At 70.2% G+C, this 54770-nt stretch carries 63 protein-coding genes (1 of these 63 running past the window's edge); 52 read left to right on the top strand and 11 right to left on the bottom strand.

Going from position 1 to position 54770, the window contains the following annotated elements; translation table 11 throughout:
* From AB0J91_RS15265 to AB0J91_RS15240, 6 genes are all read left to right on the top strand, one after another.
* On the top strand, nucleotides 1–90 hold the end of the coding sequence (locus AB0J91_RS15265; RefSeq protein WP_363868627.1) for a VOC family protein. 291 nt of this gene lie to the left of the window's left edge; only the last 90 of its 381 coding nucleotides appear in the window; its start codon lies beyond the left edge, outside the window; it ends in the stop codon at nucleotides 88–90.
* A 93-nt stretch (nucleotides 91–183) separates the two neighbouring features.
* Nucleotides 184–600 (top strand): helix-turn-helix transcriptional regulator, encoded by a 417-nt coding sequence (locus AB0J91_RS15260; protein ID WP_363785961.1) that lies wholly within the window; start codon nucleotides 184–186, stop codon nucleotides 598–600.
* Between the two features lie 8 nt (nucleotides 601–608).
* Nucleotides 609–1280, top strand: coding sequence for a hypothetical protein (locus tag AB0J91_RS15255; RefSeq protein ID WP_363868624.1), 672 nt, complete (start codon nucleotides 609–611; stop codon nucleotides 1278–1280).
* A 116-nt stretch (nucleotides 1281–1396) separates the two neighbouring features.
* Nucleotides 1397–1681, top strand: a complete 285-nt coding sequence (locus AB0J91_RS15250; protein WP_363786387.1) for a DUF2516 family protein — start codon at nucleotides 1397–1399, stop codon at nucleotides 1679–1681.
* Entirely contained in the window at nucleotides 1681–2421 is a 741-nt protein-coding gene (locus AB0J91_RS15245; RefSeq protein ID WP_363868622.1) for an alpha/beta fold hydrolase, read from the top strand. Before AB0J91_RS15250 ends, AB0J91_RS15245 begins: the two co-directional genes overlap by 1 nt.
* 20 nt (nucleotides 2422–2441) lie before the next feature.
* Nucleotides 2442–2990 carry a YbaK/EbsC family protein gene (locus AB0J91_RS15240; protein WP_363868619.1) on the top strand — a complete coding sequence of 183 codons (549 nt, stop codon included), beginning with the start codon at nucleotides 2442–2444 and terminating at the stop codon, nucleotides 2988–2990.
* Nucleotides 2991–3036: 46 nt separating this feature from the next.
* Here AB0J91_RS15240 and purU read toward each other — a convergent pair whose 3' ends face one another.
* From purU to AB0J91_RS15220, 4 genes are all read right to left on the bottom strand, one after another.
* The gene (purU, locus tag AB0J91_RS15235; protein WP_363868616.1) at nucleotides 3037–3909 is read right to left on the bottom strand and encodes a formyltetrahydrofolate deformylase; all 873 of its coding nucleotides are present in this window, start codon (nucleotides 3907–3909) and stop codon (nucleotides 3037–3039) included.
* Nucleotides 3910–3941: 32 nt separating this feature from the next.
* Nucleotides 3942–4667 (bottom strand): maleylpyruvate isomerase family mycothiol-dependent enzyme, encoded by a 726-nt coding sequence (locus AB0J91_RS15230; protein WP_363868613.1) that lies wholly within the window; start codon nucleotides 4665–4667, stop codon nucleotides 3942–3944.
* 44 nt (nucleotides 4668–4711) lie between these two features.
* Nucleotides 4712–5563, bottom strand: a complete 852-nt coding sequence (locus tag AB0J91_RS15225; protein WP_363868822.1) for a class I SAM-dependent methyltransferase — start codon at nucleotides 5561–5563, stop codon at nucleotides 4712–4714.
* Nucleotides 5564–5658: 95 nt separating this feature from the next.
* Entirely contained in the window at nucleotides 5659–6177 is a 519-nt protein-coding gene (locus AB0J91_RS15220) for a DUF2505 domain-containing protein (protein ID WP_363868611.1), read from the bottom strand.
* 37 nt (nucleotides 6178–6214) lie between these two features.
* Between AB0J91_RS15220 and AB0J91_RS15215 the strand changes: the two genes are divergently transcribed.
* From AB0J91_RS15215 to AB0J91_RS15160, 12 genes are all read left to right on the top strand, one after another.
* A complete protein-coding gene (locus AB0J91_RS15215) occupies nucleotides 6215–7327 on the top strand; it encodes a UDP-N-acetylmuramate dehydrogenase (protein WP_363868819.1) in 1113 nt (370 codons plus the stop codon).
* 77 nt (nucleotides 7328–7404) lie between these two features.
* Nucleotides 7405–8412, top strand: coding sequence for a hypothetical protein (locus AB0J91_RS15210; protein ID WP_363868608.1), 1008 nt, complete (start codon nucleotides 7405–7407; stop codon nucleotides 8410–8412).
* Between the two features lie 273 nt (nucleotides 8413–8685).
* Nucleotides 8686–9825 carry an Ig-like domain-containing protein gene (locus AB0J91_RS15205; protein WP_363868605.1) on the top strand — a complete coding sequence of 380 codons (1140 nt, stop codon included), beginning with the start codon at nucleotides 8686–8688 and terminating at the stop codon, nucleotides 9823–9825.
* A gap of 263 nt (nucleotides 9826–10088) precedes the next feature.
* Entirely contained in the window at nucleotides 10089–11363 is a 1275-nt protein-coding gene (gene mshA, locus AB0J91_RS15200; protein ID WP_363868602.1) for a D-inositol-3-phosphate glycosyltransferase, read from the top strand.
* Nucleotides 11360–11848, top strand: coding sequence for a YbjN domain-containing protein (locus AB0J91_RS15195; RefSeq protein WP_363868599.1), 489 nt, complete (start codon nucleotides 11360–11362; stop codon nucleotides 11846–11848). Before mshA ends, AB0J91_RS15195 begins: the two co-directional genes overlap by 4 nt.
* Before the next feature lie 692 nt (nucleotides 11849–12540).
* Nucleotides 12541–13284, top strand: coding sequence for a phosphoglyceromutase (locus AB0J91_RS15190; protein WP_363785981.1), 744 nt, complete (start codon nucleotides 12541–12543; stop codon nucleotides 13282–13284).
* Nucleotides 13285–13577: 293 nt separating this feature from the next.
* Nucleotides 13578–14774, top strand: coding sequence for an ATP-binding protein (locus AB0J91_RS15185; RefSeq protein WP_363868816.1), 1197 nt, complete (start codon nucleotides 13578–13580; stop codon nucleotides 14772–14774).
* Nucleotides 14771–15451: a response regulator transcription factor gene (locus tag AB0J91_RS15180; protein ID WP_132621411.1), complete on the top strand. Its 681-nt coding sequence runs from the start codon at nucleotides 14771–14773 to the stop codon at nucleotides 15449–15451. Before AB0J91_RS15185 ends, AB0J91_RS15180 begins: the two co-directional genes overlap by 4 nt.
* Nucleotides 15452–15583: 132 nt before the next feature.
* Nucleotides 15584–16675 carry a Ppx/GppA phosphatase family protein gene (locus AB0J91_RS15175; RefSeq protein ID WP_363868596.1) on the top strand — a complete coding sequence of 364 codons (1092 nt, stop codon included), beginning with the start codon at nucleotides 15584–15586 and terminating at the stop codon, nucleotides 16673–16675.
* Complete coding sequence (locus AB0J91_RS15170) at nucleotides 16672–17850, top strand: hypothetical protein (RefSeq protein WP_363868593.1); 1179 nt, start codon at nucleotides 16672–16674, stop codon at nucleotides 17848–17850. The genes AB0J91_RS15175 and AB0J91_RS15170 overlap by 4 nt, the downstream gene beginning before the upstream one ends.
* A gap of 105 nt (nucleotides 17851–17955) precedes the next feature.
* Nucleotides 17956–18816 carry a sugar phosphate isomerase/epimerase gene (locus AB0J91_RS15165; protein WP_363868590.1) on the top strand — a complete coding sequence of 287 codons (861 nt, stop codon included), beginning with the start codon at nucleotides 17956–17958 and terminating at the stop codon, nucleotides 18814–18816.
* A gap of 101 nt (nucleotides 18817–18917) precedes the next feature.
* Nucleotides 18918–19703 (top strand): thioesterase family protein, encoded by a 786-nt coding sequence (locus AB0J91_RS15160; RefSeq protein WP_363785989.1) that lies wholly within the window; start codon nucleotides 18918–18920, stop codon nucleotides 19701–19703.
* A gap of 56 nt (nucleotides 19704–19759) precedes the next feature.
* Here the strand turns inward: AB0J91_RS15160 and AB0J91_RS15155 are convergent, their stop codons facing one another.
* A complete protein-coding gene (locus AB0J91_RS15155; protein WP_363868588.1) occupies nucleotides 19760–21388 on the bottom strand; it encodes a long-chain fatty acid--CoA ligase in 1629 nt (542 codons plus the stop codon).
* A gap of 140 nt (nucleotides 21389–21528) precedes the next feature.
* Here AB0J91_RS15155 and proC point away from each other — a divergent pair, with 140 nt between their 5' ends.
* From proC to AB0J91_RS15125, 6 genes are all read left to right on the top strand, one after another.
* The gene (gene proC, locus AB0J91_RS15150) at nucleotides 21529–22344 is read left to right on the top strand and encodes a pyrroline-5-carboxylate reductase (protein ID WP_363868585.1); all 816 of its coding nucleotides are present in this window, start codon (nucleotides 21529–21531) and stop codon (nucleotides 22342–22344) included.
* Nucleotides 22345–22583: 239 nt separating this feature from the next.
* Nucleotides 22584–22808, top strand: coding sequence for a helix-turn-helix domain-containing protein (locus AB0J91_RS15145; protein WP_132621425.1), 225 nt, complete (start codon nucleotides 22584–22586; stop codon nucleotides 22806–22808).
* A 182-nt stretch (nucleotides 22809–22990) separates the two neighbouring features.
* On the top strand, nucleotides 22991–23092 hold the full coding sequence (locus AB0J91_RS15140; protein WP_010241351.1) for an AURKAIP1/COX24 domain-containing protein: 102 nt from the start codon (nucleotides 22991–22993) through the stop codon (nucleotides 23090–23092).
* Between the two features lie 146 nt (nucleotides 23093–23238).
* Nucleotides 23239–24273 carry an NAD-dependent epimerase/dehydratase family protein gene (locus tag AB0J91_RS15135; RefSeq protein WP_363868582.1) on the top strand — a complete coding sequence of 345 codons (1035 nt, stop codon included), beginning with the start codon at nucleotides 23239–23241 and terminating at the stop codon, nucleotides 24271–24273.
* 23 nt (nucleotides 24274–24296) lie between these two features.
* Complete coding sequence (locus tag AB0J91_RS15130) at nucleotides 24297–25205, top strand: lysophospholipid acyltransferase family protein (RefSeq protein WP_363868579.1); 909 nt, start codon at nucleotides 24297–24299, stop codon at nucleotides 25203–25205.
* Nucleotides 25206–25347: 142 nt separating this feature from the next.
* On the top strand, nucleotides 25348–25755 hold the full coding sequence (locus tag AB0J91_RS15125; RefSeq protein WP_363868576.1) for a VOC family protein: 408 nt from the start codon (nucleotides 25348–25350) through the stop codon (nucleotides 25753–25755).
* A 199-nt stretch (nucleotides 25756–25954) separates the two neighbouring features.
* Here AB0J91_RS15125 and AB0J91_RS15120 read toward each other — a convergent pair whose 3' ends face one another.
* Complete coding sequence (locus AB0J91_RS15120) at nucleotides 25955–26842, bottom strand: HAD-IB family hydrolase (RefSeq protein ID WP_363786395.1); 888 nt, start codon at nucleotides 26840–26842, stop codon at nucleotides 25955–25957.
* 185 nt (nucleotides 26843–27027) lie between these two features.
* Nucleotides 27028–27714 carry a sigma-70 family RNA polymerase sigma factor gene (locus AB0J91_RS15115; protein WP_363868573.1) on the bottom strand — a complete coding sequence of 229 codons (687 nt, stop codon included), beginning with the start codon at nucleotides 27712–27714 and terminating at the stop codon, nucleotides 27028–27030.
* 426 nt (nucleotides 27715–28140) lie between these two features.
* Between AB0J91_RS15115 and AB0J91_RS15110 the strand changes: the two genes are divergently transcribed.
* From AB0J91_RS15110 to AB0J91_RS15015, 20 genes are all read left to right on the top strand, one after another.
* Complete coding sequence (locus tag AB0J91_RS15110) at nucleotides 28141–28359, top strand: glutaredoxin family protein (protein WP_363868813.1); 219 nt, start codon at nucleotides 28141–28143, stop codon at nucleotides 28357–28359.
* A gap of 298 nt (nucleotides 28360–28657) precedes the next feature.
* Nucleotides 28658–29524: a redox-sensing transcriptional repressor Rex gene (locus AB0J91_RS15105; RefSeq protein ID WP_363868571.1), complete on the top strand. Its 867-nt coding sequence runs from the start codon at nucleotides 28658–28660 to the stop codon at nucleotides 29522–29524.
* Nucleotides 29521–30906, top strand: a complete 1386-nt coding sequence (locus AB0J91_RS15100) for a glutamyl-tRNA reductase (RefSeq protein WP_363868568.1) — start codon at nucleotides 29521–29523, stop codon at nucleotides 30904–30906. The genes AB0J91_RS15105 and AB0J91_RS15100 overlap by 4 nt, the downstream gene beginning before the upstream one ends.
* Nucleotides 30903–31841: a hydroxymethylbilane synthase gene (gene hemC / locus AB0J91_RS15095; protein ID WP_363868565.1), complete on the top strand. Its 939-nt coding sequence runs from the start codon at nucleotides 30903–30905 to the stop codon at nucleotides 31839–31841. Before AB0J91_RS15100 ends, hemC begins: the two co-directional genes overlap by 4 nt.
* A 14-nt stretch (nucleotides 31842–31855) precedes the next feature.
* The gene (locus AB0J91_RS15090) at nucleotides 31856–33388 is read left to right on the top strand and encodes a bifunctional uroporphyrinogen-III C-methyltransferase/uroporphyrinogen-III synthase (RefSeq protein ID WP_363868562.1); all 1533 of its coding nucleotides are present in this window, start codon (nucleotides 31856–31858) and stop codon (nucleotides 33386–33388) included.
* Between the two features lie 220 nt (nucleotides 33389–33608).
* Nucleotides 33609–34592 (top strand): porphobilinogen synthase, encoded by a 984-nt coding sequence (gene hemB / locus AB0J91_RS15085; protein ID WP_363868559.1) that lies wholly within the window; start codon nucleotides 33609–33611, stop codon nucleotides 34590–34592.
* Nucleotides 34589–35164 (top strand): hypothetical protein, encoded by a 576-nt coding sequence (locus AB0J91_RS15080; RefSeq protein ID WP_363868556.1) that lies wholly within the window; start codon nucleotides 34589–34591, stop codon nucleotides 35162–35164. Before hemB ends, AB0J91_RS15080 begins: the two co-directional genes overlap by 4 nt.
* 43 nt (nucleotides 35165–35207) lie before the next feature.
* Entirely contained in the window at nucleotides 35208–35735 is a 528-nt protein-coding gene (locus AB0J91_RS15075) for a hypothetical protein (protein ID WP_363868553.1), read from the top strand.
* A 111-nt stretch (nucleotides 35736–35846) separates the two neighbouring features.
* On the top strand, nucleotides 35847–36503 hold the full coding sequence (locus AB0J91_RS15070) for a hypothetical protein (protein WP_363868550.1): 657 nt from the start codon (nucleotides 35847–35849) through the stop codon (nucleotides 36501–36503).
* The gene (locus AB0J91_RS15065; RefSeq protein WP_363868547.1) at nucleotides 36503–36862 is read left to right on the top strand and encodes a hypothetical protein; all 360 of its coding nucleotides are present in this window, start codon (nucleotides 36503–36505) and stop codon (nucleotides 36860–36862) included. Before AB0J91_RS15070 ends, AB0J91_RS15065 begins: the two co-directional genes overlap by 1 nt.
* Complete coding sequence (locus AB0J91_RS15060; protein ID WP_363868544.1) at nucleotides 36859–37308, top strand: hypothetical protein; 450 nt, start codon at nucleotides 36859–36861, stop codon at nucleotides 37306–37308. The genes AB0J91_RS15065 and AB0J91_RS15060 overlap by 4 nt, the downstream gene beginning before the upstream one ends.
* 101 nt (nucleotides 37309–37409) lie before the next feature.
* On the top strand, nucleotides 37410–38045 hold the full coding sequence (locus AB0J91_RS15055) for a hypothetical protein (protein ID WP_363868541.1): 636 nt from the start codon (nucleotides 37410–37412) through the stop codon (nucleotides 38043–38045).
* Between the two features lie 13 nt (nucleotides 38046–38058).
* The gene (locus tag AB0J91_RS15050; RefSeq protein WP_363786024.1) at nucleotides 38059–38391 is read left to right on the top strand and encodes a hypothetical protein; all 333 of its coding nucleotides are present in this window, start codon (nucleotides 38059–38061) and stop codon (nucleotides 38389–38391) included.
* A 154-nt stretch (nucleotides 38392–38545) separates the two neighbouring features.
* Complete coding sequence (gene hemL, locus AB0J91_RS15045; RefSeq protein ID WP_363868538.1) at nucleotides 38546–39895, top strand: glutamate-1-semialdehyde 2,1-aminomutase; 1350 nt, start codon at nucleotides 38546–38548, stop codon at nucleotides 39893–39895.
* Entirely contained in the window at nucleotides 39892–40536 is a 645-nt protein-coding gene (locus AB0J91_RS15040; protein ID WP_363786028.1) for a histidine phosphatase family protein, read from the top strand. Before hemL ends, AB0J91_RS15040 begins: the two co-directional genes overlap by 4 nt.
* A complete protein-coding gene (locus AB0J91_RS15035; protein WP_363868535.1) occupies nucleotides 40533–41126 on the top strand; it encodes a TlpA disulfide reductase family protein in 594 nt (197 codons plus the stop codon). Before AB0J91_RS15040 ends, AB0J91_RS15035 begins: the two co-directional genes overlap by 4 nt.
* Nucleotides 41127–41511: 385 nt before the next feature.
* Nucleotides 41512–42294: a cytochrome c biogenesis CcdA family protein gene (locus AB0J91_RS15030; protein ID WP_132671813.1), complete on the top strand. Its 783-nt coding sequence runs from the start codon at nucleotides 41512–41514 to the stop codon at nucleotides 42292–42294.
* Nucleotides 42294–43919 (top strand): cytochrome c biogenesis protein ResB, encoded by a 1626-nt coding sequence (locus AB0J91_RS15025; RefSeq protein WP_363868532.1) that lies wholly within the window; start codon nucleotides 42294–42296, stop codon nucleotides 43917–43919. The genes AB0J91_RS15030 and AB0J91_RS15025 overlap by 1 nt, the downstream gene beginning before the upstream one ends.
* Nucleotides 43919–44917: a c-type cytochrome biogenesis protein CcsB gene (gene ccsB / locus AB0J91_RS15020; RefSeq protein WP_363868529.1), complete on the top strand. Its 999-nt coding sequence runs from the start codon at nucleotides 43919–43921 to the stop codon at nucleotides 44915–44917. Before AB0J91_RS15025 ends, ccsB begins: the two co-directional genes overlap by 1 nt.
* 194 nt (nucleotides 44918–45111) lie before the next feature.
* The gene (locus AB0J91_RS15015) at nucleotides 45112–46590 is read left to right on the top strand and encodes a MinD/ParA family protein (protein WP_363868526.1); all 1479 of its coding nucleotides are present in this window, start codon (nucleotides 45112–45114) and stop codon (nucleotides 46588–46590) included.
* Between the two features lie 215 nt (nucleotides 46591–46805).
* Here the strand turns inward: AB0J91_RS15015 and AB0J91_RS15010 are convergent, their stop codons facing one another.
* The gene (locus AB0J91_RS15010) at nucleotides 46806–46991 is read right to left on the bottom strand and encodes a hypothetical protein (protein WP_363868523.1); all 186 of its coding nucleotides are present in this window, start codon (nucleotides 46989–46991) and stop codon (nucleotides 46806–46808) included.
* Between the two features lie 324 nt (nucleotides 46992–47315).
* Nucleotides 47316–47540, bottom strand: coding sequence for a BldC family transcriptional regulator (locus tag AB0J91_RS15005; RefSeq protein ID WP_093414319.1), 225 nt, complete (start codon nucleotides 47538–47540; stop codon nucleotides 47316–47318).
* 196 nt (nucleotides 47541–47736) lie between these two features.
* Here AB0J91_RS15005 and AB0J91_RS15000 point away from each other — a divergent pair, with 196 nt between their 5' ends.
* The 7 genes from AB0J91_RS15000 (at nucleotide 47737) to AB0J91_RS14970 (ending at nucleotide 52221) form a co-directional block, all read left to right on the top strand.
* A complete protein-coding gene (locus AB0J91_RS15000) occupies nucleotides 47737–48111 on the top strand; it encodes a DUF4229 domain-containing protein (protein WP_363868520.1) in 375 nt (124 codons plus the stop codon).
* Nucleotides 48108–49205 (top strand): PLP-dependent cysteine synthase family protein, encoded by a 1098-nt coding sequence (locus AB0J91_RS14995; RefSeq protein ID WP_363868518.1) that lies wholly within the window; start codon nucleotides 48108–48110, stop codon nucleotides 49203–49205. Before AB0J91_RS15000 ends, AB0J91_RS14995 begins: the two co-directional genes overlap by 4 nt.
* A 104-nt stretch (nucleotides 49206–49309) precedes the next feature.
* Nucleotides 49310–49876 (top strand): DUF3558 family protein, encoded by a 567-nt coding sequence (locus AB0J91_RS14990; protein WP_363868515.1) that lies wholly within the window; start codon nucleotides 49310–49312, stop codon nucleotides 49874–49876.
* Nucleotides 49877–50099: 223 nt separating this feature from the next.
* Entirely contained in the window at nucleotides 50100–50429 is a 330-nt protein-coding gene (locus AB0J91_RS14985) for a hypothetical protein (protein ID WP_363868512.1), read from the top strand.
* Between the two features lie 13 nt (nucleotides 50430–50442).
* Complete coding sequence (locus tag AB0J91_RS14980) at nucleotides 50443–51285, top strand: hypothetical protein (protein WP_363868509.1); 843 nt, start codon at nucleotides 50443–50445, stop codon at nucleotides 51283–51285.
* Between the two features lie 14 nt (nucleotides 51286–51299).
* On the top strand, nucleotides 51300–51728 hold the full coding sequence (locus AB0J91_RS14975; RefSeq protein ID WP_363868506.1) for a hypothetical protein: 429 nt from the start codon (nucleotides 51300–51302) through the stop codon (nucleotides 51726–51728).
* 16 nt (nucleotides 51729–51744) lie between these two features.
* On the top strand, nucleotides 51745–52221 hold the full coding sequence (locus AB0J91_RS14970) for a hypothetical protein (protein WP_363868503.1): 477 nt from the start codon (nucleotides 51745–51747) through the stop codon (nucleotides 52219–52221).
* Nucleotides 52222–52266: 45 nt separating this feature from the next.
* Here the strand turns inward: AB0J91_RS14970 and AB0J91_RS14965 are convergent, their stop codons facing one another.
* Both AB0J91_RS14965 and menE read right to left on the bottom strand, forming a co-directional pair.
* Complete coding sequence (locus AB0J91_RS14965) at nucleotides 52267–53139, bottom strand: 1,4-dihydroxy-2-naphthoate polyprenyltransferase (protein WP_363868500.1); 873 nt, start codon at nucleotides 53137–53139, stop codon at nucleotides 52267–52269.
* A gap of 35 nt (nucleotides 53140–53174) precedes the next feature.
* Complete coding sequence (menE, locus tag AB0J91_RS14960) at nucleotides 53175–54344, bottom strand: o-succinylbenzoate--CoA ligase (RefSeq protein WP_363868497.1); 1170 nt, start codon at nucleotides 54342–54344, stop codon at nucleotides 53175–53177.
* A gap of 137 nt (nucleotides 54345–54481) precedes the next feature.
* On the opposite strand from menE, the gene AB0J91_RS14955 reads away from it, so the two are divergent.
* Nucleotides 54482–54770 (top strand): hypothetical protein (locus AB0J91_RS14955; RefSeq protein ID WP_363868494.1); only part of this gene is annotated, 289 nt, incomplete at its 3' end.

Below are 54770 nucleotides of genomic sequence, written 5' to 3'. Positions count from 1 at the left end.
CTGCCGCAGCCAGCCGACCAGCTCGACGCGAAGTTTCGGGTTTACGTCGATCCGGAAGGTCACCCCTTCTGCATGTGCGCAGCTCAGTAGGGTTGTCGGCCGAGCGCCGACAGGGCGTTAGCTGAGTGCTTGCAATAGTTAGCACTCGGCCGTATGGTGGGTCGTGAGCCGGAGAGGTGCCCGATGGAACGCATGGACAAAGCAGTCCCCAAAGCGGTGAACCAGGCGGTCAGCGACCTCGGGAGCTACATCCGGACCCAACGCAACAACGCGCAGATCTCGTTGCGACAGCTGGCGAAGCTCGCCGGCGTGTCCAACCCGTATCTGAGCCAGGTGGAACGCGGACTGCGCAAGCCGAGCGCGGAAATCCTGCAGCAGATCGCCAAGGGGCTGAGGATTTCCGCTGAGGCCCTCTACGTGCAGGCCGGAATCCTGGAAAGCCGCGAGTCCGGGCCCGTGGTCGACGCGGTCCTCGCCGACCCGGAGCTCAACGAGCGGCAGAAGCAGGTCCTCCTGGACATCTACTCCTCGTTCCGTCGCGAGCAGGACGCGACGGTGGACGGGGACGCCAACGGGAACACCCACCAACCCGAGGAGTGAACCGCGAGATGCCGACTTTCCCCAAGACCGACGACGTCAACAAGGCATTCAAGGACGGCGTCGACCAGGCGCGCACGCCCCTGCTGGCCGCGCTCGGCGCCGGTGACCTCGCCGCGCAGGCCGTGCTGGACGCCGTGAACAAGTTCCGCACCCAGGTCACCGAGCGCACCGAGTCCGCCAAGGCCGAGCTGCCCAAGGACTTCAGCGAGTTCAAGGCCAAGCTGGACCCCTCCGAGGTCCGCAAGCAGCTGGAGACCTACGGCGAGTCCGCCAAGAAGATCTACGACCAGCTCAGCGAGCACGGTGAGGAGACCTTCAAGAAGCTGCAGGACTCCTCGCAGGTGAAGAAGGTCCGCGAGCAGGTCGGGACCGCTCAGGGCCGGGTCGAGGACACCGTCGGCGACGTGCGCGGCCTGGCCGACGACGTGCTGGGCAAGGTCACCCGCACCTTCGCCAAGGACGAGGGCCAGACCGAGACTCCCCAGACCGAGACCGCCCAGGCCGAGTCCACCAAGGCGGAGACCGGCCAGGCTCAGACGGGCCAGAGCGAGACCGCCGCCGAGACCAAGCCCGCGGCGAAGCCGGCTGCGGCGAAGGCCGACCCGGCCGCCAAGGCGACGGCCCCCAAGTCGACCCCCGCCACCAAGAAGTCGACCCCCGCCAAGACCAGCGGCAACTGATCACCGCGAGCACCGGTCCCGGTACCCGACGTGGGTGCCGGGACCGGTCGCTGTGAAGGTGGGTGCCTTCCGCGTTGATGAGCACGTAAGGTGGGGACGTGGGTTTTTCGAGCGGAATGCCGCTGTACTGGTGGATCCTGACGGTCATCTGGGTCGTGTGCATCCCCGTCGGTGTGTTCGCTTTCGTGCACGCCGCGCTGCAGCGCGCGGACGCCTTCACGGCCGCGGACAAGCTGAACAAGCTGGCCTGGATGGGGATCACCGGTGCCGCCGCGCTCCTGCTGATCCTCGACATGCGCGGCCCCTACGGGATCATCTGGATCGCCGGTCTGGTCGCCGCCCTCGTCTACATCGTCGACGTCCGTCCCAAGGTGAGGGAAGTCCAGGGACGGTCCTGGTAGTGCACGCCCGTCGGCGGGTGCTCGGCAGCGGCACCCCGGTGACGCTGGTCGTGCACGGACTCGGCGCGACCGAGGGCGAGGCGCGCATTCCCGCATCCGGGCTGCGCGGCACCCGGGTCGTGGTGACCCTGCCCGGCCACGGCTCCGCGCCGGACGCCCCGGTCGGCTACTGGAACTACGGATCGGTCGCCGCCGACGTGCTCGCGGTCGCCGACGAGGTCGGCGCGACCCAGGCCGTCGGCGTCTCGCTCGGCGCGGGCGCTCTGACCCGCATCGCCGCCGAACGCCCGGACCGCTTCGAGCGTCTGGCGCTGCTGCTCCCGGCGGCCCTGGACCGTCCCCGCGAGCCCGCCGCGGCCTGGGCCTACGAGCGCCTGGCGGCAGCGGTCGCCGCGGACGACGGCGGGGCGAGCCTGCACGAGGTGCTGGCCGCGGAGATCCCGCCCGGCGTCGAGGTCGGCGACCACCTCGACCAGCGCGCCCGGGCGCTGTCCCGGCTCTCCGAGGCGCTGCGCGACCTGCCCGAGCAGGTCCCGGTCGCCGACGCGGGCGCGCTGTCGGACGCGGCCGCGGAGGTCCTGGTCATCGGCGCCACCGACGACCCCATGCATCCCGCCTCGGCGGCGAAGGCGACCGCTGCGGCGTTCCGCTCCGCGCGGCTGGAGCTGCTGGAATCGCAGGCCCCGATGCTCACCCACCGCAGGCAGCTGCGGGACCTGCTGACGAACTTCCTCCGCTGAGCGCTCTATCGTGGGCGACCATGGGTTTCGATTGGTCCGCATCCGCGGGAACGCTGGAAGTCACGACCGCGCTGGAACGGCTCGATCTGCTGGCCGGCCCGGTCGCCGAGGTCGTTCGCTCGCTCGGTGACGATCGGATCGGCGCCACCGAGATCGACCCGGAGCTCGCCGACACCGCCGCGTTCTGCGAGAAGTACGGGTCGCCGCTGGAGCGGTCGGCCAACTGCGTGGTGGTCGCGGGCAAGCGCTCCGGAGAGGTCCGCTACGCGGCCTGCGTCGTGCTGGCCACCACTCGTGCCGACGTCAACGGCGTGGTCAAGCGCCGCCTCGACGTGCGCAAGGCGTCCTTCGCGCCGATGGACGAGGCGGTGTCGCTCACCGGCATGGAGTTCGGCGGGATCACCCCGTTCGGACTCCCGGGCTCGTGGCCGATCTTGATCGACGCGAGGGTGGCCGAGGCGGGCGCGGTGGTCGTCGGCAGCGGCCTGCGGCGGAGCAAGATCATCACTCCGGCGGACGTCCTCACCGAACTCCCCGGAGCGGAGCTCCTGGAGGATCTCGCCCGCTGAACCGCGGTGTTCACTGGCGACGTGCCGCCTCGCGCGGGGGCAGGGGTCAGAAGACGACGGTGCGCTTGCCGTGGACCAGGACCCTGTCCTCCACGTGGGCGCGCAGACCGCGGGCCAGGACCATCTTCTCGATGTCGCGGCCCTTGCGGACCATGTCGGTGACGTCGTCGGTGTGGTCGATGCGGATCACGCCCTGCTCGATGATCGGGCCCGCGTCGAGCTCCGCCGTCACGTAGTGGCAGGTCGCGCCGATCAGCTTCACGCCGCGCTCGTACGCCTGGTGGTACGGCCGGGCGCCCGCGAACGAGGGCAGGAAGCTGTGGTGGATGTTGACGGCCTTGCCCGCCCACCGGTCGCACAGCTCCGGCGGCAGCACCTGCATGAACCGCGCCAGCACGATCGCGTGCGGATCGTGCTCCTCCGCCAGCGTCCTGACCTGCTCGAACGCGGCGGCCTTGGACTCCGGGTCCTTGCTGAAGGGCACGTGGTGGAACGGGATGCCGTGCGCCTCGGTGATCGGCCCCAGCTCCGGGTGGTTGCCGATCACCGCGCACAGCTCGACGTCAAGCTCCCCGGACCCGACGCGCCCCAGCAGGTCGTGCAGGCAGTGCGCCTCCTTGGACACCAGCACGACGACCCGGCGCCGCTCACCGGTGTCCCAGACCCGCCACTCCGCCTGGTCGCTGAGCCCCTCCGCGACGGCCGCGAAGCGCTCGCGCAGCTCGTCGACGCCGAAGGGCAGCGAGTCCGCGCGCACCTCCTGCCGCGTGAAGAACCAGCCGGTCGCGATGTCGGTGTGGTGACCGGCCTCGACGATCCAGCCGCCGAACTCGGCCAGGAATCCGGAGACCCGGGCGACGATCCCGGTGCGGTCGGGGCAGCCGAGGCTGATGACGAAGCGGCGTTCGGAAGAGCTCACGACGATGATTGTCGCAGGTGGGATGGGCTACATCAGCGTCCGGCCGCCACTCCGGCGAGCGTGGTGTCGCCGGTGACCAGCGCCGAACTCGGACGTCCCCACACCCGGCGGTAGAGGGCGTCGGCGGTGCCCGCCACGGTCGCGTCGGTTTCCAGCCCGGCGTCCGACGGAGCCCCCGTCGTGGGTGGTTCGCCCGGCCGGTAGGTCACCAACCAGGCCCGACCGGCGTCCGCCGCGTGGTAGAGCACGGTGCCGGAGTGCTCGCGGGTCGACCAGTCGCCCAGCGGCAGCAGCTTGGTCAGCATCTCGTCGATGCCGTCGGCCGCCAGTTCGGGGTCGAAGACCAGGTCGCCTCCCTGGCCGAGGACGAGTTCGACGTCGAGCCGGTGGATCGCGGTCTCGTGCGCGACCCGGCGCGCCCACCCGGCCGGGGTCCCGCCGGCGAAGATCGCGTACACCGGGAGGTCGGGGTCCACCGTGGACAGCTCGGTGCGCAGGTCGGTGCGGAGTTCGTCCCACCAGGACAGCGCGGCGTCCAGATCCGCCGGCGCTTCGGGCGCTTCCGGTCTGCTGCCGCCGCGCTCGACCTTCAGCGACTCCCGCGCTCGCCAGTAGGCCTGCGCGACGTGCCCGGTCAGCTGCCGGACGTCCCAGCCGGGACAGGTGGGCACAGCGGCGTCCGGGCCGCTCTTGAGCACCGCGCGGCGGAACGCCTCCGCCTGCTCGTGGAACGCATCGAGGTGGAAGTCGAGATCCATGCCCCCCATTAAAGGTGCTGAGCCCGTGGCGCGAAACGGAAATCTCACACCTGCGGGGCGACCGCCGTCCAGGGGACGGTGAGTTCGCCGAGGCGCCAGCGGGGGTGCCGGTCGAGGACCGGCCACCGCTCGGCGAACAGGCGGGCGGTGTGCGCCCAGCGCGCCCGGGGGCCGAAGGTGGCGTGCGGGGCGGCCTTCGCCCAGCAGACGTCGAGATCGCTGAGCAGCGCGTGGATCCGTTCGCCGGGGACGTTGCGGTGGATCAGCGTCTTGGGCAGGCGTTCGGCCAGGTCGGAGGGCTTGTCGATGTCGGAGGGCAGGCAGGCCAGGGTGAGCGTGCGAGGCCCTTCCCGGGTGAGCGTCACCCAGCAGCAGCGGCGGCCGATCTCGTCGCAGGTGCCTTCGACGAGCAGGCCGTCCGGCGCCAGCCGGGAGCACACCTCGTCCCACGCCTTCCACGCTTCCGGTTCCGTGTACTGGCGCAGCACGTTGAGCGCGCGGATCAGCGCCGGGCCGGGGAAGTCGCGGATCCCCGCCGCGAGCCCGGCGAGTTCGAAGCCGCCGCGCCGGAACTCCAGCCGGGGCGGGTCGGCCACTGCCTTGCCCGCCGCCACCCGATCGGGGTCGATCTCCAGGCCGACGACCCGCAACCGCGGGTGCAGCCCGGACAGCCGCTGCGCCAGTTCGACGGTCGTCGTCGGGGTCGCGCCGTAGCCGAGGTCGATGACGACCGGCTCGACGGCGTTGCGCACCGCGCGCGCCGCCCACGGGGTGCCGGCGATCCAGCGGTCGATGCGGCGCAGCCGGTTCGGGTTGGTCGTGCCGCGGGTGGGCACGCCCATCGCGCGGGCGCGCCCGGCGGCGAGCCGAGGATTGCGCTTCTTCGGGACGTTCATCGCGGGCGGGACCCGGAGCGGCGCCGCCCCCTCTTCGCGGTGAGCGCCCGAGCGGGTTTCCCCCACCGCTGCGCGGCGGGACGGCGAAGCGCTCATCAGCCGTGCTTGACCAGCCAGGCGGCGGTGAAGTTGTCCTCGGCCACCAGCATCTTCTGCACCTGGTCCGCGACGAGGTCTTCGAGCTTGCCGGAGATGAACGGGACGGTGACCTTGACCGCGCCCTCCACGACGAGTTCGCTGACCGCGGTGCCGGTCGGCGCCACCAGGTCGCGCAGCCACATCGAGCCGGTGATCGAGCACGGCGCTCCGGCGATCTCCGCAGCGATCTCGCCCGTGTAGTGGCCGTCCTCCTCGCGCCGCCAGGACTCGCTGCGGTCGATGAGCAGGTCACCGCCGACGACCGTGCGGGCCAGCGACGGGAGCTTGTCGACGGGGACGCCCTGCCTGGTCTGGAAGCGCGCGCCGTCCTCGGTGCCCACGTGCTGCACGAGGGTCGCGGTGGAGCCGCCGAGCTCCTCCAACCGGGCTGCGAGGTAATCGGAATCGATCAGCGCCCGGTACACCTCGACGGCGGACCGTTCGGAGGTGCTGCGGTGCTCGATGCGGCGTGCCATGCAGCGGAGGTTACCTTTGGCAACCGTGAGTGCCTCTATGTCCGGTGCCGAAGAAGTGCGCGAGAACACTGCCCTGCCTGGTGAACGGCCGGGCGGTGGGTCGCCGCTGGCCGAGTTCACCACCCTGCGACTCGGCGGCCCCGCGACGGGTCTGGTGGTTGCCACGAGCGACGACGCGCTGATCGACGCGGTCCGCGCGGCCGACGGGAACGGTCACCGGCTGCTGGTGCTGGGCGGCGGCTCGAACCTGGTCGTCGCCGATGAGGGGTTCGACGGGCACGCGGTGCGCATCGCCACGAAGGGCCGCGAGTACGACAACGTCGGCGACGGGATCGTCCAGCTCACCGCCGAGGCGGGTGAGGACTGGGACGACGTGGTCGCCGACTCGGTCGAGCAGGGCTTGGGCGGGCTGGAATGCCTCTCCGGCATCCCGGGCCTGGCCGGGGCGACCCCGGTGCAGAACGTCGGCGCCTACGGCGTGGAGGTCTCCGAGCTGCTGGTCTCGGTGGATCTGCTGGACCGGGCGACCGGGCGGGTGCGGACCGTGCAGGCCGCGGACCTGGGGCTGACCTACCGCAACAGCGTGCTCAAGCACAGCGACTCGGCGGTGGTGCTGCGCGCTCGCTTCCAGCTGCACGACAGCGGGCTGTCGGCCCCGATCCGATACGCCGAGCTCGCCCGTACCCTGGGCGTCGAGCCCGGTGAGCGGGTCGACGCGGCGAAGGCGCGGCAGGCGGTGCTGGAACTGCGGCGCGGCAAGGGAATGGTGCTCGACCCCGCCGATCACGACACCTGGAGCGCGGGTTCGTTCTTCACCAACCCGATCATCGACGAGGCGGAGTTGCCGGACGTGATCGCGCGCATCGCCGCGCAGGTCGGCGCCGACCAGCGGATCCCGCAGTACCCGGCGGCGGGCGGCGGGAAGCTGTCGGCGGCCTGGCTGATCGAGCGCGCCGGCTTCGCCAAGGGCCACCCGGGACCGGGCGGACGCGTCGCGCTGTCCTCCAAGCACACGCTGGCGCTGACCAACCGAGGCCGCGCCACCACCGCTGATCTGCTGGGACTCGCCCGCGAGGTCCGCGACGGCGTGCGTTCCGCGTTCGGCGTCACCCTCGTGCCGGAGCCGGTCATGGTCGACTGCGCGGTCTGACTAGCGGCCGTAAGGGTGACGCTTAGTGACTGATCGATAACCCTGAGTGTTAAATGGTGTGGGTGGAGGGGGCCACCATGTTGAGCATCAGGGAACTTCGAGATCGGGCGGTGATCCGTCCGATCAAGCGCGCGGTCGAGGATCAGCTGCTCGACCTGCCCGGCGTGACGGGCGTCGACATCGGCAGCAGGACTCGCGCGGGCTCCCGTCTCCGGGAGCAGGTCATCGTCGTATCGGTCGTGGGCAAGCGGCCGCGGGAGACGCTCGGGCGCGAGGATTGCGTGCCCGCCGAGGTCTTCGGCATCCCCACCGACGTCGTCCAGGAGCAGCCGGTCCTGCAGCACATCCACCGCGCGTGCGGCGAGCCGCTGCGGTGGCCGACCAGGACCATCGGTTCGGACGGCTGCAGCGCGGGCTGCCCGACTCGGGCGGTGCGCGGCGGCAGCGGTCTGGCGCCTTGCCGGGCGGTCCGGCTGGGGTCCGGCGAGTACCGCCGCGTCGGCACCCTCGGGGTGCTCGTGACCAGTGATTCCGCCGAGCCGATGGGGCTGACGACCTTCGACGTCGGCTGTCTGGACGACGCCTGGTCGGTGGGCGACCGGATGGCCGACGCCGACAGCGGGAGGGTGCACGCCGAGCTCGCGCGGGCGGCGCTGTCCGGCAGGGTCGATGCCGCCGCGGTCAGCCTCGTCCCGGGCCTGGCGGCTTCGCCCGAGGTCGGCGGGCTGGGGCCGGTGACCGGCCGCGCTCGCGCGTACCCGGGTGAGCTGGTCCGCAAGCACGGCTTCGGCACCGGTCTCACCGACGGCTTCGTGACCTCGACCGACGCCACCATCCGCGTGGACCACGGCGAGGCGCTGGGCGTGCGGGTGCTGCGCGAGCAGATCCGCATCGCCACCGACCGGCCGCGCTTCTGCGGTCCCGGTGATGCGGGCGCGGCGGTCCTCGACCCGGGCGGCCGGTTGGTGGGCCTGCACGTCGCAGGTGCCTCCGATGGCGCGATCGGTTTCGCGACGCCCATCGGTGACGTTCTCGCCGAACTGGACGTCCGGCTCAATCCGCAATCGCAACCGCTCGGCGTGTGAGCGGTATTTCGCGCGAATTGTCTTGGGTTTTCCCGCTGAACGCCATTCGCGCGGATTGCGCGCATTTCGGGCGGTTTGACGTGCGGTTCAACGGTTGTGATGCGATGCACAGCGAGGTTCGGACATCTTTTGGTTCCTTCGCGCGTCTTTAATGGTGGGGCGAGGGGAAATCGTCGGCTGAAGGAGAAGTGGGCCGGTTCCGCTTTTTCGGCGATGTCCCTTTCGTCATGTTTGACTCAATTTCAGAGAGGACTTTTCAAAGTGAGTGGTGTGATGCGGCTGCCTTGGCGCGTGTTGTTGGGGGCGCTGGCGGCCGTCCTGCTGATCTCGGGCTGTTCCGCGCAACCGCCGGGGCAGTCCGAACCCGCTCCGCCGGTCGCCGCGGTCCACTTCGAACCGGGTGCCGGTGCGGGTGAGGTCAGTCCGACCGCTCCGATCAAGGCCACGGTCGAGCAGGGCCGCTTCGAATCCGTCCAGCTGACCAACGCCGACGGCAAGGCCGTCGCCGGGCAGCTGTCCGCGGACGGCAAGACGTGGCAGGCCGGCGAGGCGCTCGGCTACGGCAAGGACTACACCTGGTCCGGCCAGGCCGTCGGCACCGACGGGAAGAAGGCGCCGGTGCAGGGCTCCTTCCGGACCGTGCAGCCGAAGAAGACGGTTCGCGCGACGGTGAACCCGACCGACGACGCCCAGGTCGGCGTCGCGATGCCGATCAGCGTCAAGTTCGACGAGCCGGTCAAGGACAAGGCCGCCGCCGAGCGGGCGCTGAGCGTGCAGACCTCCACGCCGGTCGAGGGTTCGTGGGCGTGGCTGTCGGACAAGCAGGTCGACTACCGGCCCAAGGACTACTGGCCGGCCAACACCCACGTGACGGTCAAGGCCGACCTCTACGGCGTTCCCTACGGCAACGGCACCTACGGTCTGGCCGATCTGACCAGCGAGTTCGACATCGGCCGCGCTCAGATCGTCAAGGCCGCGGTGGGCACCCACCAGATGGTCGTGATGCGCGACGGGCAGCAGGTCGCCAGCTACCCGGCCAGCTTCGGCGAGGAGTACGACCCGGGGCGCAACACCCCGAACGGCACCTACATCGTGATGCAGAAGAACCCGGTCGAGATCATGGACAACCCGCGCTACGGCTACCGCGACGTGCGCAAGACCTGGGCCGCGCGGTTCTCCAACCACGGCGAGTTCATCCACGAGAACCAGGAGAACGCCGCCGCGCTGGGCAAGGTGAACAACTCGCACGGCTGCATCAACCTCAGCGCCGCCGACGCCAAGGCCTACTACGACAGCGCCCTGCTGGGCGACCCCGTCGAGGTCACGGGCTCGGCCAGCTCGATGGAGCCCCGCTACGACGTCTACGACTGGATCCTCACCTGGGACCAGTGGACGGCCAAGTCCGCGCTGTAGTCGGGTGCACTCGTTCTGGATAGCGGTGCGAGGAGAAATCGGCTTCGCCGCTTGACTGCACGGCTGCTGTGACGGAAGCCACCGAGGGGCGGCGGAGTGGAGGGCTTCGCCGCCCCTTGGCGGTAGCGTCGAGCGTTGGCTCCGAGGTTTCGCCGACTCGACGGGAATGTTTCAGCGGCGCGCGATGTCGGAGTTGATCAGCGTCCGAACGACTCGGGCGGACCGGCTTGCGAGGGCAGCAGATGACTTCCAGGACATTACGCATGCGGCCTCGCCGCGCCGCCGTCTTCTCGTTGCACACCTCCCCGCTGGAGCAGCCCGGTACCGGTGACGCCGGCGGGATGAACGTCTACATCGCTCAGACCTCCCGGCGGTTGGCCGAGCTCGGCACCGAGGTGGAGATCTTCACCCGCGCCACCTCCTCCGACATCCCGCCGATCGCGGAACTGGCCCCCGGGGTGCTGGTCCGCAACGTGGTGGCGGGGCCGTTCGAGGGCCTGGACAAGAACGAGCTCCCCTCGCAGCTGTGCGCGTTCGCCGCAGGCGCGCTGCGGGTGGAGGCCCGGCACGAACCCGGTTACTACGACCTCGTGCACTCGCACTACTGGCTGTCCGGGCAGGTCGGCTGGCTGGCGCGGGAGCGCTGGGGCGTGCCGCTGGTGCACACCGCGCACACCCTGGCGAAGGTCAAGAACGCCAACCTCGCCGAAGGGGACTCGCCGGAACCGCGGGTCCGCGTGCTGGGCGAGGAGCAGATCGTCGATCAGGCCGACATGCTGGTCGCCAACACCGAGTTCGAGGCCACCGATCTCGTCGACCGCTACGACGCCGATCCGGACGCGGTCGCGACCATCCCGCCTGGTGTGGACCTGGACGTCTTCACCCCCGGTGACGGTGTCGCCGCCCGCGATCAGCTGGGCGTTCCGGCCGACGCGCTGGTGCTGGCGTTCATCGGCCGGATCCAGCCGCTGAAGGCCCCGGACGTGCTGCTGCGCGCGGCCGCCGAGCTGCTGGGCCGTCGTCCCGAACTGCGCGAGCGGCTGGTCGTGCTGGTCGTCGGCGGACCCTCCGGCAGCGGGTTGGAGCGGCCCCGGGCGTTGCAGCAGCTGGCGGTGGACCTGGGCATCGACGACGTGGTGCGCTTCCTCCCGCCGCGCGGCGGGGCGGAGCTCGCGCAGGTCTACCGGGCCGCCGACGTGGTGGCGGTGCCCAGCCACAACGAGTCGTTCGGCCTGGTCGCGCTGGAGGCGCAGGCGTGCGGCACTCCGGTCGTGGCGGCGGCGGTCGGTGGTCTGCCGGTCGCGGTCCGCGACGGTGTTTCGGGACTGCTCGTCGACGGGCACCGCACCGGGCAGTGGGCCGACGCACTCGGTTCGGTCGTGCTGGACCGCGGTTTGCGGGAGCGGTTGGCGGGCAACGCCCGCGAGCACGCGACCACGTTCTCCTGGGCGCGCACGACCGAGTCGCTGCTCGACGCCTACGCGCAGGCCAAACTGGCCTTCAACCGGAGTCTGCGGATCGAGGAGGTGACGGCGTGAACCCCGAGCAGGTCATCACGTCCACGCTGGAGGCCAACGAGCTCGGCTACCAGGACAAGGGCGGCAGCCGGTTCTTCGTCACGCTGCCCGGCACCAAGAAGCTGCAGACCAACTGCTGGCTCATCGTCGCCGAGCACGCACTGCTCATCGAGGCGTTCGTATGCAGGCAGCCGGACGAGGCGCACGAGGACGTCTACCGCTACCTGCTGCGCCGCAACGCCAAGCTCTACGGCGTCCACTACACGATCGACAAGTCCGGCGACATCTACCTGGTGGGCCGCATCGGACTCCACGCGGTCACCGAGGAAGAGCTGGACAGAGTCCTCGGCCAGGTCCTGGAAGCGGCGGACGGGGACTTCAACACCCTCCTGGAACTCGGCTTCGCCACGGCCATCCGCAGGGAGTGGGCCTGGCGCGAGTCCAGAGGAGAGTCCCTGGCCAACCTCCAACCCTTCAAACAACTGGTGCAAGAAGAAGGCAACTGACGACCCCAAAGCCGTCAGGCAAGCGGCGAAGCCGCTTCCACTCTCACCACCCGAGCAACAGGCTCCCCCCGGTCAGGCAAGCGCCGAAGGCGCTTGCTCAGTGCCCCACCTGAGCAGCTCGCACCGCCGGGGGTTCTGAGCGGCGCTGTGGCGAGCACGCCGCGACGCCGTGTATTGGCATACATCAGGAGTGGCGCGCGGAGTCCACAGCGCCGCTCAGGTTCCCCCACCCGCACCGCCACGCAAAACGACCACGATCAGAACCAAGAGAAAACCCCCACGAGGGGGGCGGCTCGGGAGAGAGGGGGAGTCACGAGCTCGAGCCGCCCCACCACGCTGGTCCCGCCTGACGGGTCTGGAGGGCGGGGGGCACCCTGGACCCGGCGGGGTGCGGTTCGTTGGGGGAGCTGAACCGCGTTTCTCGCTCTCGCTGGATCGGGGAGTGCGTGGGAGCCGATCAAGGAGAGCATTGCCAACTTCGCAGAGTTATGTAGCCGCCACAAGGCTGCCGCATTACTCCATTCGTGTGATGTTCGGGAAGAAAACTAGAGCAGGAGCCCTGGAGAAGGCCATATCTTCCACGGAAAGTGACGACCGACACGGTCGTGTCACAGTCGTACGGTGATCGAGTAACTCTCGGGTGAAGCTCACAACCTCGCTGTCCTGCTCAGGTGTGCGGATAGCCTGGGGCCATGACTTCGACTTTGGTGCTGCTGCGGCACGGTGAGAGCACGTGGAACGCCGAGAACCTGTTCACGGGCTGGGTGGACGTCCCGCTGTCGGACAAGGGCCAGGCCGAGGCCAAGCGCGGCGGCGAGCTGCTGCGCGAGGCGGGTGCGCTGCCGGACGTGCTGCACACCTCGCTGCTTCGGCGCGCGATCTCCACCGCGAACATCGCCCTCGACGGCGCTGACCGTCACTGGATCCCGGTCAAGCGCGACTGGCGGCTCAACGAGCGCCACTACGGTGCTCTGCAGGGCAAGAACAAGAAGCAGACGCTGGACACCTACGGCGAGGAGCAGTTCATGCTCTGGCGCCGTTCCTACGACACCCCGCCGCCGGAGATCGAGCTCGGCGACGAGTTCAGCCAGGACTCCGACCCGCGCTACGCGGACCTCGGCGCCGACATGCCGCGCACGGAGTGCCTCAAGGACGTCGTGGCCCGGCTGCTGCCGTACTGGGAGTCGGCGATCGTCCCGGACCTCCAGGCAGGCAAGACCGTGCTGGTCGCCGCGCACGGCAACTCGCTGCGCGCGCTGGTCAAGCACCTGGACGGGATCTCCGACGAGAGCATCGCGGGGCTGAACATCCCCACCGGCATCCCGCTGCGCTACGACCTCGACGAGAACTTCAAGCCCACCAACCCGGGCGGCACCTACCTGGACCCGGAGGCCGCCGCGAAGGCAGCCGCCGCCGTGGCGAACCAGGGCCGCTGAGCCCCGGACAGCGGTGGAGGGCGCCCCGGCACGTAGCCGAGGTGCCCTCCACGCGTCACCCACGTGGGTGAGGAGTGGCGAAAAATCGCCCACTCGGGGAACGGAGCGCTACCGAGGCTCGGTCGGTAGCTGAACCCGCTCCGAGCAGGGGGTGAACCAGAGGTGAAGAACGGCCCGATTCGTGTCACGGGCGTCACTGAACGCCCTCGTGGACTGGCCCTTCCCCACCCGCGCTTGCTTACGATGCAGATGTGACCGCTTTGGGCTACACCGCCCTGATCATCGCCGCGCTCCTGCTGGGCGCGGTCGGCGGATTCTTGGCAGCCGGAGGATCCCGGCCCTACCGCAAGTCCCAGCCGCAGGGCCCCACCGTCGCAGAGCTCCTCCAGCGCCAGGTGCACACCAGCACCAGCGGTGTCGTGCTGCTCAACCGCTTCGGCGACGTGGTGCTGCACAACCCGCGCGCTGCCGAGCTGGGCGTGATCCACGACTACCGAGCCGACCCCCGGGCGCAGAAGGCCGCTGAACAGGCGCGCAAGACCGGGGAGACGGTGACCGTCGACCTCTGCCCGCTGGACGGGCGCGCCTCGCTGGCCGGACGCGGTCCGGCCGCCGTGATCGGCGACGTCCGCCCGCTCGGCGACGGCTTCACCGTCGTCGACGCTGCGGACCAGTCCGACTCGGTGCGGCTGGAGGCGACCCGGCGGGACTTCGTGGCCAACGTCAGCCACGAGCTCAAGACGCCGGTGGGCGCGCTGGCGCTGCTGGCCGAGGCGCTGCTGGACACCGCCGAGGACCCGGAGGAGGTCCGGCGCTTCTCCACCAAGATCCTGCACGAGTCGACCCGCCTCGGGACGCTCGTCTCCGAGCTGATCGCGCTGTCCCGCCTGCAGGGCGCGGAGCGGCTGCCGGAGCTCAACTCGATCGAGGTGGACGAGGTCGTCGAGGAGGCGCTGGGCCGGTCCCGGCTGGCCGCCGAGTCCGCAGGCATCGAGATCGCGGTGGACGGGCCGTCCGGGTACCTGCTGGAAGGCGACCGGGCGCTGCTGGTCACCGCGCTGACCAACCTGATCACCAACGCGGTCAACTACTCGTCCCACGGGAGCCCGGTGTCGATCTCGCGCCGGTTGTCCGAGGACTTCGTCGAGATCGCGGTCACCGACCGCGGTATCGGGATCGAACCCGAACACCACGAAAGGGTGTTCGAGCGGTTCTTCCGGGTGGATCCCGCTCGCTCGCGGGCCACCGGCGGTACAGGTTTGGGGCTGGCCATCGTCAAGCACGTCGCCGCGAACCACGGAGGCGAGGTGAAGCTGTGGAGCAGGCCGGGGACGGGTTCCACCTTCACCATCCGCGTGCCCAGGCACGGCACGGGCGAGGTCGACGGCGATGAGGCGACCACCGAACCGGATCGCGCGGCACCAGCCGCGCGGTCGATCACCGAAAGCGCGGACGGCGTGACAACCGTCGAAACGGGAGGAGTCCGGTGACCAGAGTGTTGATCGTGGAGGACGAGGAGTCCTTCGCCGACCCACTTGCCTTCCTGCTCCGCAAGGAGGGCTTCACGGCCGCCGTCGCGACCAACGGCACCGATGCCCTGGACGAGTTCGACCGCAACGGTGCGGACATAGTGCTGCTGGACCTGATGCTGCCCGGGATGAGCGGCACCGACGTGTGCAAGCAGCTGCGGCAGCGCTCCGCGGTCCCGGTGATCATGGTGACCGCGCGCGACAGCGAGATCGACAAGGTCGTGGGTCTGGAGCTGGGAGCCGACGACTACGTCACCAAGCCCTACTCGGCGCGCGAGCTGATCGCCCGCGTGCGCGCCGTGCTGCGCCGCCGCGGTGAGGCCGAGGAGCTGCAGCCGCAGGTGCTGGCGGCGGGCCCGGTCCGGCTGGACGTCGAGCGGCACGTGGTGACCGTCGAGGGCGAGGACGTGAGCCTGCCGCTCAAGGAGTTCGACCTCCTGGAGTACCTGCTGCGCAACGTCGGCCGGGTGCTCACCCGCGGTCAGCTCATCGACAGGGTGTGGGGCGCGGACTACGTCGGCGACACCAAGACCCTCGACGTGCACGTCAAGCGGCTTCGCTCGAAGGTCGAACCGGACCCGGCGGACCCGCGCTACCTGATCACGGTGCGTGGTCTTGGCTACAAGTTCGAGGCCTGAGCCGGGCGCGCGGGACCGGTCGCATCCCCGAGGGGCTGCTGACCTGGTGGCGGGCGTGTTCGGAGTGTTCCGGAACGCAGTTTCCCGCCCACCTGACGCCCCGGCGCATGCGCAGCCGGTAATTTGTCGGTCATGCGCCTAGGGGTCCTCGACGTCGGATCCAACACCGTCCACCTGCTCGTGGTGGACGCGCACCGTGGTGCGCATCCGACCCCGATGACATCGGAGAAGACCGTGCTGCGGCTCGCCGAGCGGATCGGTGCGCACAACGGGCGGCTCTCCGACGACGACGCCGACGAACTGATCCGGACCATCTCCGAAGCTCGGGATTCGGCCGTGGCGGCCGGTTGCGACGAGCTGATGGCCTTCGCGACCTCGGCGATCCGCGACGCGGACAACGCGGTGGAGGTGCTGGAGCGGCTGAGCACCGAGACCGGGGTCGAGCTGGAGGTGTTGCCGGGCGAGGACGAGGCCCGCTACACCTTCCTCGCGGCCCGGCGCTGGTACGGCTGGTCGGCGGGCAACCTGCTGCTGCTGGACATCGGCGGCGGTTCTCTGGAGATGGCGCTGGGCATCGACGAGCATCCGGACCTCGCTGTCTCGCTGCCGCTGGGCGCGGGACGGATGAGCCGCACGATGCTCAAGGACCCGCCGAAGCAGGACGAGATCAAGAAGGCGCGGGACTGGCTGGAGGGCCAGCTGGCGCCCACCGCCAAGAAGTTCCGCAAGCTGGCCCGGCCGGACCGGGTGGTGGCGTCGTCGAAGACGTTCCGCTCGCTGGCCCGGCTGACCGGTGCCGCACCGTCCTCGGCGGGGCAGCGCGTGTCGCGCACGTTGACCGACACGGGGCTGCGGCAGCTCTTGGCATTCATCACACGCATGTCCTCCAGCGACCTCGCCGCGCTCGACGGTGTGAGCTCCGCGCGGTCGCACCAGCTCGTCGGAGGTGCGCTGGTCGCGGAGGCCGCGATGAAGGCCTTAGGCGTCACCGAACTCGAGATCTGCCCGTGGGCGCTGCGCGAGGGAGTCATCCTTCGGCGGCTGGACCACACCAACGGAGATAGTCACACTGCGTTCAAGAGCGGCGTTCCGGTGCGTGCGGGGGGCACGGAAGGGCTCGTGCCGGCGCAGGAGAATGCGTCCGGCCCGACACGGGATGAAACCGAGGCACCGGTGGACGGAACTGGACTGCGAACGCGGCACGGGGCACGGTGGGAACGATGAGTCGGGACAGCGGGGCGGACCAGCCCACCCAGCGCACCGTTGCAGAGCTGCTCGCCGAGTACGGCGGCAGCTCGGAGAAGAGCTCCCGGCGCCGGCGCAGGAAGGCCGAGGACCCGACCGAGACGGCGCCTCAGGAGATCATCAACCGGGTGCTGTCCGACAGCGGCAAGATGCGCCCGGTCAAGCCGGACGAGGAGCCGCCGACCAGCCGCAGGCAGGCGGGTCCGGCCGCCTCCCCGCCCCAGGCGGCTCCGGCGAGCCCACCGCCCGCTCAGCCTCCGGCGGCCCAACCTCCGGCGGCACCACCAGCGGCCCAACCTCCGGCCGCCCAGCCACCGGCCCCCCAAGCTCCGGCAGCGCAGCCTCCGGCTCCCCAGCCTCCGGCCTCTCAGCCCCCGGCGAAGCCGCCGCAGGCCTCCGGGCCGGTGTCGCCGCCCAGCACGCCGCCCGCGCGCCCCGCGGCCGAACCGCCGGCCGAGTCCGGCGGCGCCGGTTACTGGGCGCAGCGCTTCGGCAGCACGGGCAGCGCCTCCTCGACCCCGCCGGCGCCCTCCGCGCCGAGCAGCGACGCCGAGGCGACCATCCGGCAGCCCGCGCTGCCGACACCGCCCGCTCGGTCGGGGCCGCCGATGGCGCCCGCCGGCCCGCCGCAGCTGCCGGAGAACTTCACCGAGCAGCTGCCGCGCATCGACGGCGGTGCTGATCAGGCGTACCCGGCGCAGACCGCCGAGCCCAACGCCGATCCGTACGACTACGAGTCCTTCGACGACTCCGAGCAGAGCTACTCCGGTGCCTACGAGCAGCCCTACGACGAGCCGTACGACCAGGCCTACGACGAGGACTACGCCACCTCGGCGCCCGCCGGGCTGAACGACGACTACGACCCCGACGACGAGGTCGACCGCCCGCCGTCGGCGGGCAAGGAGTGGGGCACGCTCGCCCTGCAGGGCGTCCTCGGCCTGGTCGGCGGCGGTGCCGTGTGGGTGGGTTTCCGCTGGTTGTGGATCAACGCGACCCTCGCCGCGTTCGGCGCGGCCCTGGTGTTCACCGGCCTTTTGGTGCTCGTTGCGTGGAAGTTCTTCCGCACCAACGATCTGCAGACCATCCTGCTCTCGGTGCTGGTCGGCCTGTTCTGCACGGTGTCGCCGGCCGCGTTGCTGTTGATCAATCAGTGAGAGGTTGTCGGTGTTGGCTCGGACAGGTGAACGCCGGGCGGTGCGAGGCCGGACGACCCACCGCCGCGCAACCTCACCGAGGTCGTGGGTCATGCTTGGGTCGAGATGACGGGACAACCATCGCGGTCTGAGCGCCAGGACACCCCCGGGCGGATTCCGGTGGGGCTGTCCAGCGCCTCGGTGTGGCCGCAACCTGCTCGCGCGGCCTTCGAGATGTCCGCCGACCTCGGTTTCGACGGGGTCGAGGTGATGGTCTGGGCCGATGCGGTCAGCCAGGACGTCGACGCGCTGAGCCGGTTGTCGCAGCAGCACGGGGTGCCGGTGCTCGCGGTGCACGCGCCCTGCCTGCTGATCACCCAGCGGGTCTGGTCGCCGGAACCCGAGGAACGCCTGCGCAGGGCCGTGGTCGTGGCCGGCGAGCTGGGCGCTTCGACGGTCGTGGTGCACCCGCCGTTCCGCTGGCAGCGCCGGTACGCCGACGCGTTCCCGGAGCTGGTCGAGGAGCTGGAGGAGATCAGCGGCCTCAAGATCGCGGTGGAGAACATGTTCCCGCTGCGCCCGCCGAACACGCTGAACCGGCTCCGCAGCAGCCGGAGCAACGGGCTCTCGGCGTTCAAGCCCTCACCGGACCCCACCGACGTGGGCTTCCGCAACTACACGCTGGACCTCTCGCACGCGGCCGCGGCGCACGTGGACGCCATCGAGCTGCTCAAGCGGATGCGCGACGGCCTCGCGCACGTCCACCTCGCCGACGGCACCGGCGCCTCCCGCGACGAGCACCTGCTGCCCGGCCAGGGCAGCCAGCCGTGCGCGGAGGTCTGCGAGGCGCTGGCGGCCGACGGCTACGACGGTTCGGTGGTGCTGGAGGTCAACACCCGCAAGGCGCGGAATCCCCAGCAACGAGCGGAAATACTCGCCGAAGCGCTGCTGTTCGCCCGTCTGCACCTGGAACCGCTGGGAGCTTAGGGCCGCTAACCGATACCTGATGATCAACTTCGGGCAAGGTCATTAGAATCGTCGACCATGAACTCGTTGCGCGTAGTGGGCGTTCGACCGGTGGATCGCACGTGACCGAGGTCCAGGATCCGTTCTCCGCGGCCACTTCGGTGCGTTCGCTCGGCGACGGCAGTTACGTCGCGAACCTCCACCCGGATTGGGCTGTCGGTGACAACCCGCACGGCGGGTACTTGCTGGCACTGCTCACCAGAGCCGTCAGCGACGGCAGCGGGCTCGAACCGCTGTCGATCAGCGCGCAGTACCTGCGCCCGCCGCGCGTCGGGCCGGTGATGATCCGGTTGCAGCCGCTCAAGACCGGCAAGACCGTCACGGTGGTGCGCGCGGCGCTGGAGCAGCGCGGTCAGGTGTGCGTCGACGCGACGGTCACCGCGGGACGGATGCCCGCGGCCGAGCCGGAGTGGTCGGATCTGCCGTCCATGCCGGTCAACCCGCCGCCGGACGCCATCGACCTCAGCCAGTCCACGAGGTTCTTCCACCTCGCCGAGGTCTGCGACATGCGGCTGGACCCGAACACGGCCGAGTTCCTCAACGGCGGCACCGGCGAGCCCCGCTACCGGATGTGGGTCAGGCCCCGCGAGGGCCAGCCCGACCTGCTGTTCGGCCTGGTCGCGGGGGATCTCACGGTTCCGGTCACGCTGAACATGGGCCGCTTCGGCTGGGCGCCGACGGTGCAGCTGACCGCCTACCTGCGCGCTCACCCCGCCAACGGGTGGCTGCGCATGCTGGTCGACTGCCGGGCCGTGCACGGCCAGTGGTTCGACGAGGACGTCCAGGTCATCGACTCGGTCGGCCGCCTCATCTGCCAGGCCCGCCAGCTCGCCCTGTCCCCCTCCTGACGCGGGAGCGAGTGCGGGGACGCCCGGAAATCCCGTCCCCGCCCTCGCCGCCTCGATCAGGTGAGGTGGATGACGTCGAGATCGCCTTCGGAGTGCTGCTTGCGGAGGCGCTTCTTGTCGAACTTGCCGACGCTGGTCTTCGGCGCCTCGGTGATGAACGTCCAGTACTCGGGCAGCTGCCAGCGCGCGACCGAACCGGACAGGAACTCGCGGAGCTCCGCCGCGTCGGCGGTCTCGCCCTCGCGCAGCACCACCGCCACCAGCGGGCGCTCCGACCACTTCTCGTCCGGGACGCCGATGACCATCGCCTCGGCCACCGCGGGATGCGCCATGACCTGGTTCTCCAGCTCCACCGATGAGATCCACTCGCCGCCGGACTTGATGACGTCCTTGGCCCGGTCGGTCAGGTGCAGGAAGCCCTCGGGCGTCAGGTAGCCGACGTCGCCGGTGCGCAGCCAGCCGTCGTGGAACTTCTCCGGATCGTCGTCGCCGTAGTACGCCTCGGCGACCCACGGGCCGCGAACCTCCAGCTCACCGACGCTCTGCCCGTCCCACTGCAGGAACCGGCCGTCGTCGTCGACGAGCCGCGCCTCCACCGAGGCGGGCAGCCGTCCCTGACTCACGCGGTAGGCCCACTGGTCCTCGCCGGTGACTCCGGCGGGTGGCCGGGCGAGGCTGCCCAGCGGCGAGGTCTCGGTCATGCCCCAGGCGTGCACGACCGTGATGCCGTACTCCTCCTGGAAGGTCCGCATCATCGCAGGCGGGCACGCCGAACCGCCGATCACGACCTCGCGCAGCGAGGAGATGTCGCGGGGCTCCTTCTCCAGCTCGGCGAGCACGCCCTGCCAGATGGTCGGCACCGCCGCGGCCATCGTCGGGCGCTCGGCGGCCATCATCGCCACCAGCGGTTCGGGCTGCAGGAACCGGTCCGGCATGATCATGGAGGCGCCGACCATGAACGCCGCGTAGGGCAGGCCCCACGACATCGCGTGGAACATCGGCACCACCGCGAGACCCCGGTCGCCCTGCTCCAGGGCCATCCCGTCGGTCATGCACACCTGCATCGAGTGCAGGTAGATCGAGCGGTGCGAGTAGACGACGCCCTTGGGGTTGGCGGTGGTCCCGGACGTGTAGCACATCGCGGCGGCGGAGCGCTCGTCCAGCTCGGGCCAGTCGAACTCCTCCGGCTGCCCGGCCAGCAGGTCCGCGTAGCCGTGCACCTCGACGCCCGCTGGTGCGTCCAGGGCGCTCGCATCACCGCCGACCACGACCGCGTGCCGGACGGTCTTCATCTCGGGCAGCAGCTTGGCGAACAGCGGCAGCAGGGTGTGGTCGACCAGCACCACGTGGTCCTCGGCGTGGTTGGCGACGTAGACCAGCTGCTCGGGGAACAGGCGGATGTTGAGGGTGTGCAGCACCGCGCCCATGGACGGCACCGCGAGGTAGGCGGTCAGGTGCTCGGCGTTGTTCCACATGAACGTGCCGACGCGCTGGTCACCGGTGACGCCCAGTCCGCGCAGCGCGTGCGCCAGCCGCGCGGCTTCCCGGCCGATCTCGGCGTACCCGCTGCGCCGGGGCTCGGCGCCGGTCCAGGTCACGACTTCGGCGGTGGCACCGTGCGGGCCGGTTCCCTGCCGCATGATCCGGGCGATCGAGAGGGGGCCGTCGTTCATCGTGCTCAACATGGTCGAAGCTCCTTCGCTGTGGGGGTCGCGTGGCGGCGGCGGGGTGAAAGACCTTCGATGTGTGGTGCGAAACACAGTAGCCGCCGGTGCGGGTCAACGGGAGGGGTCGACACGCAGCGTGGTCTGGCACCCTGAGCCTCATGACGACCATCGCCGTGCTCGGAGCCGGAAAGATCGGAGAAGCCCTGCTCTCGGGCTTGATCAAAGCCGGACGAGCCCCGTCCGATCTGCTGTTCACCGAGCGCTTCCCGACCCGTGCCGAGGAGCTGACCAAGACCTACGGCATCTCGCACGTCGACGTGCCCACGGCGGTGCAGCGCGCGGACGTGATCGTGGTGGCGGTCAAGCCGCAGGACATCGAGCCGTTGCTGGACGAGATGGCGCCGAAGATCCCGGGCGGCAAGCTGGTCGTGTCGCTGTGCGCGGGTCTGCCGACGAAGCTGTTCGAGCGCCGGCTGCCCGAGGGCACGGCGGTCGTCCGCGTCATGCCGAACACCCCGATGCTGGTCGGCGAGGCCATGGCCGCCATCTCCGGTGGTGCGCACGCCGCGGACCGGGACCTGGAGCTCGTCGAGGAGCTGCTGGGCAGCGTCGGCAAGGTCGCGAGGGTTCCGGAGAGCCAGCAGGACGCGGTCACCGCGCTGTCGGGCTCCGGTCCCGCGTACTTCTTCTACCTGGTCGAGGCCATGATCGACGCCGGGATCCTGCTGGGCATCCCGCGCGCCACCGCCGCCGACCTCATCGTCCAGTCCGCGGTCGGCGCGGCGGCCATGCTCCGCGAGGGCGGCGGACACCCGGTCATGCTCCGCGAAGCGGTCACCTCCCCGGCGGGCACCACCATCGCAGGCATCCGGGAGCTGGAGAAGCACGGAGTCCGAGCAGCCCTCATCGACGCCATCGAAGCAGCCCGAGACCGCTCAGTCGAACTCGGCAAAGCCCACGAAGAAGACGACTGAGCCGGGCAACGACCGTCAGGCAACCGGCGAAGCCGGTTCCTCCGTGCCCCACCCGCGCAACCGGCACCGCCGCAGGTTCCGCCACCCGCACCGCTCAACAAGCCGACCGGCAACCTAAGAGGCAAAAGTCAACTCAACAATTGTTGTGTGTCCCGTTAGTCTCGATGGAGCACGTGCGTGAGGTTTCCGGCGGACGGGGAAGCCGCCGGGGGCGACACGTGTGGAGGGCACGGTGAAGCATGTCTGCGAACTCCGAACCCGGGCGCCAGGCACCGCCGAGCATGGGCCAGGTGCGGTTCCTCACCGTCGCCGAGGTGGCCAAGCTGATGCGGGTGTCGAAGATGACGGTCTACCGGCTCGTGCACGCCGGCGAGCTGCCCGCCGCGAGGGTGGGCCGCTCGTTCCGCGTGGCCGAGAAGGACGTCCACGCCTACCTCGAACACGCCTACTACGACGCGGGTTGAGCCGCTCTCGAAGATCACCCCCAGGCCCGCCCCGGGGGTGATCGAAGCGCGCTTGCCGGACCACGGCGGCAGGGCCGAGACCAGGGCAGGTAAAGTTTTGGGTTGGTCGTGCCTGATGCGCTCCTGGCAGCTGCTCCGGCACGGAAGACGTTCGAACCGCCGTCAAGAGTGAAGGAGTCCGCATGGGCTCGGTCATCAAGAAGCGCCGCAAGCGTATGTCCAAGAAGAAGCACCGCAAGCTGCTTCGCAAGACGCGCGTCCAGCGTCGCAAGTTGGGCAAGTGATCTGACCAAATCCGCCGTCGACCCTCGGAGTCGACGGCGGTTTTGCTTTTTCGACCCCGCCCGGTAACGCCGTGCTGGCTGGTGGGAGGCGGGTCCGCCTGTAGCATCGATCTCTGGCGGCACTCCTTCGACTGCGCGGGGTGAACATGGGGCCGAAAGTCGTGCTGGTGACGGGTGTCAGCCGCTTCCTGGGCGGTCACCTGGCGGCGCGGCTGGCGGCCGACCCGGCGATCGACCGGGTGCTGGGCGTGGACACGGTCCAGCCCGGCCGCGACCTGATGCGGCGGATGGGGCGCACCGAGTTCGTGCGCGCCGACATCCGCAACCCGCTGATCAGCAAGGTGATCAACAACGCCGGGGTCGACACCGTGGTGCACGCGGCGATCAACACGCACACGGGTCCCGGTGGCCGGACGACGCTCAAGGACATGAACGTCATCGGCTCCATGCAGCTGCTGGCGGCCTGCCAGCAGTCGCCTCGGGTCCGCAAGGTCGTGGTGCGCTCCACCTGTGCCGTCTACGGGTCCAGCTCCCGCGATCCCGCGGTGTTCACCGAGGACATCGAGCCGAAGGACCTGCCGTCGTCCGGCTACGCCAAGGACGCCGTGGAGATCGAGGGCTACGTGCGCGGCTTCGGCCGCCGCCGGCCCGACGTGGACGTCACGACGCTGCGGTTCTCGAACCTGATCGGTCCGCGCATCGACGCGATGCTGGCCCGCTACTTCATGCTGCCGGTGGTGCCCACCATCCTCGGTTTCGACGCGCGCTTCCAGCTGCTGCACTCCGAGGACGCGCTGGCCGTGCTGGAGCGCGCGACGCTGGGCGACAAGACCGGCGTCTACAACGTGGCCGGTGACGGGGTGCTGATGCTGTCGCAGGCGATCCGCCGCGCGGGCCGGGTGGCGCTGCCGCTGCCGAGCCCGTCGGTGCCCGCCGTGACGCAGCTGTTCCGCAGCGCCCGGCTGGTGGACTTCTCCCCGGAGCAGCTGCGCTTCCTCAACTTCGGCCGGGTGCTGGACACCACGCGGCTTCGTGAGACCTTCGGGTTCACCCCGCGCTGGACCACCCAGCAGGCGTTCGACGACTTCGTGCGCGGACGCGGCCTGCGCCCGGTGGTGGAACCGGAGAACATCATGGCGTTGGAGCGGCGCGCCGGAGAACTGCTTTCGAGACTGCGGTGAGCGGAAGGCGAGACGGAGGCGCGATGGCCGATGCGCAGGTGATCCCGTTGCGACCGGAGAACGGCGATCGGATTCCTCCCACCCCGGACGAGCCGGGCTGGGAGGAAGCCGTCATCGACGTGCTCGCCTTCGCCCGACGTCGGCTGCTCGGCGAGTACCGGGTCGACGAGTTCGGCTTCGACGAGGAGCTCACCGACGAGGTCTTCCTGCGGCTGATCCGCCCGTTCTACGAGAAGTGGTTCCGGGTGGAGACCATCGGCGCGCACAACGTTCCCGATGACGGCGCGCTGCTCGTCGCCAACCACTCGGGCACCTTGCCGTGGGACGCGCTGATGACCACGGTCGCGCTGCACGACCACCACCCCGCCGAGCGGCACCTGCGGATGCTGGGCGCGGACCTGGTGTTCCGCATGCCGATGCTGGGCGCGGTGGCTCGCAAGGCCGGGCACACGCTGGCCTGCAACCCCGACGCCGAGCGGCTGCTGACCGGCGGGGAGATCGTCGGGGTGTGGCCGGAGGGCTTCAAGGGCATCGGCAAACCGTTCAAGGACCGCTACAAGCTGCAGCGCTTCGGCCGCGGCGGTTTCGTCTCGGCCGCGCTGCGCACCGGCGCGCCGATCATCCCTTGCGCGATCGTGGGAGCCGAGGAGATCTACCCGAAGCTGGCGGACCTGAAGCCGATCGCCCGGCTGCTGGGTCTGCCCTACTTCCCGGTGACGCCGCTGTTCCCGCACTTCGGTCCGCTGGGCGCGGTGCCGCTCCCCTCGAAGTGGTACATCGAGTTCGGTGAGCCGATCGAGACCTCCGGGTACCCGGAGGGCGCGGCGGACGATCCGATGCTGGTGTTCAGCCTGTCCGACCAGGTCAGGGAGATCATCCAGCACACGCTCTACCGGCTGTTGTCGCAGCGCACCAACGTCTTCCTCGGTTGATGTCCACCCGGACTGATGATCCGGGGTCTCCGGGCGGGCGTGGGGCACCGCCGCGTGATGAGGATGTAGCGGGCCGGCGCGGCGGGCGGGGATGCCGCCGCGCCGGCTCATCCGCACCCCTAAGTGCAGGAGGCGATTCACCGTGGCGAAGCTCAACCCGTACCTGCAGTTCAACGGCGACGCCAAGCAGGCGTTGGAGTTCTACCGGTCGGTGCTCGGCGGGGAACTGACGCTCAACACCTACGGTCAGTTCGGTCAGGCCGAAGGCCCGTCCGCGGACAAGATCATGCACGGCAACCTGATCACGCAGCTCGGCTTCACGCTGATGGCGGCCGACGCTCCGCCGGACATGCCCACCCAGTCCGGCAGCAACTTCTCGATCAGCATCAGCGGCGAGGCGGCCGACGCCGACGCGCTGCGCGACTACTTCATCAAGCTGGCCGAAGGCGGCCAGGTCCTCGTCCCGCTGGAGAAGCAGATGTGGGGCGATGAGTTCGGGATGTGCACCGACCGGCACGGCGTCAACTGGATGGTCGACATTTCAGGTTGAGAGTCGTCGGCTTGCGTTTGGGTGGGGAAACCCCCGGACGGGGAAGGCGCAGACGTCCTCTGGCTCCGGGATCCGCGACTTGAGCACGTCCAATGCGCGGCGCTGCGGCTGTCCTCGCCAGAGGACGTCTGAGAACCCCGGCGGTGCGAGTTGCTTGCTCGGGGTGCTGAGAATGCACCTTCGGTGCTTGCAGCGCTGGTCAGGAGCGGTCTCGGCGGCGGTAGGCGAGGCCTGCTGCGACCGCGCCCGCTGCCGCGCCCGCGCCGAGCATGGAGTTGAGGCCGATGCGGACGGCCTTGCGGCCGGTGCGGAAGTCGCGGACCTCCCAGTCCCGGGCGCGGGCGATCTCGCGCAGCCGCTGGTCCGGGTTGACCGCGACCGCGGTGCCCACGACCGACAGCATCGGGATGTCGTTGGCCGAGTCCGAGTAGGCGGTGCAGCGGCGCAGGTCCAGGCCTTCGCTGGCGGCGATCGCGCGCACCGCGTGCGCCTTGGCGCGACCGTGCAGCATCTCGCCGACCAGGCGACCGGTGTAGATGCCGTCCTCGCTCTCGGAGACCGTGCCCAGGGCGCCGGTCAGGCCGAGCCGCCGGGCGATGATCGAGGCCAGCTCGACGGGGGTGGCGGTGACCAGCCACACCCGCTGCCCGGCGTCGAGGTGCATCTGCGCGAGCGCGCGGGTGCCCGCCCAGATCCGGTCGGCCATCAGCTCGTCGTAGATCTCCTCGCTGAGGTTGACCAGCTCCTCGACGCTGCGCCCGGCGACGAAGGACAGCGCCTGCTCGCGGCTGGCCTGGATGTCCTGCGGGTTCTCCCGGCCACCGATCCGGAACTTCAGCTGCTGCCAGGCGAACCCGGCCAGGTCACCCGGGTTGAAGAACTTCCGGGCGGCGAGGCCTCGCGCGAAGTGGAACAGCGAGGCGCCCATCATCATCGTGTTGTCGACGTCGAAGAACGCCGCCGCGGTCAGGTCCGGCGGTGTCGTGAGCGTCCCGTCCTGAACCGGGGCGGCCGCAACCGCCGCCTCGGCTGAGGCGCGACCCGCTACTTTCGCGCTGTCGATCTGCTCTGTGCTGGACGTGCGCATGCCGTTGTGGTCCGCGTCATCGGCCGAGCCCTGCCGTGTCGGCACCGCCGCGCCTCCCAGGGTCCTCCGGAGTGGTGGTGTGCGAAGTCCGTGATCTCCAACCGACCCCGGTCCGGGGCGGCTGCCTCATAGCTTAAGACCTCGTCCGCGCCACGATTGCGCACCTCCGCCGGGATCGGCAAGCACTATCGGAGATCGTCGGGCAGGAGTTGCGCCAGTCTGCGGACCGCGCGGTGCTGCAGCGCCTTGACGGCGCCCTCGTTGCGTTGCATGGCGATGGCCGTTTCGGTCACCGACATGTCCTTGAGGAACCGCAGCCGGATGCATTCCCGCTGGTCGGGGTTGAGCTGGCGGATGCACTGCAGCAGCTCGTCGTTGGTGGCGTCGAGCAGCACCTGGTGTTCGGGCCCGACGTGCGAGCCCTTGGCGGGCAGGTGGTCGGTGACCTCGGAGGTCGGGATCTCCAGGCGGTTCCGGCTCGACTTGATGTGGTCGAGTATGAGGTTCTTGGCGATGGTGATGAACCAGGCTGCCACGTCGCGGCCCTGGTAGCTGATCGAGGCGATGCGCCGCAGCGCCCGCAGGAACGTCTCGCTCGTGATGTCCTCGGCCAGGCAGTGGTCGCTGACCCTGAACAGCACGTACCGGTAGACGGTCTGGGAGTACTCGTCGTAGAGCCTGCCGAAGGCGTCGTTGTCGCCTTGCTGCGCCGCGCTGACGTAGGCCCAGGTGTCCGGGGTGAACCTCTCGGTCGGCCAGCTGTCCGGCACGGAGACGTTCGTGCGCGTTGAGCTCACCGGCCGCGGCGAGACGTGTTGAGTGAGGTCTGCGGTGTCGGGGGCGGGGGGTGTGAGCGTCTTGGGGCTGCTCATCTCCGGCGACCTCCTGCCTTCGTTGGCTTCACCGGCTCTGGTGGTTCTGGGACGCATCGGGCCGGCAACCATGTCGTCGTACCCGTGACGGGCACCTGATCCGGGGACCGATCAGCTACGACGGGTCGCGCCGATACCGCTCGATCGGGCCTTCACTCGACTGGCGAACGCCCACCGGGATGGGCGTTGGAGCAGCAGCATACGTGTTGTTACTCGGAAGTAGGTAGATCTCTCCGGTGACGGTCCGGTCGCGCTCCGTGCTCTTCGGGAGGAATGACCATGATCACGCCGGGTGATTTTGCGCACGTGAGCTGCTCGGTCGTGCAGGTGAGCCCGGTCTCCGCGGTGTCGCGGGCTGAGTACGTTGGAAGTGCCGAATTTTTTCGAACGACTCGCCGAGGAGGCGACGTGCACGAGGTGACCGTGATGTCCCGCGAGGCCTGCCACTCCTGCGTCGACGCGATCGCCGACGTGCGTCGGATCTGCGATGAGCTGGGCGTCGCGTGGTCGGTCAGCGATGTCGACGCCGACTCGGAACTGCGCGCCGAGTACGGCGACCGCGTCCCGGTGATCTTGATCGATGGAGTCGAGCACGGTTTCTGGAAGGTCGAGGAAGAACGCTTCCGCCGCGCGCTGCGGAACTGACCGCCCTCGGGGCCCGGCGACGTCGGTCACGTGCCCTGTGCCACCCGTTTTGGCACTTCAGGGGGGTATCCGCAATGATGGCGGGGAAGGTTTGCGCCTCCGGTGCGCTCGCCCCCGCCGACTTTGTGCATGCATTCACAAATGGCTACGGTGTAGGGGTCGTGCCGCCGGAACTCCCCGTCGGATTTTCCGGCGCGGAACAGCGGATCGGGTGGTTCCGTCTCACCGTTTCCCCGGTGTTCGCACCACTTCGGTGCCGCCCGAGGCGCAGACCACCAGCAGGCGAGGGAGATCCAGCGTGACGGCCCAAGGAGCGGACGTGCCAGAAGGAGACGGGCAGACACCTGCCCGGACCGCTGCGTCCCCGGGAGCGTCGAACGGGGCCGACGCCAACGGCACCTCCATCGCCGTCCCGGCCGCCCGCGAGCGCGCCCGCTCCATCCCGGAAGCGGCCGTCGCCCGGCTCGCGGTCTACCTGCGCGCCCTGTCCGCGCTCGCCGAGCAGGACATCACCACGGTCTCCAGCGAGGAGCTCGCCACCGCGGCCGGCGTCAACTCCGCCAAGCTGCGCAAGGACCTCTCCTACATCGGCTCCTACGGCACCCGCGGCGTCGGCTACGAGGTCGAGGTGCTGATCGGTCAGATCGAGCGGACGCTCGGCCTGACCCGCAAGCACAGCGTCGCCGTCGTCGGGATCGGTAACCTCGGGCACGCGCTCGCCAACTACGGCGGGTTCCCGGGCCGCGGATTCCCGGTCTCGGCGCTGTTCGACCTCGACGACGACCTGGTCGGCGTGCCGGTCGGCGGCATCCCGGTCAGCCACATAGACGACATCGTCGAGGTGTGCTCCGAGCGCGAGGTCACCATCGGCGTCATCGCCACCCCCACCCAGGGCGCGCAGGAGGTCTGCGACCGCTTGGTGGCCGGCGGCGTCATGTGCATCCTGAACTTCGCCCCGATCGTGCTGCAGGTCCCCGAGCACGTCGAGGTGCGCAAGGTCGACCTGGCGGTGGAGATGCAGATCCTTTCCTTCCACGTGGCCCGACGGCAGCAGGAAGCCGCGAGCGCGGTCGACGGCGCGGCGTCCGACGGCGGACCGCCGGGCGGCGGCGCGGGGCTTCCGGGTGAGATCGATTCGGCGAACAGGATGGTGGAACGGCTGTGAACCTGCTCACCGTCGGGATTTCCCACCACAGCGCACCGGTCCGGGTCCTGGAGCGGGTCGCCATCAGTGGCGGGGACATCAACAAGATCCTCGACGAGCTCGTGATGCGCGAGCACATCGCCGAGGCGTTCGTGATCTCCACCTGCAACCGGGTCGAGATCTACGCGCTGGCCGAGACCTTCCACGGCGGCCTGGACGACGTGACGGCCGTGCTGTCGCGCCACTCCGGCACCGAGGTCGGTGAACTCGCCGACCACCTCTACGTCTACTACGCCGGCGCCGCCGTCGAGCACCTGTTCTCGGTGTCGTCCGGGCTGGACTCGATGGTCGTCGGCGAGGCCCAGATCCTCGGCCAGCTGCGTCAGGCGTACGGGACCGCCGACGAGCGCGGCACCGTCGGCAAGACGCTGCACGAGCTGGCGCAGCAGGCGCTGCGCGTCGGCAAGCGCGTGCACAGCGAGACCGGCATCGACAACGAGGGCGCTTCGGTGGTCTCGGAGGCCCTGGCCGACGCCGAGGCCGCGCTCGACGGCCTCGAAGGCAAGAGCGCGCTGCTGGTGGGCGCCGGTTCGATGGGCGGCCTGACCGCCGCGCAGCTCAAGCGAGCGGGCATCGGTCGCATCGTCATCGCCAACCGCACCGCCGCCAACGGCGAGCGGCTGGCCGAGTCGCTGCGCGCCGACGGCGTGGATGCCGGCACCGCGGACCTCTCGGGTCTGGCCGACGCGATCGCCGCCGCGGACCTGCTGGTCGCCTGCACCGGTGCGGTCGGTGCCGTGGTGACCGAAGAGGTCGTCTCCGCAGCGCTGGTGGTCCGGGACGACCGGCCGCTGCTGTGCTGCGACCTGGGGCTGCCGCGCGACATCGCCGCCGAGGTCGGCGACCTGCCCGGCGTCACCGTCGTCGACCTGGCCAGCCTGCAGCACCGGCTGTCGGCCAAGCAGGGCGGCAACGAGTCCGAGCGGGCCGCCGAGATCGTCGCCGAGGAGGTGCGCGGCTACCTGGCCGCGCAGCGCTCGGCCGAGGTGACGCCCACGGTCACCGCGCTGCGCAAGCGCGCCGCCGAGGTCGTCGACAGCGAACTGCTGCGACTGGACTCGCGGCTTCCCGACATCGACGCGCCGACGCGCGAGGAGCTCAGCCGCACGGTGCGCCGCGTGGTGGACAAGCTCCTGCACGCGCCGACCGTCCGCGTCAAGCAACTCGCGTCGCAGCCGGGTGGTTCCGACTACGCCGACGCACTTCGTGAGCTCTTCGAGCTCGACCCGCAGACCGCTGCGGTGATCGGCACCCCGCAGGCCGAGGAGAACCTCCCAGGCGGGGTCACGGTCGCCCAGGCGCTGCTGCGCGGCCGGGCGGAACAGGACGGTGAGGACCGTTGAACAAGACCCTCCGGATCGGCACCCGCGGAAGCGCGCTCGCGATGGCGCAGAGCACGTGGGTCGCCGAGCAGTTGGAGGCGGCGGGTTACCCGACCCAGCTGGTGTCGGTCACGACCCCCGGTGACCAGTCGATGGCCCCGATCGCCGAGATCGGCGTCGGCGTGTTCACCTCGGCGGTGCGCGAAGCCCTCGTGAACGACGAGGTGGACGTCGCCATCCACTCCTGCAAAGACCTGCCGACCGAACCGGACCCCCGGTTGTCGCTGGCCGCTGTCCCGGTCCGGGAGGACCCGAGGGACGCGCTGGTGGCACGGGACGGTCTGACGCTCGGCGAACTGCCCCCGGGGTCCGTTGTGGGCACCGGTTCGCCGCGCCGCGCCAGTCAGCTCCGGGCCGCCGGCCTGGGGCTGGAGGTGCGCGGCATCCGCGGCAATGTGGAGACCCGAATGCGCAAGGTGACAGACGGCGAGCTGGACGCCGTCGTCCTCGCCCGCGCCGGGCTGGCCCGGGTGGGCCGGCTTTCGGTGATCACGGAAACGCTCGATCCACTGCAGATGCTGCCCGCGCCCGCCCAGGGCGCGCTCGCAGTGGAATGCCGCGTCGACGACGTGGACACAGAGCACTTGCTGCAGTCCGTTTTGGACGATCAGGCCAGCCGCGCCGCGGTTGCCGCCGAACGCGCTGTGCTGGCCCGGCTTGAAGCCGGCTGCCACGCGCCGGTCGGCGCGCTGGCCGAAGTGGTGGAGGACCTCGACGATGACGGGCGCGTGGCGCTGCGCCTGTCCCTTCGTGGAGTGGTAGCGACCGACGACGATGTTCTGGTTCGCGCTTCCGCCACTGGTGAGACGACCGCCGCAGAGCAGCTGGGCCTGGAACTGGCCGATGAGCTGCTCGAAGCCAGGGCCGCTTTGCTCAGCGGTCCCGGCAGTAGTTGATGGGGAGTGCCCTGATGACCCGAGCACGTAAGACCCCCGGACGGATTGCTTTCGTGGGTTCCGGTCCCGGTGACGCGGGACTTCTCACCGTTCGGGGCCGGGATGTGATCGCCCGCGCTTCGCTGCTGGTGACCGACCCGGACGTACCCGCCGACATCGTCGCGATGGCCGCCGAGGGGGCGGAAGTCCGCCCCGCCGTCGGCGACCCCGCCGACGTGGCCAAGGACCTGGTGAACGAGGCCGACACGGGCCGCAACGTGGTGCGCCTGGTCGCCGGTGACCCGCTCACCGCCGACGCGGTGGTCCGCGAGACGCAGGAGGTTTCCAAGACCGAGGCTCCGTTCGACGTCATCCCCGGTGTTTCCGGCGGCAGCGCGGTTCCGGCCTACGCCGGCATCGCGCTGGGCGCGGTGCACACCGAGGTCGACGTCCGCGGTGACGCGGACTGGCCGGCGCTGGCGGGTGTGCCCGGCGCGCTGGTGCTGCACACCACCGGCAGCCACCTCGCCGAGGCCGCTTCGCGGCTGGTCGAGCACGGCCGTCCGGCGACCACACCGGTCGCGGTGACCGCGTCCGGAACCACGGTGCAGCAGCGCACCATCGACACCACGCTGGCTTCGCTGGCCGCCGACGCCGGCGAGCTGCAGGGCCACCTGGTGGTGACGATCGGCGACATCGTCTCCGAGCGCAGCAAGCTGTCCTGGTGGGAGTCCCGAGCCCTGTACGGCTGGAAGATCCTGGTGCCGCGCACCAAGGAGCAGGCCGGCGTGATGAGCGAGCGGTTGTGGTCGCACGGTGCGGTGTCGCACGAGGTGCCGACCATCTCCGTGGAGCCGCCGCGCAGCCCCGCTCAGATGGAGCGCGCGGTCAAGGGCCTGGTCGACGGCCGCTACCAGTGGGTCGTGTTCACCTCGGCGAACGCGGTCCGCGCGGTGTGGGAGAAGTTCGCGGAGTTCGGCCTGGACGCCCGCGCGTTCTCCGGTGTGAAGATCGCCTGCGTCGGCGAGGCCACCGCGGAGAAGGTGCGCGCCTTCGGCATCATCCCGGAGCTGCTGCCCTCGGGTGACCAGTCGAGCGAGGGCTTGCTGCAGGAGTTCCCGCCGCACGACGACATACTGGACCCGGTTGACCGGGTGCTGCTGCCGCGCGCCGACATCGCCACCGAGACGCTGTCGGCCGGGCTGCAGGAGCGCGGCTGGGAGGTCGACGACGTGACGGCCTACCGCACCGTCCGCGCGGCTCCGCCGCCCGCGGAGACCCGCGAGATGATCAAGACCGGTGGTTTCGACGCCGTCTGCTTCACCTCGTCCTCCACGGTCCGCAACCTCGTCGGCATCGCGGGCAAGCCGCACGCCCGCACGCTCGTCGCCTGCATCGGCCCGAACACGGCCGAGACGGCGAAGGAGTTCGGTCTGCGGGTCGACGTCCAGCCCGAGACCCCCCGGGTCGAGGAACTGGTCGACGCCCTCGCGGCCCACGCTGCCCGCCTCCGCGCGGAAGGCGCGCTGCCGCCCCCGCGCAAGGCCAAGCGAGCCCGCCGGAGCTGATCCGGCGACGAACGCCGATCGAGACCCCGAAGGGCGCCCAGGACACCACGTCCGGGCGCCCTTCGGCGTCTCACCGGGACGAACACCGCTGTTGGAGTCCCTCGAGACCGTCTCGGGTTGAGGGGACGATCACTGTCGGTTGAGGTCTCCGGAGTCCGAATTTCCGGAGTGGTTACGCTCGGGGTGTCACCCCGCCTAGTCAGCTTGGGGAGCCGCTGTTATGTATCCGACGAGCCGTCCCCGTCGACTCCGCCGCAACCCGGCGGTGCGTCGGTTGGTTTCCGAGACCTCCGTGGAGCCGCGGCACCTGGTGCTGCCGATGTTCGTCCGCGAAGGCGCCTCGGAGCCGGTGCCGATCACGTCGATGCCCGGGGTCGTGCAGCACACCCGCGACTCGCTGAAGAAGGCCGCCGTCGAGGCGGTCAGCGCGGGCGTCGGTGGGCTGATGCTCTTCGGCGTGCCGGAGAAGCACGACGCGGACGGTTCCGGCGCGGTCGACCCCGACGGGATCCTCAACGTCGCGCTGCGCGACCTGCGCGCCGAGGTCGGCGACAGCACGGTGCTGATGGCCGACCTGTGCCTGGACGAGTTCACCGATCACGGCCACTGCGGCGTGCTGGACGAGGACGGCAACGTCGACAACGACCGCACGCTGCAGATCTACGGCGAGATGGCCGTGGTGCAGGCGCAGTCCGGTGCCCACGTGGTCGGGCCGAGCGGCATGATGGACGGTCAGGTCGGCGTGATCCGGGATTCGCTGGACGCCACCGGCTTCGACGACGTGTCGATCATGGCCTACTCCGCGAAGTACGCCTCGGCGTTCTTCGGCCCGTTCCGCGAGGCCGTCGACTCCCAGCTCAAGGGCGACCGCAAGACCTACCAGCAGGACCCGGCCAACGGCCGCGAAGCCCTCCGCGAAGCGGACCTCGACCTGGCCGAGGGCGCCGACATGGTGATGGTCAAGCCGGCCATGTCCTACCTGGACGTGCTGCGCGACATCGCCGGTGTGGCCGACGTCCCGGTCGCCGCCTACCAGGTGTCCGGCGAGTACGCGATGATCGAGGCGGCGGTGGCCAACGGCTGGCTCGAACGTCAGCGCACCGTGCTGGAGGCGCTGACCTCGATCCGCCGCGCGGGAGCGGACGTCGTGCTCACCTACTGGGCCACCGAAGCCGCGCAGTGGTTGCAGGACGCGCGCGCATGACCGACTTGGAGCAGCGGGTGGACGCCTTCGGCCGACCGGTCCCGCCGCCGGAACCCCCGCAGCCGCCGAAGGCGCTGCAGACCGCGCGGTGGCTGTGGATCGGCGCCGTGCTGGTCGGCGTGGTGCAGGCGTTCGTCGAACTCCTCGATCGGCAGCGGCTGATCGGCGAGCTGCGCCAGCTGCAACCCGAGATGACCCAGACCGACCTGGACGCCGCCGCCAACAGCGGCATCATGTTCACCTTCATGTTCAAGGCGTTGACGCTGATGGTGTACGTGCTGCTGTGCAGGCGGATGCTGGAGGGCCGCAACTGGGGCCGGATCACGCTCACCGTGTTCGCCGGTTTCGGCGTGTTCAACGCCGTGATCACCGTGCTGACGGTGTCGCTGGTCGGCCCGGCGCTGATCAAGCAGCTGACCGGGATGACCGTGAGCGGCGTCGACGTGGTGTTCGCGGTGCTCGTGGCCGCCGTCGAGGTCGCGGCGATCGTGTTCATGTACCGGCCCGAGGCGAACCGGTTCTTCCGCGAGTCCCGCGGTTTCCGTCCGCAACCACCTCGTAACGTGTGGTGACCGTTCGATGGACACGGCCTCGGCCCGTTCCTAGGCTGGCCTGGTGACGCCGCCAGACGCAGTCAACCCGTACGGCGCTGCCCCGCCGCCACCGCCGGAGCGGTCGCCGGGGTCGCAGCGCCCGCGCACGATCGACAACTCGTTCTGGGCGGGGATCGCCAGCCCGGTCGTCGGGTTCGTGATGTTCGCGCTGGCGTTCGCGACGATCAGCGACGCCGAGCTGCAGACGGTGCTGGGACAGGCGGGAGCGACCGGTCAGCCGGCGCTCAGCCTCGATCAAGCCCGCGCGCTGTTCCAGGTCACGATCGCGATCGCGGCTGTGTTCTGCCTGGTCCTGGCGGGACTGTGGATCATGTTCCTGATCTTCATGCGCAACGGCCGCAACTGGGCGCGCATCGTGATCACGGTGGTCGGCGCACTGTGGTTCCTGCTGACGATCCCCACGGTCATCGGAGGCGCGGCCGGCGGGATCATCACGGCCCTCGTCGCCGTCCTCCAGCTCGCGACGATCGCCGCCACCATCGTCTACGCGTACCTGGCGCCGTCGAACCAGTACCTCCAGCCCCGCTGAACCACCCGGTTGCTCCGCTCGCCGGAGTCGGGTGGTGATGTGAACGTCCTCTTCGCGGTACTTGACCTGAACCGGTGGACAGGGGTATCGGCTGGTTTCTAGGGTTCGGACGTGAACTTCCCGCAGAATCCTTGGCAGCAGGGTGGTTACCCGCAGTCGGGGACTCCTTCCGGCGGTTTTCCGCAGCAGCAGCCCGGCGGATACCAGCCCTACTCGCAGAACCCGTTCAGCGCGCCGCCGGTGCCCGTCCACGAGATGGCCGTGCCGCAGCGGCCCGCGACGGTCGAGACCGCGTTCTGGATCGCCGTCGTGCTCCCGCTGCTGGTGACCGTGCTCAACGTGGTCAGCTACCTGGTGCTGCAGGGCTGGGTGCAGGACTCGATCGGCGGGGGTTCGGAGGACGTCGCCGCGGACGTGACCTCCGCGGTCAACGGCGTGATGATGGTCTTCTTCGTCATCCTGACGATCTTCTACCTGATCCTGACCGGGCTGTGGATCACCTTCGGATTCAAGCTGCGGGCCGGCCGCAACTGGGCGCGGGTCACCCTGACGATCTTCGCCGCGTTCTGGGCGATGTCGAGCATCGGCACCCTCGCCTCCGGCGGCATGGCGACCGGTCTGAGCGAGACCGAGGCGCTGCCCGGCGGCTACTACGCGCTGAGCTACGTGCAGGGAGGGCTGGGCGTGGTCGGCACGGTCGCCTTCGTGGCGCTGGTCTTCACGGCGAAGTCCAACGCCTACTTCGACGCGTCGAACCGCCGGTACTGATGGCACCGCCGAAACCGCTGCGCATCGCGGTCGTGCTGTGGTGGGTCGTGGCCCTGCTGCTCCTGCTGGAGACCGGGCTGGCCTGGTTCGATCCCGCCGTCCAAGGCCGGTTGCTGCTGATCAACACCGTCGTCGGGGTCGTCATGGCGGTGATCTACCTGGCGCTGGGGGCGCTGGTGTTCCGCCGCCAGGCGTGGGCGCGGTTCGCGCTCACCGCGTTCGCCGCGGTGCACGCCGTGCTGATGGTCGTTTCGGGTGCAGGTTTCGGAATCCCCGTCCTGCTCCTTGTGCTGGGCGTCGCCGGAACCGTATTGATGTGGGCGCAGCAGAGCTCCGACTTCCTGACGGGTGAGCGATGAGCGATCCGGTGTTGTACTCCGAACGCGGCAGCAGCTGGTGGCCGGTGCTGTGGGGCCCGGCCTTCGCGCTGCTGGGACTCCTCGCCGAGCAGCTGACGCTCGGCCCGCAGCACCTCGCCGGGTGGATCCTGGTCGGCCTCGCGCTCGCCGTCGGCGCGGCCATCTGGGTCTACGGCAGGCGGCGGCTGCTCGCGGTGAGCCTGACGACGTCCGAACTGGTGCTCGGCAGGGAGGCGCTCGCCGTCGAGAAGATCGCCCAGGTCAGCGACGTGGGTGCGCCCGTGGGGGCGCGCGTGCTGGGCGGCAGCTGGACGGTCCCGAAGGGCACCGGCGAGATCCCGCTGCGGCTGACCGACGACACGGTCGTGCTGGCCTGGGCCAAGGACCACGAGAAGCTGTCGGCCGAACTCGCGAACCTCGTCGAGAAGCGCTCGTCGGAGCTCTAGGCAGCAAAGTGCCCCGGGCGGCATGCGCGAAGCAGAGGCGGACCCGGGGCCTACGCCGTCCAATCTAGCACGAGATCCACAGCGGTCGAAAGGAAAGCCCCATGACCAGGGACGACGTCGAGCTCCCCGGTTGGGTGCGGGAGCTGCTGTCGGAATCGCGCTTCGACCGCTACCTCAAGAAGGCCGGTGGCGACGTCGACGTCGCGGTCCGGCTCTACGACTGGAACGTGCAGGTCTCGGCGGCCTTCTACGGCCCGCTGCACTGGCTGGAGGTGTCTCTGCGCAACGCCCTGCACCACCGCCTCCGGGAGCGCTTCGGCCGGGACGACTGGTGGAAGGTCGCGCAGCTGGCCGACAACGCCAAGTTCAAGATCGGCCGCGCGCGCCGCAAGATCGAACGCCGGGCGGACTTCACACCTGATGACGTGGTGGCCGAGCTGACCTTCGGGTTCTGGGTCTCGCTGCTCAGCCGCACCCACGACCGGCAGATCTGGGTCCCCGCGGCGCACCGCGCGTTCCCCCACTACACGGGCCCGCGCAACGCGCTGCACGACGACTTCATGGGCATGCTCGACTTCCGCAACCGGGTCATGCACCACGAACCGATCTTCTACCTCGACCTTCCCGAGTACCACGAGCGGATCTACCGGCTGCTCGGTCACCTCTCGCACGACGCGGCCCGGCACGCCGAGCGCACCGACCGGATCAGCGCGGTCCTCGACGCCCGCGACGTGTGAGACGCTTTCCGCCGTGACGACTGCCGAACCGTGGCCCGCGAGCGGGCCGAAGCTCGACGGCGACGCCGAACCGGTGCGCTCGGGTGGCCGGCTGAACCAGCCGTGGCGCGCGGCCGTGGCCGGGATCGAACTGGTCGCCGCGGTAGCGCTGGTGCTGCTCGCGTGGTGGGCGTGGCACCGCGGCGTGGTGACCATCTACCTGCCCGGACCGCGAGGCGCCGTGGACGTGGTGACCCGCTCCATCGGCAGCTGGCTGTCCGGTGCCGTCATCGCCGCCACCTTCGCCGGACTGCTGCTCATCGACGCCCTGCGCCAGATCGGCCTCGCCATCCGAGCGGGGAGCTAGAGGTCGGTCGCGGCGGAGCCGCTGCTTCAGGTGGGGGACTCGGCCCGCACCGCCGTGGGTTCCACCACCCGCACCGACACGCACGGTGACCGTTGACCAGTCCTTGAAATGGTGTGCGCTCGGCCACAGCGCGGGGGGTGTCAAACTGGGGGGCGTGACAGCTTCTGCGAACTCCGCTTCGACCCGGCACGACGATCCGGCTCCGCAGTCGCGGCAGCTGTTCGAGCGTGCGCAGGCGGTGACGCCCGGCGGCGTCAACTCCCCGGTCCGCGCCTTCCAATCCGTCGGCGGCACGCCGCGGTTCATGGTGCGCGGCGAGGGCGCCTACCTCTGGGACGCCGACGACAACCGCTACGTCGACCTGGTGTCGTCCTGGGGCCCGATGATCAACGGGCACGCCCACCCCGACGTCGTCGCCGCGGTGCGGGACACGGCGGTGCACGGCACGTCCTTCGGCACGCCCGGCACCGGTGAGATCGACCTGGCGCAGGAGATCATCGACCGCGTCGAGCCGGTCGAGCAGGTCCGCCTGGTCAACTCCGGGACCGAGGCGACGATGAGCGCCGTGCGGCTCGCCCGCGCCTTCACCGGCAAGCAGAAGATCGTCAAGTTCGCCGGCTGCTACCACGGTCACGTGGACGCGCTGCTGGCCAGCGCCGGTTCGGGCGTCGCGACGCTCGGCCTGCCGACCTCGCCGGGCGTCACCGGCGCGCAGGCCGCCGACACCCTCGTGCTGCCCTACAACGACCTCGAAGCCGTGCGGCAGGTCTTCGCCGAGCAGGGCGACGAGATCGCCTGCGTGATCACCGAGGCCGCCGCGGGCAACATGGGCACGGTCGCGCCGGTGCCCGGCTTCAACACCGGACTCAAGGAGCTGACCAGCGCCAACGGCGCGCTGCTGATCATGGACGAGGTGATGACCGGCTTCCGCGTCTCCGCAGCCGGCTGGTTCGGCATCGACGGCGTCGCCGGTGACCTCTACACCTTCGGCAAGGTCATGTCCGGTGGTCTTCCCGCCGCAGCCTTCGGCGGTCGCGCCGACGTGATGTCGCGCCTCGCACCGACCGGCCCCGTCTACCAGGCGGGCACGCTCGCCGGGAACCCGATCGCCGTCGCCTCCGGCCTGGCCAACCTCCGCGCCGCCGACGCCTCGGTCTACGCGGCGCTGGACCGCAACGCCGACCGGCTCCGCGAGCTCATCGGGTCCGCGCTCAGCGCCGAAGGCGTGGTCCACCAGATCGCCTCGGCGGGCAACATGCTCAGCATCTTCTTCAGCGAGACGCCGGTGCACGACTACGAGCAGGCCCAGGCCCAGCAGACCTGGCGCTTCCCGGCGTTCTTCCACGAGCTGCTCGCGCGCGGCATCTACCCGCCGCCGAGCGCCTTCGAGACCTGGTTCGTCAACGCCGCCATGGACGACGCCGCCTTCGAGCAGATCGCCGACGCCCTGCCGCACGCCGCGCGGGCAGCCGCCGCGGCGACCGCCCCGGAGGCGTCGAAATGACCGAACCCCAGGCTGAGAAGACCCTCGTGCACTTCCTCCGCCACGGCGAGGTGCACAACCCGGAGGGCATCCTCTACGGCCGACTTCCCGGCTACCGGCTGTCCGACAAGGGCGAACAGCAGGCCAAGCTCGTCGCGGAGTTCCTCTCCGGGCACGACATCGCCCGCGTGATCTCCTCGCCGCTGCAGCGCGCGCAGGAGACCGCCCGCCCGCTGGGCGCGATGTTCCAGGTCGACGTGGCCACCGACGCCCGGCTCATCGAGGCGGACAACCGCTTCGAGGGCCTGAAGGTCTCCGTCGGCGACGGTGCCCTGCGGTCTCCCCGGCACTGGCCGAAGCTGTGGAACCCGTTCGCGCCCTCCTGGGGAGAGCCCTACCTGGAAATCGCGCACCGGATGCTCGGCGCCGCGCACCGCGCGCGTGCCGCGGCGGCCGGGCGGGAAGCGGTGTGCGTCTCGCACCAGTTGCCGATCTGGACGCTGCGCCGCTACGTCGAGGGCAAGCCGATGTGGCACGACCCCCGCCGCAGGCAGTGCTCGCTGGCGTCGGTGACGACGCTGGTGTTCCGCGGCGAAGAGCTGGTGCGGGTGGCCTACGTCGAGCCCGCAGGTGGCACCGATCCGAGAGTGACGGGCGCATGAGGAAGCTTCTTCTGCGGCTCGGCCTGATGACGGCCGTGCTGGCGATGGTCGGTGGCTGCGCCACCGAGGGCGACGACTCGAACAAGGCGGGTGGCGAGTTCACCTTCGTCTCGCCCGGCGGGCAGACGCGCATCTTCTACCCGGCTGGTGAGCGGGGACGGATCAGCCACCTCTCCGGCGACGACCTGCTCAACCCCGGGAAGCAGCTGGGAATCCAGGACTTCCAGGGCCAGGTCGTGGTGCTCAACATCTGGGGTTCCTGGTGCGGACCGTGCCGCTCGGAAGCCGACGACCTGCAGGCCGTGCAGGACAAGCTCGGTCCGCAGGGCGTGAAGGTGCTGGGCATCGACGTGCGGGACGACCAGAGCGCGGCGGCGGACTTCCACCGCGACCGCGGCCTGAGCTACCCGTCGATCTTCGACCCGGCAGGCCGCACGCTGCTCTCGCTGCGCCAGTTCCCGCGCAGCACCGTGCCGGCCACGATCGTCCTCGACCGGCAGCACCGGGTCGCGGCGATCTTCCTGACGGAGATGCTGGAGAGTGAGTTGCTTCCCGAGGTGCAGAAGATCGCGTCCGAGCCTGCTGCGTAGGGATCGAATTTCACTCCAACTGCTCTGTGGTCCTTTTGCTCAGCGGTGCGGGTAGCGGAACCTGACACGCCTTCTGGCTCCGGGATCCGAGACTGATGTATGCCAATACACGGCGCTACGGCTGTCCTCCCCAGAAGACGTGTCAGAACCCGCGGCGGTGCCGGTCGCGTGCGTGGGGCAAGGAGAAAGCACCTTCGGTGCTTGCCTGACGGTGATTGGTTGTGACTTGTGCCTCTCGGGGGTGGTCGTTGGTCCTGAAATGGGTGGGACCAACGTCCTCCTGGCGCGTGGTTCGTGCCTGGGCATCGCGTTCACCTGGGGGTTCGCGGGCTGGTTCACCGAGCCCGGTGCGTGAGGGCGACGTCGGCTTTCCTACCCTCGAAGCGTGAACCCCACCGAGCTCGCCGCGTCCGGACCGCTGCTGTTCGCGGCGGCTATCGCGGCGCTCGCCGGGGCGATCAGCTTCGCCTCGCCCTGCGTGGTCCCGCTGGTGCCCGGCTACTTGGCGTACCTCGCCGGTGTCGTGGGCGCGGATTCGCCGCCGGTCGACGAAGCCGAAGCCGAGGAGAACCGGCGCGGCCGATGGCGGGTGGCCGGTGCCGCGCTGCTGTTCGTGGCCGGCTTCAGCGTCGTGTTCGCGGCCGGAGCGCTGCTGCTGCTCGGGGTGTCCGACGCGCTGCTGACCAACGAGCTGCTGCTGCAGCGCATCGGCGGAGTCGTCACGGTCGCGATGGGCCTGGTGTTCCTCGGCCTGATCCCCGCCCTGCAGCGCGACGTGCGGGTGCACCGCGTGCCTCGCGCCGGGGTGTGGGGCGCGCCGCTGCTCGGCGCGGTGTTCGGCCTCGGCTGGACCCCGTGCCTGGGACCGACTCTGGTGGGCGTCATCTCGGTCGCCGCCGGCACCGATGTGGACACCGGAACCGCGCTGCGCGGAATCCTGCTGGTGCTCGCCTACTGCGTCGGCCTCGGCGTCCCGTTCGTGCTGCTGGCCCTGGGCGCCCGCTGGGCGGTGCGCAGCGCGGGCTGGCTGCGGCGGCGCGGCCGCGCGATCCAGATCGCGGGTGGAGTGCTGCTGGTGGTGGTGGGCCTGCTGCTCGTCACCGGTCTGTGGGGAGAGCTGATCTCGATGCTTCGTGGCCCGATCGCCGGATTCGAGACGCCGATCTGATGCGCGACCACCTCACGACCGCCCTCGCTTTCCTGCGCAACACCTGGCGCGGGCTGACGTCCATGCGCACCGCGCTGGTGCTGCTGTTCCTGCTGGCCATGGCCGCGCTGCCGGGCGCGCTGATCCCGCAGCGCTCGCTGAACCGGTCCGAAGTGGACAAGTACTTCCAGCAGTACCCGGACATCGCGCCGCTGCTGGACAAGATCGGCATGTTCGAGGTCTTCAGCTCGGTCTGGTTCGCCTCGATCTACGTGCTGCTGTTCATCTCGCTGATCGGCTGCCTGCTGCCGCGCTGCTGGGAGTACTTCAAGCAGTGGCGCAGCAAGCCGGTCCGCACCCCGCGCAACCTGGGCCGACTGCCGCACCACGCGGAGAAGACGCTCGACGACACCTCGGTCGACGAGGCCATCGCCGCGGCGAAGACCCGGCTGCGCGGCTGGCGGACGGTCGAGCACACCGAGACCGACGGAGCCCGGTCGATCAGCGCCGAGCGCGGATTCCTCCGCGAGGTCGGCAACCTGGTGTTCCACTTCGCCCTGGTCGGACTGCTGATCGGCCTCGCGGGCGGCAAGCTCTACGGCTACGAGGGCCAGGTCATCGTGGTGGCCGACGGCTCCGAGTTCTGCAACTCGGGCACCTACAACTACGACTCGTTCCGCGCGGGCCTGTCCGTCGACGGCACCCAGCTGTCCCCGTTCTGCGTCAAGGTCGACGACTTCGACGTCGACTACCAGCCCAACGGCCAGGTGGCCAACTACCGCGTGGGCATGCAGTACCAGTCCGGCGAGGGGCTGGAGACGAACTCCTGGCTTCCCTACACGCTGCAGGTCAACCACCCGCTGCGCACCGCCGGTGACCGGATCTACCTGACCGGCAACGGCTACGCGCCCCGGTTCACCGTGACCTGGCCGGACGGCCAGCAGCGCACCAGTCTCGTGCAGTGGCAGCCGATGTCGCCGCAGACGATGCTCTCGCAGGGCGCCACCAAGTTCGACCAGCCCGGCGTGACCGACGAGGTGCAGCGCAGGCAGAGCCAGCTGGCGATCACCGGCCTGTTCGCGCCGACCGCGGCGTTCGACGGCAAGATCCTCAGCTCCGGGTTCCCCGACCTGCTGGACCCGACCGCGGCCATCGACGTGATGCGCGGAGACCTGGGCCTGGACTCCGGACGGGGTCAGTCGATCTTCGGCGTCGACCAGTCGATGGTCGAGCAGGGCAGGCTCAACCGGGTGGCCCGGGAGAACGTCCGCGTCGGCGAGGAGATCCGCCTCGACGACGGCACCACGGTCCGCTTCGACGGCGTCGAGCGCTGGGCGAACCTGCAGGTCTCGCACGATCCGTTCCAGACATCGGTGCTGGCCTTCGCGGTGCTCATCATCTTCGGACTCGGCACCTCGCTGATCGTCAAGCGCCGCCGCATCTGGGTGCGGGCGGCTCCGCACCCGGAATCCGCCGAAAGCTCCGCCGCGCGTACCGTTGTCGAGGTCGGCGGGCTCGCCCGCACCGATCAGGCCGGGTACGGCGAGGAGTTCGCCCGGATCGCCGATGACCTGCTCGGTGCGGATGTCGACCACTCGCCCCAGCCCCGCGCGGACTCTGGGACCGCGCGCGAAAGGAAGAGCTGATGCCGGTCAACGAGACGCTGTCGAACTACAGCGACATGGCCTACGCCACCTCGGTGGTCATCTACATCGCGGCGATGCTGCTGTACTTCGGCGAGTTCGCCTACGGCCGGGTCGCGACGGCGACCCGCACCCGCGAAGCCGCCCTGGTGGGCGCGGAGAAGTCCTCCGAGGCCAAGGACGTGGTCGGCCACGTGCCGGCCCAGCCCAAGCGTCCGCTGGCCGAGCGGCTCGGCGGCATGGCCGTGTCGATGACCGTGCTCGGCGCGCTGGTGCACTTCGGTTCCCTGCTGACCCGCGGTCTGGCCACGGGCCGCGTGCCGTGGGGCAACATGTACGAGTTCGGCTCGGCGATCTGCCTGGCCGCCGTGGTCGCCTGGATGATCGTGCTGTTCCGGCAGCTGCGCAACGCCCGCCGCGAGGCCACTCCGGCCCAGCTGCGCGGCCTCGGCGGCTTCCTGATGCTGCCGGTGACGCTGCTGCTGTTCCTGTCCGGCACCGTGCTCTACGCGGAGGCCGCGCCGCTGCAGCCGGCGTTGCAGTCGTACTGGATCGTCATCCACGTCGCCGCCGCGATCGTCTCCAGCGGTGCGCTGCTGTTCGCCGGTGTCGCCAGCATCCTCTACCTGCTGCGCTGCCGGTACGAGAACAACCCGCTGAAGATGACCAAGTTCGGTTCGCGGCTGCCCACCAGCCAGGCGCTGGACCGGATGGCCTACCGCGCCACCGTGATCATCTTCCCGGTGTGGACGTTCGCGATCGTCGCCGGCGCCATCTGGGCGGAGGCCGCGTGGGGTCGTTTCTGGGGCTGGGACCCCAAGGAGACCTGCGCGTTCATCGCCTGGATCGTCTACGCCGCCTACCTGCACGCGCGCGCGACCGCGGGCTGGCGCGGGGTGCGTTCGGCGTGGATCAACGTCCTCGGCCTGGCCGTGATGATCTTCAACCTGTTCTTCGTGAACCTCGTCGTCACGGGTCTGCACTCCTACGCCGGGCTGTGAGCAGCACCCGATCCGGCGTTCGCAGGAGTGCGACGGCGCGTTCGGCTCGCAGCCGTGGCGTGAATCGCGTTTGGTGGCGTGAGAAACCCGCGGCGCCTACCTGCCACCTATGGTGACTAGGGGGTATGTGTGGGTTTAGGTTGCTGTGCGCAAGCGCGGTACAGCTCGGCTCGAACGTTGGAGGGACGGCGACGGTGACGGGACAGTACGAAGAGCCCGAGACGAGGCGGGACGTCGGTGCCGTCTCGCCGCAGGCCGACGGCCCGGCCGGCACCGAGGCCGGGAGCAAGAGCGGCAACGGCTCCTACAGCGACCCGGAGACGCGGCCGCACCAGCCCAAGCCGGTTCCGGAACACCCCGAACCGTCGTACGTGGACCCGTCGCAGCCCGACGTGTCCGGCCCCTTCCCGGTCGCGGACACCCCGCAGCCGTACTACCCGAGCGGAGCGCCGGTGTACCCCGACCCGTCCCAGTCAGGCCCGCACCCGCACCCGCAGCAGCAGCAGCCGTGGCCCGGATACCCGGGGACCCAGTCCGGTCCCCACCAGGTCTCGGGCCCGCACCAGGTCACCGAGGGCGGCTCAGGCCCGGTCCCGGTGAGCCCGTACGCGCCCGTCTCGGGCGGTCAGTCCGGGCCGTTCCCGACCGGCCAGCCCTACCCGCAGCAGCCGCCCCAGCAGCCCGGTCCGCAGCAGCCGGGTCACCAGCAGCCCGGTGGTCCGCAGCACCCGCAGCCCAACGCCGACCTGTCGTCCGCGCAGCTGCTCCGGCAGACCAAGCGACCGCCGCAGTCCGGCTGGCGCAAGGCCGTCTACGTGGCCAGCGGCAAGACGGTCAACTTCGGCGAAGGACCGACCGACCGGCGGCGCCGCGAGCTCATCACGCGGATCAACCAGCCGCTGCAGGGCTGCTACAAGATCGCGATGCTCAGCCTCAAGGGCGGCGTCGGCAAGACCACCGCGACCGCCACGCTCGGCGCGACCTTCGCCTCGCTGCGCGGCGACCGGGTCATCGCCGTCGACGCGAACCCGGACCGCGGCACGCTGAGCCAGAAGATCCCGCTGGAGACCACCGCGACCGTCCGGCACCTGCTGCGCGACGCGCACCGGATCCGCCGCTACAGCGACGTCCGCTCCTACACCTCGCAGGGCCCGAGCAGGCTGGAAATCCTCGCCAGCGAGCAGGATCCGGCCGTGTCCGAGGCCTTCAGCGAGGACGACTACCGGCGCACCGTGACGCTGCTGGAGCACTTCTACAACGTGGTGCTCACCGACTGCGGCACCGGCCTGATGCACTCGGCCATGAAGGGCGTGCTGGACGTCGCCGACTCGCTGGTGATCGTCTCCTCCAGCTCGATCGACGGCGCCCGCAGCGCTTCGGCCACTTTGGACTGGCTCGACGCCCACGGCTACGGCGAGCTGGTCTCCCGCTCGGTCGCCGTGATCAACTCCGTGCGCCCGGCATCGGGCAAGGTCGACGTGGACAAGCTCGGCGCCCACTTCGCGTCCCGCTGCCGCGCCGTGTCGCGCATCCCGTTCGACCCGCACCTGGAAGAGGGCGCGGAGGTAGAGCTCGACCAGCTGGCGGCTCCGACGCGGATGGCGCTGCTGGAGCTGGCAGCAATGGTCGCCGACGACTTTCCCCACGCGCCTGGGCGTCAAGCTCAGTCCTAAGACTCCGTGGCTGGGTTGCTGGGCGGTGCGGGTGGGGGAAACCCCCGGACGGGGAAGGCGCAGACGCCTTCTGGCTCCGGGATCCGCGACTTGAGTATGAGGAGATACGCGGCGCTGCGGCTGTCCTCGCCAGAAGGCGTCTGAGAACCCCCGGCGGTGCCGGTTGCTTTCGTGGGGTACTGAGAAAGCGGCTTCGCCCCTTGCCTGACGGGTGGTTAGTCGTCTTCCGTCGGGCGTTGGTTCTTGCGCTGCTCTTCGGCGATCTTGCGGAGGAAGTCCGGGTCGTCGTCGGGTGCGACGGGTGCTCTTCGGGTGCGCGGCGTGGCGACCTGCGGGCCGAACGCCTTCCACATCAGCACAGCGATGGTGAGCGCGCCAATGGCGGCGAGGGCATAGATCATCGTGGCCACCTCCAACCGTTCCGCTTACGACACTAGCCAATCAGAGGCGGTGGTGTCTTTGTCCGGAGGTGTCCGGTTCGAGCGGGGTCCCTGGTGACGCCTCGCGGACGTGCGAGGTGTCACCAGGGACGGCGGTCGTCATCGGCCGGCCGCCCAGCGATCTTCGACTTGGTGCAGTGATTCTCGACTGTTGCGACTGCTTTCTCCGGCGCCTGCCGCGGTGCCTCGGGCACTCACCACGAGGGGTTTGGCAAGTGGGCCTGCGCACCGCCGCGTTGACTTCCGCGCCGCTTCGAGATGTTTCGCCGCTGCCGGACCGGTCGGTCAGGCGGTGCGGTTCACATCGTTGGTCAGCTCGGCCAGCAGGGTGCGGACCTCGGACTCGCGGAAGCGACGGTGGCCACCGGGGGTGCGGATCGAACCGATCCGGCCGGCGGTCGCCCATCGGGTCACGGTCTTGGGGTCGACCCGGAAGAGCGCTGCGACCTCACCCGGGGTGAGGAGCTGCTCCTGACCGTTCTGCCGAGGCTGCTGAGTCGACGCGGTCACGTGTGACCTCCACTTTTCGCGATAACTGGTATTCGGGCATTCCGGTCGCAATCGTGGCACCTGAAGGGTCAGGTACTCGAACGTTTGGGTTTAGGTAAAGGGAAGGTAAGGGACGAAACCGGCGCTTCGGGCGCTCTGACCTGCGGTCCCCGGATGCCGAGCTGGTCGCTCCAAAGGGTGCTCTACCCTGGATGACGTGCGGGAACAGCAGGAGACGAGAACCGACGAACCCGAAACCGCGGTCGCCGCGACCCCCGGGACGGGCCCCGAGCACCCGACCGGCGAGACGTCCGAGGTCAAGCCCGACCTGGCTCGCGACATCGCGCTCTACACCGCGGCCCGGTTCGGCCTGGTCGCAGTCGTCGCGGTGCTGCTGATGCTGACCGGGGTGCCGGTCCTGGTCGCCCTCGCCGTGTCCGTCGTCGTGGTCATGCCGCTGTCGCTGGTGGTCTTCGGCAAGCTCCGGCGCCGCGTCGCGGTCGGCATGGCCGAGCGCACCGAGGACCGCCGCGAACGCCGCGAGCAGCTGCGCGCCCAACTGCGCGGCGACGCGCCCGCGGACGCCGAATGACCAGCGACATCGACCGCTCCTGCGAGCGCACGCGGGCCTGGACCAGCGAGGCCGTCCGGATCATCGAGGCCGACGCGAACCGCAGCGCCGACACCCACCTCCTGCGGTACCCGCTGCCCGCTGAGTGGGGGATCGACCTCTACCTCAAGGACGAGTCAACACATCCGACCGGTTCGCTCAAGCACCGGCTGGCCCGTTCGCTGTTCCTCTACGCCATCTGCAACGGCTGGGTGACCGAAAACACACCCGTGATCGAGGCTTCGTCCGGATCTACGGCGGTCTCGGAGGCCTACTTCGCCCGACTGCTCGGATTGCCGTTCATCGCGGTGATGCCCCGATCCACCAGCGGCGAGAAGGTCGCGCTCATCGAGTGGCAGGGCGGCCGTTGCCACTTCGTCGACGAGCCCGGCGCGATCTACGCCGAGTCCCGGCGGCTGGCCTCCGAGCTCGGCGGCCACTTCATGGACCAGTTCACCAACGCCGAACGCGCCACCGACTGGCGGGGCAACAACAACATCGCCGAGTCGATCTTCGAGCAGCTCGCGCTCGAACCGCACCCGGAACCCGCCTGGATCGTCGTCGGCGCCGGTACCGGCGGCACCAGCGCCACCATCGGCCGCTACCTGCGCTACCGCAGGCTCGGGACCCGGCTGGCCGTCGTCGACCCGCAGCGCTCGGTGTTCTTCGAAGCCTGGCGCGACAGCGATCCCTCGCTGACCAGCGACTCCGGCTCGCTCATCGAGGGCATCGGCAGGCCGAGGGTGGAACCGTCGTTCATCGGGCAGGCCATCGACCGGATGATCAAGGTCCCGGACGCCGCCTCCATCGCGGCCATCCGCTGCACCGAGCAGGTCCTCGGACGCCGCGTCGGCGGCTCCACCGGAACCAACCTGTGGGGCGTGTTCGCGCTGGTCTCCCAGATGCTCGCCGAGGGCCGCAGGGGCAGCATCGTCACGCTGCTCTGCGACGGCGGCGAGCGCTACACCAACACCTACTTCGACGACCGCTGGGTCGCCGACCAGGGCATGGACCTGGAAGCCCCGCGCAAGATCCTGGACCACTTCCACAGCACCGGTGAGTTCCAGGCAGACTAGGAGTTGTTCATGAGAGCGGCGGAGCCGATCGGGTTCCGCTACCCGCGCCGCCGAGCGGAGCGGTCTCTCGCGGCTGGACGATCGTGCGTGGTGGAGGAGGACCGGTGGTCGCCAAGCGCCTGCTGATCAGCGCGGTGCTCGCGAGCGCCGCACTGGCCGGCTGCACCGCTGTGCAGCAGGTGGTGCCCAGTCCGCCGTCCTCGCAGCCCAGCACCTCCGACGAGTCCACAGCGACCAGCACCGCCCCGTCGATCACCCGCGAGGTTCCGCCCGAGCAGCGGCGGATGCTCGGATCGATGTCGGCGCAGGAGCTGTGCGGGCTGGTCCGGCCGGACGAGATCGCGGCGCTGGCCTTCGAGGTCGAGCCCGGGCGGGCGCGCGAGGTGGGGATCCAGCCCCCGGTGCGCGGATGCGGGTTCCCCGACCGCAACGGGGGTGGCGAAGTGCTCATCGGAGCTCAGGCACCCGGTTTCGCCGACCTGGGGACCGAGGAGGTCGAGCTCGGGACCGTTCGCGGAACGCAGGTCCTGCGGGCCGACGGCTGCACCGTCTACGCCCCCGTGGCGGGAGCCACCCTGCAGATCGTGGTGATCGCCGACCAGGCCGACACCGACCAGTGCGGTATCGCTTCGGGCCTCGCCCAGTACGTGCTGCCCGCCGTTGTCGTGTGACGCGGAAGATCTCCAACTCGTAACGCTTCACCGGAAGCTCGTTCGCGGTCTGACCGGATCGGTTCGAATTCTCGCGACTGGGGGAGTTCGCACGCGTGGTATCGAGCGCGTGACAGTGCCCGGACGAGCCGACGAGATCATCGCGCCGGTTTTCGCCCGGATGTGCCTTTCATCGCGGCTGATTCGTCAACGCGCTCCCCGAACGGCGACAAGAGGGGGTGGGATGGCGGGGAATCTGCGGGTGATTCCGTCGGAGCTCAACGGCTTCGAGGGACTTCTCGAGCGAAACACCGGCCATTTCAAGAAGATCGGCGAGTGGGCCGAGAGCACCGCGTCCGACACGAGCGGTTTCACCGGTTTGATGGTGGTGTTGGTCCCGGCTGTGGAGGCGGTGACGGCGCTCTACGGAGAAACGCTTCAGCTGGCGCATTCGGCGCTGCAGAAGGTCAGGGAAGATCTCGCCGAAACAGCCTCGGAATACGAGGAGGTCGAACGGAAGGTCGTCCTCTCGCTCCAGCGGATCCAGTCCGATCTCGACGAGATCAAGGTCTGAGGGGGCGGAGGAATTGGCTTCGTACGAAGACGCCGAGGACCCGCTGGCCCTCCTCGAAGCGGATCCGAGCAAGAGCAACCAGGACTCGTTGCAGCAGGCCGTCGAGGACGCCGGCTGGCAGGTGCAGGCGGTCAACTGGGTCTACGAGCAGGTCACCGGCGAGAACCTGATCGAGCAGCTGATCTCGCCGGTCACCGGGGACTTCTCCAAGATCGAGACCAACGCCGAGGCGTGGAACCAGATCGGTGAAGCCCTGCGAGCGGTCCGCAAGAACCTCAACCAGGGCATCAGCGACCTGCGGGAGAGCTGGGACGGCTCCGGTGCCATCGCCTTCGAGACGCTGCTGGTGAGCACCTGGACCGTCGCGCTCGAAGGCGACGCGATGCTGGCGCAGCTCGTCGGCCAGGGCTTCCAGAAGGCCGCCGAGATGTCCCGCCGGATGACCGACAAGGCGCTGGAGCTGATCAAGAAGCTGGTCGACCGGCTCATCGAGACGGCGTCCACCGGCTGGATCCCGGTCGCCGGCTGGGCGAACGTGGTGCGCAACGTCGAGAAGTGCGTCGAGATCGTGCTGGCGGTGCTGGAGCTCTTCGAGGCCTTGCAGCAGATGTACGACTCGGTGGTGCAGCTGGTCGACTCCATCAAGGGCGCGGGCACCAACCTGGCCAAGATCACCGACGCCAACAGCCTCGGCGACGTCATCAACGTCGGGATCCAGGCCGAGGACGACATCACGGCCGTCACCGAAGCGACCTCCGGGGCGCGCGGCTCGGCGACCGGCGTGCGGAACGCCGCCGGAGGGGTCCGGACCGCGGCGGGAAGCGGCCACCAGCCGCTGTCCTCGGGAAGCATCTGATCGGGGGGGCTGCGATGAGTCAGGACTGGAAGACACCGGAGGTCCGCGCGGCCGAGGAGATGGTCGAGGAGCGGATGCGCCAGGCCGAGGAGGCGCTGGCGAAGGCGACCAGGTTCGAAGCCGAGCTGCCGGAGGTGAAGCTCACCGACGAGCGGATCGAGGAGATCCAGCAGCACGTCCGCGACGGCAACGCGCCCGCGGAGATCGTCGCGTTCCAGCACCGAGTCGACGACGGCGAGTTCAGCTGGCGCGAGGTCGCCGACGGCACCGCGTTCCGCGACGAATCGGTGCGCGCGGCCTTCGCCGCGAGCGTGCGGAACATGCAGCAGGCCAAGGAGATGCTCGACGCGGGCTACGACGCCGCGACCGTCATCACCAACGACCCGAACCGGCCCGCCGACGCCGGATATGACGACGAGCCGCCGGACTCGTTCCTGCGGTGAGGGGGATGGAACGCCGATGAATCGCAAGACGTTGCTCGGCATCACCATCGGATGGGCGGTGCTGATCGGCCTGGTCGCCGCGGTGCTCCTCGGGATGGCGATGTTCAGCGGGACCTCGCTGGCCAAGTCCACGACAGCTTCGGGCTCCTCGGGTCCGGCCTACTCGTGGGACGGCAAGCCGATGATGATCACCAGCTCGGACGAGAAGAAGACCGCGGTCTGCCGCGTCGTGCCGGAGCGCGGTGAAGCGCGCGAGGTGACCAGCTACCGCGCCGAGAGCCGGTACCAGGTCAACCGGATCACGCCCTGGTTCTCCGGTTCGGCGAAGATGACCTGCACCACGCCCGTGCGGGTCCGCACCGGATCGCAGGTGACCGTCTACGAGCTCGCCACCAAGAACCGGATCGCGCAGCTCGGCGCCGCGGTGGTCGCCGTCGCGCCGTTCCTCGCGGTCAGCGTGTTCGGCCTGGGAGTGCGCAAGACCCACGCGTGATCGAGCGGTGTCCCGCAGCGGTCCGCCCGCTGCGGGACACCACCGTCAGCCGAAGGCCAGCGCCAGGCCCGTGATGGCGCCCCAGGCGAGCATGGCGAAGCCGGTGTCCCGCACCGCCGGGATCAGGTAGCGGCCGGTGGCTCCCCGCACGACCGCCCGCAGCGGGATGAGCAGCAGGGGCAGGGCCAGGAATCCCAGCAGCACCCAGGAGTTGCGCAGGCCGATCAGGACCGTGATCACGAACGGGACCAGCGCCAGGGCCGTGTAGAGCGTGCGGGTGTCGCGGTCGCCGAGCATGACGGCGAGGGTCCGCTTGCCCGTGACCCGGTCGGAGGGGATGTCGCGGAGGTTGTTGGCCACCAGGACGGCGCAGGACAGCGCCCCGACGCCCACGGCGGTACCGATGCCGAAGCCCGAGACCGTCCCGGCCTGCACGAACATCGTGCCCAGCACGGCGATCAGCCCGAAGAACACGAACACCGCGAGCTCGCCCATCCCGGCGTAGCCGTAGGGCTTGCTGCCGCCGGTGTAGAACCAGGCGCCCGCGATGCACAGCGCGCCGATCGCCAGCATCCACCACTGACCGCTCAGCGCGACCACGCCGAGCCCGGCCAGCGCCGCCACGCCGAAGCACGCGAAGGCCGCGTTGCGCACCGCGCCCGGCCGCGCGGAGCGCGACCCGACGAGGCGGAACGGGCCGACGCGGGAGTCATCGGTGCCGCGGATGCCGTCGGAGTAGTCGTTGGCGAAGTTCACCCCGATGATCAGGCTGACCGAGACGGCCAGCGCCAGCAGCGCGATCAGCGGGTCGAACTCGTCCACTCCCGCGGCGGCACCGGACCCGGCCAGCACCGGCGCGATCGCATTCGGGAAGGTGCGCAGACGGGCACCCTCGATCCATTGCGCGACAGTCGCCATGGGCCTCATCTTCGCTCACGCGGCAAGTCCCTCGGCTAGCAGGTCAGCTGCTCGGCGAGCGCGCGCCGGTCCGGTTTGCCGGGGCCGCGCAGCGGGAGCTCGTCCACCAGCGCGATGCGCTTCGGGGTGGCCACGGCGCCGAGGCGTTCGCGAACGGCGGACCGGAGGGCCTCCTCGTCCGGCCGGGCCGCGGGATCGGCCACCACGGCGGCCACCACCGCCTGCCCCCATTCCGGGTCGGGAACGCCCAGCACGCACGCCTCGCGGACGCCCGGCTGCTCGGTCAGGACCCGCTCGACCGGCAGCGGCGCGACCTTCTCCCCGCCGGTGATGATCATGTCGTCGGCGCGTCCGAGGACTTCCAGCTCGCCGTCGGCGAAGCGACCGAGGTCGCCCGTGCGGAACCAGCCGCCCGCGAACGCGGCGGCGGTCGGCTGGTTGCGGTAACCCCTGGCCAGCATGGGCCCGGCGAGTCGGATCGGCCCCAGCTCGCCGTCCACGTCGACCTCGGTGATGTCCAGCGGCACGCCGTCGTAGACGCAGCCGCCGGAGGTCTCGCTCATGCCGTAGGTGGTGGTCACCCGGACTCCGCTGTCCCGTGCCCGGGCCAGCAGGGCGGGCGGGGTGGCGGCGCCGCCGAGCAGCACCGCGTCGAAGCCGCGCAGCGCGTCCAGGCCCGCGCCGCCGTCGTTGAGCAGCCGGGACAGCTGGGTCGGGACCAGGGCCGTGTAGTGCGGGAGGTCGGAGGCCAGCAGCTCGCGCGCCGCAGCGGCGAAGCCGTCCGGGCGGAAGCCGCCGGAGGTGTCGACCGCGCGCGGGGTGGTGCCGGCGACCAGCGCGCGAACCAGGACCTGGATCCCGGCGACGTGGTGCGCCGGCATCGCCAGCAACCACTCGCCCGGCCCGCCGAGCCTGCGGTGGGTGGCCTCGGCCGAGGCGCGCAGCGAGCCGGCCGGCAGCAGCGCGCCCTTGGGGGTGCCGGTCGAGCCGGAGGTGGCGATGGCCAGGGCCGTCGGGTCGTGCTCGGCGTCCTCGCCGGGGTTCAGCGGCCCGATCAGGTGCTGCGCCTGTCCGGGGGCGTCGGCCGCGACCGGCAGCAGCGCGGGGCCGTCACCGTCCAGCGCCCGGCGCAGCTCGGGCAGCACGTCCAGCGCGCCGGTTCCCGAGGGGACTGGAAGCGGCTGGAGTTCCCGGGGGTTCGGCATGAGCTCCATTCTCGGCACCGGCGCCGCTGCCGACTCCGCCGGTGACCCGAGAGTTTCGCCACTAGCTCACCTGTTCGAGCGATCAAGTGTTCGAAAGAGTCGGTCGATGTTCTTGGTGTGAGCGGAAGGAGGAGGCGATGTTTCTCGTGTTCGTGCTGGTCGTCCCGGTCTTCGCCGGGACTCCGCCGCAGCCGCAGCAGTCGTCGGGTTCGCCACGGGCCCGGCCGCGGGCCGGTGCTGACACCGACCCGGCCGGACCCGTGCGGGAGGCACCGGACGAGGAACGCCCGTCGGGGCTGTTCCTGTCCGGAGTGCTGCCCGAAGAGGGGTGGGAGGTTTCAGAAGTACCAGGGGAAGGGGGACCAGTCGGGGTCCCGCTTCTGCAGGAACGCGTCCCTGCCCTCGACGGCCTCATCGGTCATGTAG

The organism is Saccharopolyspora sp. NPDC049357, assembly GCF_040677225.1.
GTDB lineage: Bacteria > Actinomycetota > Actinomycetes > Mycobacteriales > Pseudonocardiaceae > Saccharopolyspora.
The sequence above is the reverse complement of the archived record's forward strand: the minus strand, read 5'-3'. Positions and strand labels throughout refer to the sequence as shown.

Excerpts from the sequence above, each read along its gene's own strand:
- AB0J91_RS15120 (WP_363786395.1), bottom strand. The coding sequence starts at position 26,842 with ATGCGCACGTCCAGCACAGAGCAGATCGACAGCGCGAAAGTAGCGGGT.
- AB0J91_RS14975 (WP_363868506.1), top strand. The coding sequence starts at position 51,300 with ATGAGTCAGGACTGGAAGACACCGGAGGTCCGCGCGGCCGAGGAGATG.
- hemB (WP_363868559.1), top strand. The coding sequence starts at position 33,609 with ATGTATCCGACGAGCCGTCCCCGTCGACTCCGCCGCAACCCGGCGGTG.
- AB0J91_RS14995 (WP_363868518.1), top strand. The coding sequence starts at position 48,108 with ATGACCAGCGACATCGACCGCTCCTGCGAGCGCACGCGGGCCTGGACC.
- AB0J91_RS15040 (WP_363786028.1), top strand. The coding sequence starts at position 39,892 with ATGACCGAACCCCAGGCTGAGAAGACCCTCGTGCACTTCCTCCGCCAC.
- AB0J91_RS15145 (WP_132621425.1), top strand. The coding sequence starts at position 22,584 with ATGTCTGCGAACTCCGAACCCGGGCGCCAGGCACCGCCGAGCATGGGC.
- AB0J91_RS15140 (WP_010241351.1), top strand. The coding sequence starts at position 22,991 with ATGGGCTCGGTCATCAAGAAGCGCCGCAAGCGTATGTCCAAGAAGAAG.
- AB0J91_RS15055 (WP_363868541.1), top strand. The coding sequence starts at position 37,410 with ATGACCAGGGACGACGTCGAGCTCCCCGGTTGGGTGCGGGAGCTGCTG.
- AB0J91_RS15010 (WP_363868523.1), bottom strand. The coding sequence starts at position 46,991 with ATGATCTATGCCCTCGCCGCCATTGGCGCGCTCACCATCGCTGTGCTG.
- AB0J91_RS15190 (WP_363785981.1), top strand. The coding sequence starts at position 12,541 with ATGACTTCGACTTTGGTGCTGCTGCGGCACGGTGAGAGCACGTGGAAC.
- AB0J91_RS15035 (WP_363868535.1), top strand. The coding sequence starts at position 40,533 with ATGAGGAAGCTTCTTCTGCGGCTCGGCCTGATGACGGCCGTGCTGGCG.
- AB0J91_RS15220 (WP_363868611.1), bottom strand. The coding sequence starts at position 6,177 with ATGGCACGCCGCATCGAGCACCGCAGCACCTCCGAACGGTCCGCCGTC.
- AB0J91_RS15215 (WP_363868819.1), top strand. The coding sequence starts at position 6,215 with ATGTCCGGTGCCGAAGAAGTGCGCGAGAACACTGCCCTGCCTGGTGAA.
- ccsB (WP_363868529.1), top strand. The coding sequence starts at position 43,919 with ATGCCGGTCAACGAGACGCTGTCGAACTACAGCGACATGGCCTACGCC.
- AB0J91_RS15230 (WP_363868613.1), bottom strand. The coding sequence starts at position 4,667 with ATGGATCTCGACTTCCACCTCGATGCGTTCCACGAGCAGGCGGAGGCG.
- AB0J91_RS15205 (WP_363868605.1), top strand. The coding sequence starts at position 8,686 with ATGCGGCTGCCTTGGCGCGTGTTGTTGGGGGCGCTGGCGGCCGTCCTG.
- AB0J91_RS15135 (WP_363868582.1), top strand. The coding sequence starts at position 23,239 with ATGGGGCCGAAAGTCGTGCTGGTGACGGGTGTCAGCCGCTTCCTGGGC.
- AB0J91_RS15080 (WP_363868556.1), top strand. The coding sequence starts at position 34,589 with ATGACCGACTTGGAGCAGCGGGTGGACGCCTTCGGCCGACCGGTCCCG.
- AB0J91_RS15260 (WP_363785961.1), top strand. The coding sequence starts at position 184 with ATGGAACGCATGGACAAAGCAGTCCCCAAAGCGGTGAACCAGGCGGTC.
- AB0J91_RS15250 (WP_363786387.1), top strand. The coding sequence starts at position 1,397 with ATGCCGCTGTACTGGTGGATCCTGACGGTCATCTGGGTCGTGTGCATC.
- AB0J91_RS15165 (WP_363868590.1), top strand. The coding sequence starts at position 17,956 with ATGACGGGACAACCATCGCGGTCTGAGCGCCAGGACACCCCCGGGCGG.
- AB0J91_RS15225 (WP_363868822.1), bottom strand. The coding sequence starts at position 5,563 with ATGAACGTCCCGAAGAAGCGCAATCCTCGGCTCGCCGCCGGGCGCGCC.
- AB0J91_RS15025 (WP_363868532.1), top strand. The coding sequence starts at position 42,294 with ATGCGCGACCACCTCACGACCGCCCTCGCTTTCCTGCGCAACACCTGG.
- AB0J91_RS15240 (WP_363868619.1), top strand. The coding sequence starts at position 2,442 with ATGGGTTTCGATTGGTCCGCATCCGCGGGAACGCTGGAAGTCACGACC.
- AB0J91_RS15175 (WP_363868596.1), top strand. The coding sequence starts at position 15,584 with ATGCGCCTAGGGGTCCTCGACGTCGGATCCAACACCGTCCACCTGCTC.
- AB0J91_RS15110 (WP_363868813.1), top strand. The coding sequence starts at position 28,141 with ATGTCCCGCGAGGCCTGCCACTCCTGCGTCGACGCGATCGCCGACGTG.
- AB0J91_RS15155 (WP_363868588.1), bottom strand. The coding sequence starts at position 21,388 with ATGTTGAGCACGATGAACGACGGCCCCCTCTCGATCGCCCGGATCATG.
- AB0J91_RS14965 (WP_363868500.1), bottom strand. The coding sequence starts at position 53,139 with ATGGCGACTGTCGCGCAATGGATCGAGGGTGCCCGTCTGCGCACCTTC.
- AB0J91_RS15090 (WP_363868562.1), top strand. The coding sequence starts at position 31,856 with ATGACCCGAGCACGTAAGACCCCCGGACGGATTGCTTTCGTGGGTTCC.
- menE (WP_363868497.1), bottom strand. The coding sequence starts at position 54,344 with ATGCCGAACCCCCGGGAACTCCAGCCGCTTCCAGTCCCCTCGGGAACC.
- AB0J91_RS15130 (WP_363868579.1), top strand. The coding sequence starts at position 24,297 with ATGGCCGATGCGCAGGTGATCCCGTTGCGACCGGAGAACGGCGATCGG.
- proC (WP_363868585.1), top strand. The coding sequence starts at position 21,529 with ATGACGACCATCGCCGTGCTCGGAGCCGGAAAGATCGGAGAAGCCCTG.
- AB0J91_RS15170 (WP_363868593.1), top strand. The coding sequence starts at position 16,672 with ATGAGTCGGGACAGCGGGGCGGACCAGCCCACCCAGCGCACCGTTGCA.
- AB0J91_RS15210 (WP_363868608.1), top strand. The coding sequence starts at position 7,405 with ATGTTGAGCATCAGGGAACTTCGAGATCGGGCGGTGATCCGTCCGATC.
- AB0J91_RS15060 (WP_363868544.1), top strand. The coding sequence starts at position 36,859 with ATGAGCGATCCGGTGTTGTACTCCGAACGCGGCAGCAGCTGGTGGCCG.
- mshA (WP_363868602.1), top strand. The coding sequence starts at position 10,089 with ATGCGGCCTCGCCGCGCCGCCGTCTTCTCGTTGCACACCTCCCCGCTG.
- AB0J91_RS15115 (WP_363868573.1), bottom strand. The coding sequence starts at position 27,714 with ATGAGCAGCCCCAAGACGCTCACACCCCCCGCCCCCGACACCGCAGAC.
- AB0J91_RS15065 (WP_363868547.1), top strand. The coding sequence starts at position 36,503 with ATGGCACCGCCGAAACCGCTGCGCATCGCGGTCGTGCTGTGGTGGGTC.
- AB0J91_RS15255 (WP_363868624.1), top strand. The coding sequence starts at position 609 with ATGCCGACTTTCCCCAAGACCGACGACGTCAACAAGGCATTCAAGGAC.
- AB0J91_RS14970 (WP_363868503.1), top strand. The coding sequence starts at position 51,745 with ATGAATCGCAAGACGTTGCTCGGCATCACCATCGGATGGGCGGTGCTG.
- AB0J91_RS14985 (WP_363868512.1), top strand. The coding sequence starts at position 50,100 with ATGGCGGGGAATCTGCGGGTGATTCCGTCGGAGCTCAACGGCTTCGAG.